The organism is Gordonia sp. KTR9 (assembly GCF_000143885.2).
Classification (GTDB): Bacteria; Actinomycetota; Actinomycetes; order Mycobacteriales; family Mycobacteriaceae; genus Gordonia.
In genome coordinates this window covers 228,682-286,352 of the sequence record NC_018581.1, presented here as the reverse complement: position 1 = coordinate 286,352, position 57,671 = coordinate 228,682, and the positions used below count along the sequence as shown (strand labels likewise).

At 68.0% G+C, this 57,671-nt stretch carries 35 protein-coding genes and 1 pseudogene (1 of these 36 running past the window's edge); 22 read left to right on the top strand and 14 right to left on the bottom strand.

All coding sequences use genetic code 11. The features are described from left to right. The 4 genes from KTR9_RS02015 to KTR9_RS01995 form a co-directional block, all read left to right on the top strand. Positions 1-54 carry the final stretch of a decaprenylphospho-beta-D-erythro-pentofuranosid-2-ulose 2-reductase gene (locus KTR9_RS02015; protein WP_014924993.1) on the top strand. The gene continues 708 nt to the left of window position 1, outside the view, so the window shows 54 of its 762 coding nt (coding positions 709-762); its start codon lies beyond the left edge, outside the window; the stop codon is at positions 52-54. 31 nt (positions 55-85) lie between these two features. Beyond that, positions 86-2,215: an arabinofuranosyltransferase gene (locus KTR9_RS02005; RefSeq protein ID WP_443134913.1), complete on the top strand. Its 2,130-nt coding sequence runs from the start codon at positions 86-88 to the stop codon at positions 2,213-2,215. Positions 2,216-2,220: 5 nt separating this feature from the next. Next, a complete protein-coding gene (locus KTR9_RS02000) occupies positions 2,221-3,012 on the top strand; it encodes an MBL fold metallo-hydrolase (protein WP_014924991.1) in 792 nt (263 codons plus the stop codon). A gap of 74 nt (positions 3,013-3,086) precedes the next feature. Further along, positions 3,087-3,542 (top strand): TIGR03618 family F420-dependent PPOX class oxidoreductase, encoded by a 456-nt coding sequence (locus tag KTR9_RS01995; RefSeq protein WP_044507507.1) that lies wholly within the window; start codon positions 3,087-3,089, stop codon positions 3,540-3,542. Positions 3,543-3,585: 43 nt separating this feature from the next. On the opposite strand, the gene KTR9_RS01990 is transcribed toward KTR9_RS01995, so the two are convergent. Beyond that, complete coding sequence (locus KTR9_RS01990; protein WP_014924989.1) at positions 3,586-4,266, bottom strand: nitroreductase; 681 nt, start codon at positions 4,264-4,266, stop codon at positions 3,586-3,588. A 295-nt stretch (positions 4,267-4,561) separates the two neighbouring features. On the opposite strand from KTR9_RS01990, the gene KTR9_RS01985 reads away from it, so the two are divergent. Beyond that, entirely contained in the window at positions 4,562-7,144 is a 2,583-nt protein-coding gene (locus tag KTR9_RS01985; RefSeq protein ID WP_049942556.1) for an alpha/beta fold hydrolase, read from the top strand. A 295-nt stretch (positions 7,145-7,439) separates the two neighbouring features. Here KTR9_RS01985 and KTR9_RS01980 read toward each other — a convergent pair whose 3' ends face one another. The 3 genes from KTR9_RS01980 to aroQ all read right to left on the bottom strand — a co-directional run bounded on the left by KTR9_RS01980 (position 7,440) and on the right by aroQ (position 9,034). After that, on the bottom strand, positions 7,440-7,757 hold the full coding sequence (locus KTR9_RS01980; protein WP_014924987.1) for an ArsR/SmtB family transcription factor: 318 nt from the start codon (positions 7,755-7,757) through the stop codon (positions 7,440-7,442). Continuing rightward, positions 7,750-8,232: an SRPBCC domain-containing protein gene (locus KTR9_RS01975; protein ID WP_014924986.1), complete on the bottom strand. Its 483-nt coding sequence runs from the start codon at positions 8,230-8,232 to the stop codon at positions 7,750-7,752. The genes KTR9_RS01980 and KTR9_RS01975 overlap by 8 nt, the downstream gene beginning before the upstream one ends. Positions 8,233-8,575: 343 nt before the next feature. Further along, positions 8,576-9,034 carry a type II 3-dehydroquinate dehydratase gene (gene aroQ / locus KTR9_RS01970; protein ID WP_014924985.1) on the bottom strand — a complete coding sequence of 153 codons (459 nt, stop codon included), beginning with the start codon at positions 9,032-9,034 and terminating at the stop codon, positions 8,576-8,578. 122 nt (positions 9,035-9,156) lie between these two features. Here aroQ and KTR9_RS01965 point away from each other — a divergent pair, with 122 nt between their 5' ends. Next, positions 9,157-12,585, top strand: coding sequence for an arabinosyltransferase domain-containing protein (locus KTR9_RS01965; RefSeq protein ID WP_014924984.1), 3,429 nt, complete (start codon positions 9,157-9,159; stop codon positions 12,583-12,585). Between the two features lie 63 nt (positions 12,586-12,648). On the opposite strand, the pseudogene KTR9_RS01960 reads toward KTR9_RS01965, so the two are convergent. Beyond that, positions 12,649-14,462, bottom strand: a pseudogene (locus KTR9_RS01960) (DUF222 domain-containing protein). Between the two features lie 351 nt (positions 14,463-14,813). On the opposite strand from KTR9_RS01960, the gene KTR9_RS01955 reads away from it, so the two are divergent. The 6 genes from KTR9_RS01955 (at position 14,814) to KTR9_RS01930 (ending at position 30,634) form a co-directional block, all read left to right on the top strand. Beyond that, entirely contained in the window at positions 14,814-18,179 is a 3,366-nt protein-coding gene (locus tag KTR9_RS01955) for an arabinosyltransferase domain-containing protein (RefSeq protein WP_193363216.1), read from the top strand. Then, positions 18,172-21,489 (top strand): arabinosyltransferase domain-containing protein, encoded by a 3,318-nt coding sequence (locus tag KTR9_RS01950; RefSeq protein WP_014924982.1) that lies wholly within the window; start codon positions 18,172-18,174, stop codon positions 21,487-21,489. The genes KTR9_RS01955 and KTR9_RS01950 overlap by 8 nt, the downstream gene beginning before the upstream one ends. Positions 21,490-21,653: 164 nt before the next feature. Beyond that, entirely contained in the window at positions 21,654-22,193 is a 540-nt protein-coding gene (locus KTR9_RS01945; protein ID WP_010844834.1) for a Dps family protein, read from the top strand. A gap of 325 nt (positions 22,194-22,518) precedes the next feature. Beyond that, complete coding sequence (locus tag KTR9_RS01940) at positions 22,519-23,727, top strand: DICT sensory domain-containing protein (protein ID WP_014924981.1); 1,209 nt, start codon at positions 22,519-22,521, stop codon at positions 23,725-23,727. A gap of 93 nt (positions 23,728-23,820) precedes the next feature. After that, the gene (locus KTR9_RS01935) at positions 23,821-27,192 is read left to right on the top strand and encodes an arabinosyltransferase domain-containing protein (protein WP_014924980.1); all 3,372 of its coding nucleotides are present in this window, start codon (positions 23,821-23,823) and stop codon (positions 27,190-27,192) included. Beyond that, entirely contained in the window at positions 27,185-30,634 is a 3,450-nt protein-coding gene (locus KTR9_RS01930; protein WP_014924979.1) for an arabinosyltransferase domain-containing protein, read from the top strand. Before KTR9_RS01935 ends, KTR9_RS01930 begins: the two co-directional genes overlap by 8 nt. A 46-nt stretch (positions 30,635-30,680) precedes the next feature. On the opposite strand, the gene KTR9_RS01925 is transcribed toward KTR9_RS01930, so the two are convergent. Together KTR9_RS01925 and KTR9_RS26450 are read right to left on the bottom strand one after the other, a co-directional pair. After that, entirely contained in the window at positions 30,681-31,424 is a 744-nt protein-coding gene (locus KTR9_RS01925; RefSeq protein ID WP_014924978.1) for an SDR family NAD(P)-dependent oxidoreductase, read from the bottom strand. 51 nt (positions 31,425-31,475) lie between these two features. Further along, complete coding sequence (locus tag KTR9_RS26450; protein ID WP_014924977.1) at positions 31,476-32,369, bottom strand: helix-turn-helix domain-containing protein; 894 nt, start codon at positions 32,367-32,369, stop codon at positions 31,476-31,478. A gap of 222 nt (positions 32,370-32,591) precedes the next feature. On the opposite strand from KTR9_RS26450, the gene KTR9_RS01915 reads away from it, so the two are divergent. From KTR9_RS01915 to KTR9_RS01875, 10 genes are all read left to right on the top strand, one after another. Continuing rightward, positions 32,592-34,154: a flavin-containing monooxygenase gene (locus KTR9_RS01915; RefSeq protein WP_014924976.1), complete on the top strand. Its 1,563-nt coding sequence runs from the start codon at positions 32,592-32,594 to the stop codon at positions 34,152-34,154. Beyond that, positions 34,151-34,294, top strand: a complete 144-nt coding sequence (locus KTR9_RS27590; protein WP_158409741.1) for a hypothetical protein — start codon at positions 34,151-34,153, stop codon at positions 34,292-34,294. Before KTR9_RS01915 ends, KTR9_RS27590 begins: the two co-directional genes overlap by 4 nt. A gap of 50 nt (positions 34,295-34,344) precedes the next feature. Next, a complete protein-coding gene (locus KTR9_RS01910; RefSeq protein ID WP_014924975.1) occupies positions 34,345-36,156 on the top strand; it encodes a flavin-containing monooxygenase in 1,812 nt (603 codons plus the stop codon). 5 nt (positions 36,157-36,161) lie between these two features. Next, complete coding sequence (locus tag KTR9_RS01905) at positions 36,162-37,145, top strand: cyclase family protein (RefSeq protein WP_014924974.1); 984 nt, start codon at positions 36,162-36,164, stop codon at positions 37,143-37,145. Continuing rightward, a complete protein-coding gene (locus tag KTR9_RS01900; RefSeq protein WP_014924973.1) occupies positions 37,142-37,885 on the top strand; it encodes an SDR family NAD(P)-dependent oxidoreductase in 744 nt (247 codons plus the stop codon). The genes KTR9_RS01905 and KTR9_RS01900 overlap by 4 nt, the downstream gene beginning before the upstream one ends. A 44-nt stretch (positions 37,886-37,929) precedes the next feature. Further along, the gene (locus KTR9_RS01895) at positions 37,930-38,784 is read left to right on the top strand and encodes an alpha/beta hydrolase fold domain-containing protein (RefSeq protein ID WP_014924972.1); all 855 of its coding nucleotides are present in this window, start codon (positions 37,930-37,932) and stop codon (positions 38,782-38,784) included. After that, on the top strand, positions 38,781-39,890 hold the full coding sequence (locus KTR9_RS01890; protein ID WP_014924971.1) for a zinc-binding dehydrogenase: 1,110 nt from the start codon (positions 38,781-38,783) through the stop codon (positions 39,888-39,890). The genes KTR9_RS01895 and KTR9_RS01890 overlap by 4 nt, the downstream gene beginning before the upstream one ends. A 51-nt stretch (positions 39,891-39,941) precedes the next feature. Further along, a complete protein-coding gene (locus tag KTR9_RS01885; protein ID WP_014924970.1) occupies positions 39,942-41,228 on the top strand; it encodes an MFS transporter in 1,287 nt (428 codons plus the stop codon). Positions 41,229-41,331: 103 nt separating this feature from the next. Then, positions 41,332-42,159 carry a mycofactocin-coupled SDR family oxidoreductase gene (locus KTR9_RS01880; protein WP_014924969.1) on the top strand — a complete coding sequence of 276 codons (828 nt, stop codon included), beginning with the start codon at positions 41,332-41,334 and terminating at the stop codon, positions 42,157-42,159. Between the two features lie 85 nt (positions 42,160-42,244). Continuing rightward, positions 42,245-43,750 (top strand): class I adenylate-forming enzyme family protein, encoded by a 1,506-nt coding sequence (locus KTR9_RS01875; RefSeq protein ID WP_014924968.1) that lies wholly within the window; start codon positions 42,245-42,247, stop codon positions 43,748-43,750. Positions 43,751-43,766: 16 nt separating this feature from the next. Here KTR9_RS01875 and KTR9_RS01870 read toward each other — a convergent pair whose 3' ends face one another. From KTR9_RS01870 to KTR9_RS01840, 7 genes are all read right to left on the bottom strand, one after another. Further along, positions 43,767-45,317, bottom strand: a complete 1,551-nt coding sequence (locus KTR9_RS01870; RefSeq protein WP_010844859.1) for an acyl-CoA carboxylase subunit beta — start codon at positions 45,315-45,317, stop codon at positions 43,767-43,769. 11 nt (positions 45,318-45,328) lie between these two features. Then, on the bottom strand, positions 45,329-50,659 hold the full coding sequence (gene pks13 / locus KTR9_RS01865; protein ID WP_014924967.1) for a polyketide synthase Pks13: 5,331 nt from the start codon (positions 50,657-50,659) through the stop codon (positions 45,329-45,331). Between the two features lie 116 nt (positions 50,660-50,775). Beyond that, on the bottom strand, positions 50,776-52,677 hold the full coding sequence (gene fadD32 / locus KTR9_RS01860) for a long-chain-fatty-acid--AMP ligase FadD32 (protein WP_010844857.1): 1,902 nt from the start codon (positions 52,675-52,677) through the stop codon (positions 50,776-50,778). Positions 52,678-52,934: 257 nt separating this feature from the next. Further along, entirely contained in the window at positions 52,935-53,945 is a 1,011-nt protein-coding gene (locus KTR9_RS01855) for an LLM class F420-dependent oxidoreductase (protein ID WP_014924966.1), read from the bottom strand. Positions 53,946-54,180: 235 nt separating this feature from the next. Next, entirely contained in the window at positions 54,181-55,194 is a 1,014-nt protein-coding gene (locus KTR9_RS01850) for a cutinase family protein (RefSeq protein WP_010844855.1), read from the bottom strand. A gap of 1 nt (position 55,195) precedes the next feature. Next, positions 55,196-55,732: a DUF732 domain-containing protein gene (locus KTR9_RS01845; protein ID WP_014924965.1), complete on the bottom strand. Its 537-nt coding sequence runs from the start codon at positions 55,730-55,732 to the stop codon at positions 55,196-55,198. Positions 55,733-56,031: 299 nt separating this feature from the next. Next, complete coding sequence (locus tag KTR9_RS01840; RefSeq protein ID WP_014924964.1) at positions 56,032-57,537, bottom strand: alpha/beta hydrolase-fold protein; 1,506 nt, start codon at positions 57,535-57,537, stop codon at positions 56,032-56,034. Positions 57,538-57,671 lie beyond the last annotated feature (134 nt).

The following is a 57,671-nucleotide window of genomic DNA, read 5'->3' as shown; positions in this document are numbered from 1 at the left end:
ATGATGGTGCTCCGCCACATCCCGCGGCCGATCTTCCGCAAGCTGCCGATCTGATCGCTGAATCGCCGAGTCTGAGTGGGACGTGATGAACCGACCTGACCCTTCGAGACGTCCCTCCGCAAGCTCCGGGACTCCTCAGGGAGCGGAAGGGGGCACGTCCACCGCACCTCAGGGAGCAGGAGGAGAGTCGCCCACCGCACCTCAGGGAGCGGAAGGGGGCACGTCCACCGCAACTCAGGGAGCGGAAGGAGGCACGCCCACCGCGCCCAAGGGAACAGGGGGAGGCGCGTCCGACTACGGGCGGGCAGCACTGTCCCTGGTGATCGCCGTGGTGGTCGGCGGCGCGGTGTCGATGGCGGGGCTGGCGGCCATCGGAACCGTCGAGTGGCCGGCGTTCAACTCGTCGAACGTCACCCGGTCGCTGACGACGGCCGGACAGGTGCTGGCCATCGCCATCCTGGTCGTGGCCGCGCTCCTCTACCGGTACGGCAAGGGGCGCCTGCTGGTGCCGGTGCTGTCCGCGGCCGCGATGTCGGGGTTCGTCACCGTGACCATCGGGATGCCGCTGGGCGCAACACGTCTCTACCTCTTCGGGTTGTCGGTCGATCAGGAGTTCCGCACCGAGTATCTGACGCGGATGACGTCGAGCCCCCACCTGGCGGACATGACCTATACCGAGCTGCCGCCGTATTACCCGGCCGGTTGGTTCTGGTGGGGTGGACGCTTCGCCAACCTGCTCGGTCAGCCCGGTTGGGAGGCCTACAAGACGTGGGCGATCGTGTCGATGGCGGTCGCGGCGGCCGTCGGCGTCATCCTGTTCATCCGGATGTTCGGCGCGGATCGCGGTGTCGCCCTCGGACTCGCGGTCACGACCGTCACACTGCTGTACGCCTCGCCGGAGCCCTACGCGGCGATCCTGGTGCTGATCGGCGTGCCGATGCTGATCACACTGACCTACGCCCTGCGCGGACGAACCCGAGCCGCCGACGGCCCGGTGGGCCCGCTCTTCGGCACGACGAGTTGGCCCGCGGTGGCAGCGTCCGGGGTGTTCCTGGGGATCTCGGCCGCGACCTACACCCTCTACACCGGACTGTTCGCCCTGACCGCCGTCCTCCTGGCCGGCTACTTCGCCGTGCAGGGATGGCTGGGCGCGTCGAACAAGGCCACGTCGTCGGCAGCCATCCGGAGCCGACGGCGTGGCGTCGTGGTCGCGGTGACCGGGCGCCTCGTCGCCGTCGCGGTCATCTCCGGCCTTATCGCCCTGCTGGTCTGGGCGCCCTACCTGTGGGCACGTCTGACCAACACCCCGGCCAGCGGCGGGACCGCTGAACACTATCTGCCCGAACGCGGTTCGGTGTTGCCGCTGCCGATGTTCGGCCTGAACCTCGTCGGCGCCATCACGATGATCGGTCTCCTGTGGATCCTGCTGCGCTTCCGCACCCGCACCGTCGCCCTGGCGATGGGCGTCACCGTGCTGACGGTCTACGTGTTCTGCCTGCTGTCGATGCTGATGACCGCGTTGGGAACCACCCTGCTCTCGTTCCGTCTCGAACCCATCCTGGTGGCCACGTTGAGCGCGGCCGGCGTCTTCGGCGTCGTCGATCTCGCGCACTGGGCGGTGCGCCGATTCGGCGACGTTCGCGTGGTCGTGGGTGCGCTCGCCGTCCTCTCGGCCATCGCGATGGCACAGAGCATCCCGGGCCATCTGGCCACCGAGATCACCACCGCCTACACCGACACCGACGGGTACGGCGAACGCGCGGATGCTCGCCCGGCGGGAGCCGAATCGTACTTCGCGGAGCTGGACAAGCTGATCGGTGAGCAGACCGGCAGGCCGCGCACCGACAACGTGGTCCTCACCGCCGACTTCGGCTTCTTGTCGATCTACCCCTACTGGGGTTTCCAGGGACTCACCTCGCACTACGCGAACCCACTGGCCGAATTCGACAAACGCGCAACCGCCATCGCGCGGTGGGCGGAGAGCGAGAACGCCGACCAACTCGTCGATGCTCTCGACCGCTCGCCGTGGACCCCGCCGAATGTCTTCCTGTTCCGGTACAGCGCAGACGGTTACACGCTCCGCCTCGCCGAGGACGTCTATCCCAACGACCCGAACGTGAAGCGCTACACGGTCACCTTCGATCCGGCGGTCTTCGACGACCCGCGCTTCGAGGTCACCGAGCGCGGCCCGTTCGTCCTCGTCGTCCGGAAGTGACCGCGATGCGACCACCGTTCCGCACCTCGCGTCCGATGACGATCACCCAGGTCGACGGCGACTCGTCGACAACGCATTTCGTCTCCACCGATGTCGTGAACTGGATCCTCCTGGAAGAGGACGGCGAACTGACGCTCATCGACGGTGGCTACCCGGGCCAGGCCGGTCAGGTCGTCGAATCGATCGAACGGATCGGCCGCAAGCCCGAGGATGTGCGCGGTGCGTTGCTCACCCACGCCCACGTCGACCACCTCGGTGGCCTCGTGAAGCTGCAGGCGCGGTACGGGTTCGACGTCTACATGGACCCCGTCGAGGTGGATCACGCACTGCGCCATCACCTCCAGCAGGCCAATGCACTCGATCTCGCCCCGCAGGTCGCGAATCCGCGACTGTGGGCGTGGCTCGCCAAGACCACACCTCTCGGTGTCCTCAGTCGTGCGGGCCTCGCGCAGGCGTCGGGGTTCCCCGTCGGCGGCGCCACCGATGAGCTGCGACCGCTCGAGCTCCCGGGTGCGCCGGTCCCCGTCGCGAGTCCCGGTCACACCGACGGACACAGCGCCTACCTCGTCGCCGACGGCCGTGCCCTGGTGTCCGGTGATGCGCTGGTGAGCGGGCACGAGATCTCGTCGATCACCGGTCCGCAGTGCATCCCGTCGCTCTTCCAGCACGACGAACCGACCGCGCGACGCAGCGTCGAGCGATTCACCGAGCTCGACGCCGACATCCTGCTGCCCGGCCACGGCCCGATCCATCGCGGCGGAGTCGCCGCGGCCGCGCGTGAGGCACTGTCGCGCTGATTCCGACAGCGCCGAGATGAGCCGTCGTGGAGCTCACGGGTATGGACTCCGGCTCGCACGGCGTTGCGATCCGCATGAACTCTCCCCGAGATGACCTCGACCCCGATCTCCTGCGCATCGTCGCCGACCATCAGGAGTCCATCCTCATCACGCTCCGGCGCGACGGCCGACCGCAGTCATCCAACGTCATTCATCTGTGGGAACCGGAGACGGCATCGGCCTTGATCTCGGTCACCGCGCCCCGGGCCAAATCGCGCAACGTCGAACGCGATCCCCGGGTCAGCCTCCACGTCCTCGGCGACGGATTCTTCTCGGCATACGCCGTGGCCGAGGGGACGGGCACGCTGAGCCCGGTCGCGGCGGCACCGGACGATCCGACCGTCGACCTCTTGGTCGACTGGTACCGGGCGTTTCGGAATGAGGACCACCCGGACTGGGACGACTATCGGGCCGCGATGGTGCGCGAACAGAGGCGGCTCCTGCGAGTGCGGGTCGAGCGGGTCTACGGAATGACCCGGTTGCCGCGCTGAGTACTGCGGCCGGCCGACGGGCCGACTCGAGGGACCGGAAAGGTCACTGCCCGAACCCCACGAAGGTGGCGGCCTCCTCGACCGACTTCCGCTCGGAGATCACCGAGTTCGCCGGGAAGGTGTCATCCGGCCAGCCCAGCGCGATGCTCTTCATGATCACCTGATCGTCCGGGATCCCGGCATGTTCCCGGACCACCGGCGACTGCATGATGCCCTGACTGTTTATCACCGCGCCCAGACCGCGGGACCAGGCGGCGTTGACCAGGGCGGTCGAGACCGCACCGCAGTCGAACGGCGTGTCGTCGCTGCCGTCCAGGATGCGGTCGTAGGTCACGATCACGCAGACCGGGGCATCGAACTGACGGAATCCCCGCAGCACCCAGTCCTGCCGCATCTCCGTGTCCTCGCGGGCGATGCCCATCGCGCCGAACAGCTGCTTGGCAACCTGGACCTGGCGGTCACGATGTGTCCCCGTGAACTTCTCCGCGCCGGTCCGGAACTCTCGTGAGTGAGGCACGCCGGCGAGATTGCGTTCGGTGTTTCCCGCACGGATGCGATCCAGGGGTTCCCCGGTGATCACGTGGAAGTTCCAGGGCTGTGTGTTCATCGACGACGGTGCCCGCATCGCGAGCGTGAGGATCTCCTCGATCAGCTCTCGGGGGACGGGATCGGGAGTGAATCCGCGGATGCTGCGACGCCCCATAACTACTTCGTCATACTGCATCGTCGATCTCTCCTTGCGCGCATCCGACAACCCGATCGCCGTCGTACGGGTCCGTCCTGCAGACCCTCCGGCGATCAGTGAACACGTTACATCCGAGCTTTCCGATCACCTGCGACCGCGCTCGGGCGGCTCCGAGCGCGCACCGCAGCGTCGCGAAGGGTAGCTTTACCTGGCAAGCTGACGGGGCCGGAGGAGGGGCCGAGTCCCGCGCGGCGTGGCACCGTTGCCCGGGCTCGAATTCCCGTGGCCCGTCCATGACCGTCGACGTCTCCCGCCTCCGCGGAAGTTTGAGGACATGAACAGCCAAGACGCTCTCGCAGCCCGTGAGACCCCCACCGATGGAGCGGGTGTGTCCGACCTTCCCGGTGTCGACGCAACGCAGACCGCCGCAGCACGCTGGCGAGCCGTCGCCGCGGTGCGGGGCGATGCGATCGCCATTCAGACCCCGGAGAGGTCCATCACCTTCGCGGACGCGGCGACCCGCGTCGACGAGCTCGCCCGCCGGATCGTGGCCACCACCGATCCCGACCGACCCGTCGCGGTGGAGATCGAATCCGACATCGAGTCGGTCATCGCGATGCTCGCCGTCCTGTCGTCGGGGCGCCCCCTCGTGCTGCTCGACCCGTTCCTGCCGGCGGACCGGCTCGACGTCGTGCTGGAACGTTCCGGGGCGCAGCTCCTGAACGCCGCCGATGCCGGCGACCCTGGTCCGCAGGACACCGTCGTTGCACCCCGCCCGGACGATCCGGCGGTCCTGTTGTTCACCTCAGGATCGACCGGGACCCCCAAAGGGGTTGTGCTCTCCCAGAAGATGCCGGTCAACCATGCCCGCGACGGTCGTCGCTTCCTCGGCATGCGACCCGAGGACCGTGCTGTCGTCCTGCTGCCCCTGAGTTTCGGCGGCGGCCTGGATGCGCTCGCGATGAGCCTGCTCAACGGTTCGACGATGCTGCTCTGGGATGTTCGCCGCCGTACCACGACCGGCCTGCGGGACTGGCTCGTCGCAGAGCAGGCGACCACCGCGCACTGCACCCCGTCGTTGCTGCGCTCGTGGCTGGGCGAGTTGTCGGCCGCCGACGCCGTCGACTCCCTGCGTCTGCTGTCCACGTGTGGCGAGCCGGCCCACCGTGCCGATGTACAGCAGGCCCGCGACACGATCCTCGCGACCGGGGTGTTCTGTTGCTGGGCAGGCGCATCCGAGGTCGGCAACTTGGCCTTCAACCTGTTCCCGCCCACCCGCGAGGTCGAGCCGGGAGCCATCCCGGTGGGTGTTCCGGCCTCGGACAAGCACATCCGCATCGTCGACGCGGACGACAATGACCTGCCCGTCGGCACCACCGGTGAGGTCATCGTCGAGTCCGCCCACATCTCGTCCGGCTACCACCGGAATCCCGAGATGACGGCAGCGCGTTTCAGCGGGCTTCCCGACGGCCGAACACGCTACCGCACCGGGGATCTGGGACGACTCGACGAGTCCGGTGAGCTCGCGCTCCTCGGGCGCAGTGACGACGCGATCAAGATCCGCGGCTACCTCGTCGAACCGCTCGAGGTCGAAGCCGCACTCCGCGCCCTGGCGTGGACCACCGACGCGGTCGTCACCGCCAACCGGGACGAGGCGCGACTCACCGCCCACGTCGCGGTGGACCCGGAAAAATGGTCACCGTCGCCGGCCGAGATCCGACAGGAACTCGGGAAGACGTTGACCCCGTGGATGATCCCGCGTGACATCGTCGTCCTCACCGAACTCCCGCGCAACGAACGCGGCAAGGTGGATCGGGCGGCACTGCCACCTCCGCCCGCCCGTCCCGGCCACGAGCCGCCCCGCGGCATGACCGAGATGGCGCTACACCGCTTCTGGTGTCAGATCCTCGGTCTCGAATCCATCGGCCGGAACGAGGATTTCGTCGAACTCGGTGGCGACTCGCTGGCCGCGGCGAAGATGCTGGCCGAGGTGCAGCATCACCTCCAACTGGACGTGAACACCGCGATGCTCGCCGAGGCGCCGACGATCGCGCAGTTCGCCCAGCGCATCGAGTCCGCCGCGAGAGAAAGGTCGGCGAACGCGTCGGGTGCCACCCTCATCCCGTTGCGCAAGGGCACCGGCCGACCGATCTTCCTGGTTGCCGGAGCCGGCAGCCTCGCGACGAGCCTCACCCCGGTCGTCCGCGCGCTGCAGACCGACCGGCCGGTCTACGCCATCCAGTCGCGTGGCGTCGAAAAGCGTGGCCGCGCCGACCATTCCGTTCGCGCCGCGGCACGCCGGGCGATCGCCGACATCCGATCGGTACAACCGCACGGGCCGTACCAGGTCGGCGGATACTCGCTGGGCGGTTTCGTCGCGATGGAGGTCGCGGCACGGTTGACCGACGCGGGCGAGAGATGCGATCCCGTCGTCGTCCTGGACTCGCTGTTCGACCCGGCACTGGCCCGCCGGGTCCGTGGCGAGAAGATCGGAATCCTCGATCGCCTGCGGGCCCGGCGTGGTGACACCCAGGACACAGCTCTGCCCGACCGCACCGGGGACGATCCCGCTCCCGCGAGAGAACCACTCCCCCAGCGGGTGGTGAAGGAGGTCGTCCTGGCGGTCCTGGTCCGCACCGCGGGGATGGTGCAGCTTCCGACGCCCGTGCAATGGGTCGTGTTCTTCCGGTTGGGCACCAGGATGATCCGCCGCTACCGGCCCCGGGATTACGACGGCCCCGTCGGCGTGATCCGCGCCCGCACCAATCCCGACGACCCGGACCTGTGGCAGCGGATGTCGTCGGGGGAGGTGACCTTCCACGACGTCACGGGCGACCACATCTCGATGATCCGCGCGCCACACGCCGCCGATACCGCGCGGGCGATCGACGACGTGCTCAACTCCTCCGCTCCCTAATCCGAAAGAGCCGGAGACCCCCCGCCTGCTCCCTAATCCGAAAGAACCGCATAACCCCTGGTCCCTGAGGTGCGAGGAGCGATAGCCGCCGGGCCGAGCAAGCGACGAAGGAGCGCGTCGAGGTCGACGAGCCTCGAAGGGCCTGGTGAGGCACGTTGCGATGCCCTTCGTGGCTCGCTTCGCTCGTACCTCAGGAAGCAGAGAATTCGGACGCTCACCAAGGTTCTTCCGTAGTCCACGTCGGCCGCCAGGCCTCAGATACTGAGGCGCGCTCTGCACACCTCAGGCGACTGACTCAATCCTGTTCGGCGCGGAGTTTGATGTAGGCGAGTCGGCGATCCCAGCCACGGCCGATCGTGTCGAGCCGATGCGCCACCCGGGACAGCTGCGCCCCCACGGCCTCGTAGCGGATCTCGCGGCCGACGCGTGACGACGTCACCAGCCCCGCCTCGGTGAGGACGCGAAGGTGTTTCGCGATCGCCTGCCTGCTGATCGGCAGCTCGGCCGCGAGACGAGAGGCGGACGCGGGTTCCGAACCCAGCCTGGTGAGGATCTGCCACCGGCTCTCGTCCGAGAGCGCGGCGAAGACCTCCACCGGGACGACGTCAGGCATGCACGCCGCCGAGATGCGTTCGGGCCAGCTCGAGTTCGATGGTCCAACCCTCGTTGTTGCCGTCGAATCGAGCGCGTCGCTCGGCATCGGTTCCCGGCAGCGACGCGAAGCCGGACTCCACGACCTTGAGGAGAACACCGGAATCCGATGGCGTGATCCAGAACTCGACGAGCGTCGAATCCGATTGCGGATCACCGGCGTCGGCCAGCCAGCGGAATGCCGCGTACCGCGGCTCGTCGAGTTCGACGGTGCGGAACGTGAAGGCGCCGTGGACCGGGTCGTGGATGGTCGACAGGTCGCCGTCGCGTTCGATCCGGTGATCGGTGATCGCCTTGTCGTTGATGAACCACCCCGGCTCGCTGACCAGAGACCAGACCCGCTCGGCGGGTGCGTCGATCGCGATCTCGCGCTCGATTCGGTCGAATTCGCCTGCCGCCGAACCGGTCACGTCGTGTGTATCCGTGTTCTCACTCATCAGTGCTCCCTCGATGCGGATTTGTTTAGTGCAACCCTATGGTTGCACTAAAGCCGTCACGGCGCAATGGTTCGGAGCTGACATGGCGACACACCCACCACAGATGGACACATCCACCCGTCATCCGGGTGAGGGCCTGTCCATCGATGGTGGGCGTGTGACGCGTGACCCGTAACGGCCGGCCCCCGCTAGCCCGCGATCAATTCGCGCACAGTCGACGGAAAACAACGCACAGTCGACGAAGAACGACGCCCGGTCAACGAGAAACGGCGCACAGTCGACGAGAAACGGCGCACGGTCGATGGAAAGAGGCGCCCAGTCGACGGGGCGCCGGGGTCAGTGGTCAGTCCACGAGCTCGGCAAGCCGGCGAATCGCGAACTCGTAGCCGCGGATGCCGTAACCGACGATCACCCCGGCCGCGATCGGCGACACATAGGAGTGATGCCGGAACGCTTCACGTCGGTGCACATTGCTGATGTGCACCTCCAGCACGGGGACATCGGGAATGACGAGTGCGTCGGCGAGCGCCACCGAGGTGTGTGTCCAGCCGCCGGGGTTGACGACGATGCCGCTGATCTTGCCGACCGATTCGTGGATCCAGTCGAGCATCTGGCCCTCGTGGTTGGTCTGCGCGGCGCGCACCCCGAAGCCGAGCTCGGCGGCGGTGCGCTCGGCCAGATCGACCACGTCGGCGAGGGTGTCCGAGCCGTAGACGGCGGGCTCCCGGGTGCCGAGGGTGTTCAGATTGGGACCGTTGAGCAGCAGGATCGGCAAACGGTCTGGCTTCTCGGCGTCGGACATGGCGTTCACCTTACTGGCCCTGACCTGCCGGTCGGCGCCCCCCGGCGAGCCGGTGAAGACGCGGTCGCGCCCGCACCGCCACCGGCCGGGGCGAGACGGCCCAAGGTCTACCATCTCTCTTTGTGCCAGCGCAGACCGTTCGACGAGCGAGGATCGTCGCCATCGTCACCGGACTGCTCGGGTTCTTGCTCGCGCTCGCGACACCGCTCATGCCGGTGTCGCAGCGAACGGCCGAGATCGACTGGCCCCAGAACGGGCAGATCGGTTCGGTCGCCGCCCCGCTGATCGGCTACACGCCCGTCGACCTCGACGTGTCGATCCCCTGCAGCGCGGTCGACGACCTGCCGCCCGGCGGCTCGGTGCTGCTCTCCACCACGCCCAAGCAGGCATCCAAGTCCGGTGAGCGCGGCCTGTTCATCCGCAAGACCGGCGCCCCTGACGCTCCCGCGGACCGGCAAGGCGTCGAGGTGGTGGTCCGCAACGTCTCGCTGGTGTCGGCGACGCTGCAGGACATGCGCGAGCAGGGTTGCCGCGAGATCGTCGTGCACGCCGACTCCGATGCGGTCACCGCCGAATTCGTCGGCATGACCAGCGGCACCCAGAACGAGGACGGCGAGGACGAACCGCTCGCGGGCACGACGGAGGACAAAGAAGCCTTCAAGTACTGGCCCGACCAGCGCCCCCAGGTGACCGGCCTCTTCACCGACCTGTCCGGACCCGCCGCCGACATCGCAGGGCTCGACGCCCACGTCACGATCGACTCTCGCTACAACACCGCTCCGACCATCTCGAAGTGGCTGGTCGTCATCGTCGGAGTGGCCTCGACGCTGCTCTCGCTTGCGGCACTGGCAGCGCTCGACTCCACCGACGGCCGCCGCCATCGCAGGATCTTCCCGGCCCGGTGGTGGCGGCTGAACGCGCGCGACTACGTGGTCATCGGCGCACTGATCGTGTGGCACATGATCGGGCCCAACACCTCCGACGACGGCTACTTACTGACCATGTCGAGGGTGGCGCAGGACAGCGACTACACCGCCAACTACTTCCGGTGGTACGGCGCGCCCGAGGCACCCTTCGGCTGGTACTACCAGGTCTTCGGTCTGCTCAGCCACGTCTCGGTCGCCAGTCCGTGGATGCGGCTGCCTGCGCTCCTGTGCGGAATCCTGGTGTGGCTCATCGTCAGTCACGAAGTGCTTCCACGCCTCGGCCGCGCTGCGCTGACCCGGCCGATGGTCGCCTGGACGGCGGCCTTCGCCTTCCTCGCGTGCTGGTTCCCCTTCAACAACGGACTTCGTCCCGAACCGATCATCTGCCTCGGCGCGCTGCTGACCTGGTGCTCGGTCGAACGTGCCATCGCCACCGGTCGCATGCTGCCGGCCGCCGTCGCCTGTCTCATCGGCGCGTTCAGCCTCGCCGCCGGGCCGACCGGCCTGCTCGCCGTGGCTGCGCTGATCGCCGGCGCCCGCCCGATGATCATGGCGCTGATCAAGCGCGCCCGCGTCGTCGCCGAGCTGTCGTCCGCCGAGTCGAACTCCGCCGCATCGCCATCCGAGGAGACGGCCGCCGGCGCCCGCGACGGCCGGCGCTCGCTCCGCTGGTCGTTCGTCGCGCTGATCGCGCCGATCCTGGCCGCCGGCACCTTCGTCGTCTTCGTCGTGTTCTCCAACCTGACCCTGCGGTCGTTCGCCGAGGCGTCGAGCATGAAGTCGGCGCTGGGGCCGTCGATGAGCTGGTACAACGAGATCGGCCGCTACTCGGCGCTGTTCGCCTTCTCCGCCGACGGTTCGATCGCGAGGCGTTTCGCGGTGCTGGCGATGATCCTGGGCCTGGTCGTCTCGGCCGCGGTGCTGATCCGCAAGAACCGTATTCCCGGCACCGCCATCGGCCCGACGCGCCGCATCGTCGCGATCACGTTCGCGTCGCTGGTCTTCCTCATGTTCACGCCCACCAAGTGGACCCATCATTTCGGTGTCTTCGCCGGTATCGCCGCCGCACTCGCCGCGATCGCGGCGATCGCCGCCAGTCAGCAGTCGATGCACTCGCGACGCAACCGCACCCTGTTCTGCGCACTCGTCCTCTTCATCGGCGGACTCGCGTTCACCGCCCCGAACTCCTATTACTACTACTCGGCATGGGGCATGCCGTGGGGCGTCGAACAGGTCACGATCGGCGGCGTCATGCTCGGCAGCGTGCTGCTCTACGCCGCGCTCGCGCTGCTGCTCGTCGCCCTGTGGTTCCACTTCCGTGAGCCGTTCACCGGGACCGATCCACACGTCGAGGAGTCCACTGCCGACGACACCTCGCACCAGCGCTGGTATCGGCGGCTGGGTGCCTCGATGGCGGCCGCTCCGCTGGCCTACCTCGCGTTGGCGGTCGTCGTCTTCCAGATCGTCACCGCGATCTTCGCCGGCATCCATCAGAGCTCGTCGTACTCGGTGCCCCGCTCCAACTTCGCCGCGGTCGCGGGCAACCCCTGCGGCATGGCCGACAAGGTCTGGGTGGAATCCGATCCCAACCGCGACATGCTGCGCCCGGTCGATCCCACCCTGCCGAATCCGCTCGGCGGACCGCCACCGGCACCCGGCACCTCACCGACCACGTCGGGGTTCTTCCCCAACGGCGTGCCGACGGCGCTGGAGTCGACGGCCAGCGAGGGTTCGCTCGGCGTGCTGTCGGGAGACGTCTGGCAGTCCCCCGACATCGTAAACTCCAATCCCGGCGGCACCGGCGGCGGCGAGATCGCCGAACCCGGGATCAACGGCAGCACCGCGGCGCTCCCCTTCTTCCTCGACCCGGCCGAGACCCCGGTCATGGGTAGCTACTCCAAACTCGACCAGGTCCCGGCCCGCCTCACCTCCGGCTGGTACGCACTGCCGCCGGACTGGCGGGACCGCCCGCTGCTCACGATGTCCGTGGCAGGCGAGTACGACAACCCGAACGTGATGCTCGAGTACACCGCCGAGCCCATCGGCCCCGACACCCGCGACGCCGACCTCGAGGCCGCCGGCGACACCGAGCTCATCGATCCCGGCCCGCGCCCGTCGTGGCGCAACCTCCGGTACAACACCGACGAGCTCCCGTCGGACACCACCGCGGTGCGGATCGTCGCGACCGACGACAACCTCGCCGAAGACCGGTTCATCGTGCTGACCCCGCCGCGGATCCCGCAGATGGACACCCTGCAGGACGTCGTCGGCGACACCGACCCGGTCCACATCGACTGGACGTCGGGTCTGGCGTTCCCGTGCCAGCGTCCGTTCACCCACGACGTCGGCGTCGCGGAGATCCCGAAGTGGCGCATCAAGCCCGGATCCGACCTGGCAGCCGCGGTGTCCGCGTGGCAGAACAGCTTCGGCGGTGGCCCGCTCGGATGGATCGAGGTCTCGCAGCAGGCGACGGCGCTGCCCACCTATCTGATGGCCGACATCGGACGGGACTGGGGCGCCCTCGAACGCTACGAGCCCTACGGCGACGTCGACACGCTCGCCGAGATCGAGACGGGAACGGCCACCCGCAGCGGACTGTGGAGTCCCGCGCCGCTCCGGCACTGACGATTCGACGGCGCTGACGACCGGTCGCCGTAGTGGTGGTCGGCCAGGCGAGCTGCGCTGGCGTCACCGATGGTCAGCGAGTATGCGTGTGAGGGCTGCTTCGACTGGGGTCAGGGGTTGGGTGGCGTGGTGCTCCGGCGGTGCCGGTGGGTGGACGAGTTGTCGGTAGGCGAGTTCGAGGCGTCGGCCGCGGTCGCCGTGGCCGATGGCGTCGGGGCGCGACTGGTCGCCGGGCCCCCTGCTCCCTGAGGAGCGCCCGGAGCTTGCGGAGGGCGCGGGAGCCCTGCTCCCTGAGGAGCGCCCGGAGCTTGCGGAGGGCGCGGGAGCCCTGCTCCCTGAGGAGCGCCCGGAGCTTGCGGAGGGCGCGTCACGAAGGGTCCGGCGACCGAGCCTGCGAAATCCTCGCGTTGGTGGTCCGTGGATCTCGTCGCGCACGGTGTTCAGATGTGTCGCGAACCGCCGGGGTATGTCGGGTCGGCGGTTGAGGCGGTCGGGGTTGGGTGGGGCGCCGGGTTCGGCGTTCAATCGCCAGACGCAGCGGCCTTCGTCGGGTCCGGACCGTGCGATCCGGGTGGTGTACTGGCCGGGCTGGTCACCGACCATGCGGTTGTGCCGCGGGCAGGCGGGGGCGAGGTCGTCGATGTCGGTGAGACCACCCTGGGCCCAGTCCTTGTGGGCGTGATGGAGTTCCACCTGCGTGGCGGGTTGATCGCACCCGGGAGCCGAGCACACCTCACCATCGGGGCGGGCGAAGGAGACGAGGCGCTGTTCGCGGGTGGCCAGACGTTTACCGCGTCCGAAATGCAGCGGCACAGTGGTGGAGTTCTTGAAGATCGCCAGCCAGGGCTGCATATCCGCGGCGAGCGCGATGACGTCCCGGATGGGCAGCAGGGTTCCGGTGGCAGTGGTCGCGAGTCCGGCTTCGCGGATCAGGTCGCCGAGGTCGGCTTTGATGATCAGCTGCACGGGCAGGCCACGGTGTGTCGTGCCGAGTGCGCCGTCGGCGAAACCGGCGGCCAGTGCGGCGTCGAGGGCGTCGTGGTTTGTCTGGGCGACGGTGCGGTGGTCGCGGTCGGCTGCGATGGCCAGGGCGTCGGGGTCGGCGGTGGCGGCCGGTCCGCTCGGTGAGGCGGGGTCGTCTGGGTTGTTGAGTCCGGGCTTGCCCCAGACTGCGAACATCATCGTCAGACGTGCGACGAGTTCGGGGGTCAGGGTGCCCGACACCTTGGCGGTGCCATCGGCGCGTTGCCGACTGATCCACAGGTTGCGGCGTCGCTTCTGGTCGGTGTCGTCGGCCAGAGTGCCGTCGGGGTCGAGGTGCGCGAGCAACCGCGCACCGAGCTGTGAGATGTCGGCAGGCGTGTGATCGATCGCGATCTCGGCCATCTGACGTTCAGCAGCGACCTTCACATCGTGGTCGACAGCGTTCGGGATGTGGTCGAGGACGTCGAGGGCGGCCTGGATGTGTGCGGTTCCGACAGTCCCTGCGGCGAAAGCTTCTGCCAGCGTCGGATGCTCAGGTTCCAGCTGGTCGCCGTTGAGGCACGTGAGGGTGGCGGTGGCATTGAGGTGCTTGCGCCGTCGCACCGGGTTGGTGATGCGGAGGCGGTGTTCATGAACTGGGTGAGTGTGCGGTACCCGGTCTTGCGTGGCAGGTCGCGAGCCTCGGCTTCGGCGACTTGCCGGTCGCCGGCGTAGGTGGCTCGCGCGATGGCCCGCTCGGTGGCAGAGGCGACGTCGATCAGTTCCTCGTCGGTACATGGGGCCAGGTCGACGGTCTGCAGTTCGTCGAGAATCGCGCGCAGCTCGGCCATCAGCTCGACGGCACGCGGTTGCGGCGCCACCGAATTGTCGTCGACATGTGTCGTGTCGGCCATGACGGTCACCCCCGAGAACCGTAGTTGCGAATGTACGTTCGACTGTACACGAAAGACGGGCAGTCGGCAGCTCGAAATATGCTGTCCAACAACTCTTTCCTCCCTTGAGCGACCACTCTCGATTGTCGGTGGTTGCTGGTACCCTCCGCCTGCGGCCAAGGATCTGAGCGGTCATGCGGTGCGGGACCCTTCGTGGCTCGTCGCTATCGCTCCTCGCACCTCAGGGAGCGGGAGCACCGCCTGCGCTCCTCAGCTCAGGGAGCAGTGGTACCGACGGTCACGCACCTTGTCGAGCAGGGCTGCGGGGTGGGCCCTAGGTGGCCCGGGGCACGTCGCTTACGATGAGGCACCGTGCCTGTGCCAGCCCCGACCTCGCCAGAGGATCCCGCAGAAACGTCGTCGTCGGGGCCATCGACCAGGATCTCCGCGGGCACCGCCCGGTGGATCGCGACAGTGGCCGGGATCGCGGGCATCGTGTTGTGCGCCCTCACCCCACTACTGCCGGTCAAGGCCGTCGACGCCGGTTTCGCATGGCCGGTCGGACAGGACCTGGGCGCCGAGAGTTCGTCGGTGATGGCGCCACTCATCGCGCAGACCCCGCAGACCCTCGACGCGCGCATCCCGTGCGCGACGCTGGCGTCCGCAGACGACGGCGTGGTCCTCGCGACGATGCCGACCAACGCGCCGAAGTCGAAGTCGTCGTCGTTGTGGGTCACCGCCACCGACGCCGCGATCACCGTGACCTTCCGGAACAGCCTCGCCGCGACCGCCGCACGCGCCGACCTGGACCGATGCCGGGAATTGCGCATCTTCTCCGCACCCACCGGTCCGGGCGCCCAGTTCGTCGGGCTCGGCGAGTCGACGACACTGCCGCCCGACCGCCGTCCGCAGGTCGACGGCATCTTCAGCAACCTGAGCCCCGAGCAGGCACGCGCCGCCGCTGCCGACGGCCTGCGCGTGCAGGTGGACATCGACAACCGATACGAGTCGTCCCCGTCGATCCTCAAGATCGTGGTGACGGTGCTCGCCGTGCTGTCGGTTGTCGTCGCCGTCGTCGCACTGGGACTGCTCGACCGCATCGGCGGGTACCACCGGCGGATCGGCGCACGGACCCGGTCCTGGTGGCATTCGCTGAAACCCCGGGCCACCGACCTGATCGTGACCGCGATCCTGCTGGTCTGGAGCGTCCTCGGGGCAGGCTCGCCCGACGACGGTTACATCCTCAACATGGGCCGGACCGCCGACGGCTTCGGCTACCTCGCCAACTACTACCGCTTCTACGGCATCCCCGAGGCGCCCTTCGACTGGTACTACAGCTTCCTCGCGGTGTGGTCGTCGGTCTCGCCATCGGTGCTGTGGATGCACATCCCGCAACTCGTCGCCGGGCTCGTGTCGTGGTTCGTCCTCAGCCGCGTGCTCCTGCCGCGCCTGGGTCCGGCGGTACGGCGGAGTTCATGGGCGATCTGGGCGGCCGCCATGACGTTCACCGCGTTCTGGTTGCCGTTCTGCAGCGGGTTGCGCAGTGAGGGGATCATCGTCCTGGGTTCGCTGCTCACCTGGTGGGCCGCCGAACACGCCATCGCGACCCGACGACTCCTTCCGGCGGCACTCGCCGCGCTCGTCGCGGGTTTCACCCTCGCTCTGGCCCCGCACGGCGTCGTCGGTGTGGCCATCCTGCTGGTGGCGGCCCGCTCGCTGCTGCACATCCTCATCGATCGGCGAAAGCAACTCGACGGCTCGGTCTGGACGACGACGCTGACCCTAGTCGCGCCGATCGCGGCGGCCGGGATGCTCGTCCTGATCGTGGTGTTCCGGGATCAGACCCTGGCGACCGTCCTCGAGGCGATCAAGTTGCGCTACTCGGTCGGGCCGGTCATCTCCTGGCACCAGGAGTTCCTGAGGTACTACTTCATCTCCGTCGTGACCGACGACGGCGCGCTCACCCGTCGGGTGCCGCTGCTGCTCCTGCTCGCCGGCCTGTTCGTGACGGTCGCGGTCATGCTGCGCCGCACGAGAATTCGCGGAGTCGATCCGGGACCGGCATGGCGCCTCATCGGTGCCGTCGGCGTCACCCTGCTGCTGTTCGCGTTCACGCCCACCAAATGGACCATCCAGTTCGGCGTGCTCGCCGGGCTGGCGTCGGCGGTCGCGGCGGTGGCCACCGTGGCCGTGGCCCAGTCGGCAGCGCGGTCCGCACGGAACCTGACTGTGTTCGTCTCCGGGTTGCTGTTCGCGATGGCGGCGGCGATGGCGGGTTACAACTCGTGGCCGTTCCTCTACGAATACGGCATCTCCTGGTTCGACCGGGCGCCGGTCATCGCCGGTTTCCAGGCGTCGACCCTGTTCCTGATCCTCGCCGTGATCGCGGCCGGGGTCGCGGTGTGGCAGCACCTGCGGTTGGACTACGTCACCAATCGCGGTCTCGCCCACGCCGACACCGGCCCCGGCGAGACCCGGGCGGATCGTCGGCGACTCTTCCTCGCCTCCTCACCACTGGCGGTGATCGCCGGCCTGCTCGTGATCGTCGAGTTGCTGCTGTTCGCCAAGGCCGCGGTGACCCGGTATCCGGCGTCGACCGCCCTGGCCGAGAACCTGAACGCCCTGCGCGGCAACAGCTGTGGGCTCGCCGACGACGTCCTCGTCGAACTCGATCCCAACGCCGGCATGCTGACCCCGGCGGCGGGCGCGACCGCGACGCAGGCACTTCACGGCGAGAACCCGGTGGGCTTCTCGCCCAACGGGATTCCCGACGACCTCGAGCCCGAGCCGGGGAGCCAGCGCCCCGGGCAGATGAACGTGTCGGCGAGCATGGCCCGCCCGTTCGCGATCACCGGCGGCCTGGGCGCCGGGACCACCGGCGGACGCGGGCCGGAAACCGTGAACGGTTCCACCGCCAAACTGCCCTACGGGCTCGACCCCGCCACCACACCGGTCCTGGGCAGCTACGGATATCCGGGCGAAGCCCGCCTCACGACCGGCTGGTACGACCTGCCCGCCGATCGCGCGGCGTCGCCGCTGCTGGTGTTCAGCACCGCGGGCGCCGTCTCGACCGTCGACACCTTCGGCGTCCGGAACTTCGGGCAGAAGATGGTGGTGCAGTTCGGCCGCCCGGGCGCGGACGGGACCTTCGAACAGGTCGGCCCAGACATCCTGCCCATCGATCCCGGACCCGTGATCCTCAACATGCCCTGGCGCAACATGCGCGTGCCGATGTCGGCGGCCCCACCGCGAGCCACCGTGATGCGATTGTCCCTGCAGGACAACAACCTCGGCGAGAAGCAGTTCATCGGGATCACCCCGCCGCGCGCACCACGGTTGCAGACGCTGCAGGAGGTCGTCGGATCGACGGCACCCACGCTCATCGACTTCGGGGTGGCCTCGCACTTCCCGTGCCAGCGGCCGATGGGCGTCTCCCACGGCGTCGCCCAGGTGCCGCAGTGGCGCATCCTGGGCGACTATCCGCTGACCAACTCCCAGTCCAAGACCTGGCAGGCCGGCGTCGACGGCGGGCTGCTGGGCATCTCCGAGGCCACCACCTCCGCGGCAGCGGTCTCGACGTACCTGCAGGACGACTGGGTGCGCGACTGGGGCGCACTGGAGAAGCTGACACCGCTCGTGTCCGACGCATCCGACGCGCGGATCGACACGGCACAGACGACGCAATGGGGCTGGTCGCGCACCGGCTCGATCAGGGTGGAGCCCCAATCCGATGAGTGAGTCCCGTTTCTCCCGTCTGGCGACGGTCAACCCGAAGATCACGGTCAACCCGAAGATCGTCGCGACCGTCACCGGTCTGCTCGGCTTCCTCCTCGCGGTGCTCACTCCGCTGTTGCCAGTCAATCAGTCGACCGCGGAACTGAAGTGGCCGCAGGGCGGCGAGGTCTCGAACGTCGCGGCGCCGCTGGTGTCCTTCGTACCGATCGACATGGACATGTCGGTGCCGTGCTCACTTGCCACCCGGCTGCCCGAGCAGGGCGGAGTTCTGCTGTCGACGATCCCCGAGGGCGGCCAGGACGCCGGCGCCCGCGGATTGTTCGTCCGCGCGAGCGCCGATGCGCTGACGCTCACCGATCGCAACGTCGCGCTGCTGAACACCGATCGCGCCGCCGCACAGTCGAATCCGAACTGCCGCATCGTGATGCGCGCCGACGGCGAAGGCGTGAGCGGGCGATTCGAGGGACTGCCGGAACCGGCCGCGGACTCGGGCGCCTCACATGGCTTCACACTGGCCGACCACGAGATGCGTCCCCAGATCGTCGGCATCTACAGCGATCTGCCCGCCGACGCACCGCGCGACGGGTTGTCGCTGCGCGCCACCATCGACACGCGCTACGTCAGCACCCCCACCCCGCTGAAGCTCACCGCGATCGTGCTCGGCATCCTCATGACGATCGTCTCGCTGATCGCCCTCGGGGTTCTGGATCGGCGGGATGGCCGCAGCCACAAGCGTTTCCTGCCGTCGGGATGGTTCACCATCCGTCCACCCGATGTCGCGGTGTTCGCGATTCTCGCCTTCTGGTGGTTCGCGGGCGCCAACACCTCCGACGACGGTTACAACTTCATCGTCGGCCGGATCACCGGAGACGCCGGCTACGCCGACAACTACTTCCGCTACTTCGGTGTGCCGCAGGATCCGTTCGGCTGGCATTTCCAGGTGATCTCGGCCATGACGGATGTGAGTGTCGCGGCACCGTTCATGCGCCTGCCCGCGTTCCTTCTCGGTCTGCTCGGCTGGTGGTTGATCAGCCGAGAGGTGATCCCGCGTCTGGGCCGCGCGGTCCGGCACAGCACCCCCGCCGTCTGGTCGGCGGCGTTCGTCTTCCTCGCGATCTGGCTGCCGTTCAACAACGGCCTGCGGCCCGAGCCGGCCGAAGCCGTCGGCGCACTGCTCACCTGGTGCTGTGTGGAGCGCGCGATCGCGACCCGCCGACTGCTCCCCTACGCCGTGGCGGTGGTCACCGCCGCCTTCACGCTCGCCCTCGCCCCCGGCGGGCTCATGGCGGTCGCCGCGCTGCTCGCCGGAATCCGACCGATCGTCAAGACACTGGTGTCACGTCGCTCCCGCGACGGGCTGCTGCCGATGCTCGCGTCCATCCTGGCGGCCGGCACGGCCGTGCTGTTCCAGATCTTCGCCGATCAGCCGCTCGCACCGCTGATCGCGGGCAACAAGGTCGCCTCCGACGTGGGTCCGACGCTGGAGTGGTGGCAGGAACCGATCCGCTACTACTACCTGATCCTGCCGACCGCCGACGGCACGCTCGCACGACGTTTCGGCGTGCTGGCGATGATCCTGTGCCTCTTCGTCGTACTGCTCCGCCTCCTTCGGCGTGAGCATCCGAACGGTGTCGCGCGCGCGCCGATCTGGCGTCTGGTCGCGGTGACCCTCGGCACCATGTTCTTCATCGCCTTCACGCCGACCAAGTGGACCCACCACTTCGGTGTGTACGCGGGCATCGCCGCGGGTCTCGCCGCCGCAGCGGGCGCGATGATGGCGCCGGCGGTGCTGCGGTCACGACGCAATCGCAGCTTCTTCGCGGCCGCGGTGCTCGCGATCACGGGCATCTCCTTCGCCGGCACCAACGGCTGGTGGTTCGTCGGCAGTTATGGGGTCCCGTGGTGGGATCGCCCACCGACGGTGGGCGGCCTCAACATCGCCTGGTTCATCCTCCTCGCCGCGGTCGCCACCGCACTGGCGGGCCTGTGGTTCCACTTCCGCGACGACTTCGTCGACGAGACGACCCGTACGCGGGGCAGCGACAAGTGGTATTCGAAACTCAAGTTCTCACCGCTACCGGTCGTCGCCGGGCTGATGGTGCTGTTCATGGTCGCCTCCTTCGCGAAAGGCGCCTACGAGCAACGTGATTCGTGGTCGTGGATGAAGTCCAACGCTCGTGCGCTCACCGGCGACCCGTGCGGCCTGGCGAACGACGTCCTCGTGGAGGCCGACCCCACCGCCGGGCTCCTGCGGCCCGCGGCCGTGGACGGCCGTCCGGCCCCTGACATCGCTGCCGCACTGGCAGGTCCGGACGCCTCCGGCTTCACCCCCAACGGCGTACCCGACCGGTTGTCGGTCGATGCGACCGAGAGCACCGAGTCGTCGAGTACCTCCGGTTCGCAGAACAGCGCCCAAACCGGTGCGGGCTCGGACGAATCCGGCGACAGCTCGTCCGCACAGGGCGGTACCGAAGGCGGCCAGGGCGTCCGGGGCGTCAACGGGTCGACCGTGCGTCTGCCGTTCGGACTGAACCCTGCCGAGACGCCGGTACTCGGCAGCTACGGCTCGCCGTCGGGCACCGGATCGTTGACCTCGGACTGGTACCAGTTGCCCGAACGCTCCGACGACGCCCCGCTGCTGACGATGGCGGTCGCCGGCTCGGTCGAAGCGGTCGACGGGATCGGGGTGATCCACGCCGGGCAGAAGGTCACGATGCAGTTCGGCCGCGTGGAGGCCGACGGCCGGGTGAGCACCCTGGGCCGGATGTTCCCGATCGACATCGGCGAGACCCCGACGTGGCGCAACCTGCGGTTCCCGCTCGCCGACTCGCCACCCCGGGCGACCGTCGTCCGGGTCGAGGTGGCCGACACCGCGGCCGCACCGTCGGAATGGGTGGCGGTGACACCGCCGCGGGTCAGCACGCTGGCGACGCTCAACGACGTCGTGGGTCAGACCGACCCGGTCTTCATCGACTGGCTGCCCGGCATGGTCTTCCCATGTCAGCAGCCGATGAAGGTGCGCAACGGCGTCCTCGAGGTGCCTCAGTGGCGGATCATGCCCGACGCCGAGGCCACCCGGAAGAACAGCCAGACCTGGATGTCGGGAACCGCGGGCGGCCCGCTCGGGATCACCGAGGCGATGCTGCGACCGACCCTGCTACCGACGTACCTGCGCAACAACTGGGGTCGCGACTGGGGCGGTCTGCAGAAGTTCGCCGAGATCATCCCGGCGCCGGCCGCGGAACTCGACCTCGGCACCGCTCGGCGCTCCGGGCTGTACGACCCCGCGCCAATGCGTTCCAGCGGCTACTGACCGTTCGTCGAGCACCGCGTCGACCTGGGGTTTCTGCTTCCCCCAGGTCGACGCGGCAAACACGTGGACACGCTTCGTTATCTCACTGTGATGTGCCGTCTCGGTTCCGTCACTCATGGCCGTGAGCCCTCGTCACACGTCCGATCCCGGCCTAGTTTCGAGTCATGCCTTCATTCACCGCACCTGGACTCAGCAACGAAGCCGCCAACGAGGTCGTGGGCATCCTGCAGGAGCGCCTCAGCGCGCTGAACGACCTGCACCTCACCCTCAAGCACATCCACTGGAACGTGGTCGGCGCGAACTTCATCGGCGTGCACGAGATGATCGACCCGCAGGTCGAACTCGTCCGCGGATACGCCGACACCATCGCCGAGCGGATCGCCACCCTCGGCGCGTCGCCCAAGGGCACCGCCAAGGCCATCGAAGCCGACCGCTCGTGGAGCGACTACTCCATCGGCCGCGACACCGCGCAGGCCCACCTCGGCGCCCTCGACCTCGTCTATGACGGGTTCATCACCTCGCATCGCGACGGCATCGCCAAGATCGGCGACATCGACCCGATCACCGAGGACATCCTCATCGGACAGACGGCCGAGCTCGAGAAGTTCCAGTGGTTCGTCCGCGCACACCTGGAGAGCTACACCGGCGAGCTCACGCACGCCGGCGCCAGCGGCGAGAAGGAAGCGGCCGACGCCGCCCGCTGACCTCGCCCACAAGACCGAGTAGCGGGTCACCACACCCCCGGACCCGCCCCCGGAGCCGCGGTCGCGACCTCCCGCCCCGTTGGTCGCGACCGCGGTAACACCCTTTTCTGTACCGACAAGCACGAACAGGCACTGACACAGCACGAGGACTCACACCCGACTACGTTGCGCCGCTTGGAACCACGGGTACCAAGGGCCGCTTCATCATGTTCGTGGACCGACGGTTTGTTACGCTGGCCACAGGCTTTTGCCGCGAACAGGATGTGAAGCAATCCGCGTCCACCAGATCGATCGGGGCGCTTCTCGCTCTGACGGGGAGGCACGTGTGTCCGAAACGCGATCATTCACCCTGTTCGATGATCTGGAGCTCCACATGCAGTTCGCGCCGGTCTGCCGGCTGTCCGACGGCGCCCTCGCCGCCGTCGAACTGCAGCTCCGGGGTCCGGCCGGGACCCGCCTCGCCACAGCCGCCGCCCTCAAACGCGCCGCCCGCCTGGTCGAAGAACATCCCGTCCTCGACGAGCGCAAGCGCAAGATGGCCGCCTCCCAGCGCGCGCAGTCGCTGGCCAAGATCCTGCCGCTGCTGGTGTCCCTCGATCTCGACCTCATCGACAATCTCGACGACGACACCGCGCGCAGCCTCGAACGCCACGTCATGGTCATCCTGCCCGACGCCGTCGAGCGCAGTCCGCAACGCACACTAGCCCGCGTCGCCCGCGCCCGGGCGGCCGGCAAGATCATCTGCGTCGACGGTCTCGTCCGCAGCGAGCACGCGGCCACGCTGCTCTCCCTCGTCGAACCCGACATCATCGTCACCGGCGCCGAGTTGCTCACGTCGCGGACCAGCTCCGACGCCGCCCACCTCGCGCACGCGCTCGCCGCGCACACCGAACGCAGCCATGCCGTCGTCATCGCCGAGGGCGTCGACGACGAGGCCAGCCGGATCACGGCGCAGACCATGGGCGCCGTTTTCGGTATCGGCGACCTCTATCCGGCCGTGACCGATCCTGCCGTGCTCGCCAGCCGTACCGTCGTGCCGCTGCCCGAGATGCCGGTCTGGACCACGCCCGGCCCGGAGAAGTCGACTCCGTATCGCATCGCGTCGACCTCCATCTCGCCGCGCATGGGCAACAAGCGCCTGCTCATCGAGATGAGCAAGGCGCTGGAGGAACAGGCGGCCATCGGCGGTGCCGCGATCGTCCTCGGCACGTTCCAGTTCGCCGAGCACTTCACCTCGCGGACCGCGAAGCGGTGGCGGGAGATGTCGGAGAAGACCGGCCTGGCCGGGGTCTACGGTGTCGGACTTCCCGACATCCGGGACGGGAACGTGCACCGCGCGCCCCTCGACGCCGACGACGACCTCATCAACGAGTGGAACGTCGCCGTACTCGGACCGCATTTCGCCGCCCTGCTGTCGGCGCGCGACCAGCACGACGCCGGTCCCGATCTCGAGCGCACCTTCGAATTCGTGCAGACCTACGACCGCATGACCGTCACCCAGGCAGTGCACTCGATCCTCATGCGGTTCTCCTGATCCGGATCGCGCGCAGCGACTCGTAGCGTCAACGGGCACATAGCGCGCATTGTCGCTACGAGATCCGGTCAGGGGATTTGGGTTTGTCACAGCATGGCTGACTACGATGCGCCTGTGCCGAAGTCGCCTGAAGTGTCCGCTGGCAGCGCCGACACCACCGCCGAAACCGCTGCGCAGCGCACGTCCGGCGAACCCCGATCCCGCACCGTCGCCCTCGTGGCCGCGGTCGCCGGTGTCGTCGCCGTCGTCGCCGGGGTCCTGACGCCCTTCCTCCCGGTCAGCACGTCCACGGCGTCGATCACGTGGCCGCAGCAGACGGGCGAGTCGGCGTCGGTCACCGCTCCGCTGGTCGCGCAGACCGCTCGCGACCTCGCGATCTCGATCCCCTGCCGCGTGCTGGCGACGACCCCCGATGACGCGTCCACCGTCGTGTTGTCGACGATGCCCGCGGCCGCGGCCGCAGCACGCGACGACGGATTGTTCGTCGTCGCCGGCGCCGACGGCGTCACCGTGTCCAACCGCAACAAGACACTTGCGTCGGCACCGCGAGACGCCCTCGCCGGCTGCGCCGAGCTCCGCATCTTCGCCGACGCCACGACGACCGGCGCGCAGTTCGTCGGCCTCCCCCCGGGGCCGGCCACCGCGGGCGGCGGCGATGTCGGCCTCGCCGGGCCGTCGGCGAACCCGCAGATCGCCGGCGTTTTCACCGACCTCACCGCCGAACAGGTCCGGTCCGCCCCGGGATTCGACGTCCGCATCGCGATCGACGACCGCTTCGACTCGTCGCCGTCGATCCTGAAGTGGGTGGTGATGGTCGTCGGCGTCGGAGCTGCGGTCGTCGCACTCGTGGCCGTGGGACGTCTCGACCGCATCCACGGTTACCACCGCCGCGTCGGTCGCCGTCTCCGGTGGCGCGCCGTGCTCCGGCCCGGGCCCACCGACATCGGTGTGACGCTGACGCTCGTGATCTGGCACTTCCTCGGCGCGGGATCACCCGATGACGGCTACATCCTCAACATGGGTCGCAACGCCGCCGACGCCGGATACCTCGCGAACTACTACCGCTTCTACGGCATTCCCGAAGCGCCGTTCGACTGGTATTACAGCTTCCTCGCCTATTGGTCGACCATCTCGACGACCGGCCTGTGGATGCGGTTGCCATCGCTGCTGGCGGGCTTGGCCGCCTGGTTCATCCTGAGCCGGGTCCTGCTGCCCCGCCTGGGTGGCGCCGTCCGCCGGTCCCAGTGGGCGATGCTCACCGGGGCCGCGGTGTTCCTCGCGTTCTGGCTGCCGATGTGTTCGGGCCTGCGCACCGAGGGCATCATCGTGCTCGGCACCCTCGCGACGTGGTGGGCGGTAGAGGTCACGGTCTCCACACGGCGGATGCTGCCGGCAGTCATCGCGGCGTTCACCGCCGCGATGACCCTCGCCCTGGCCCCGCACGGTCTCGTCGCGCTCGCACTTCTCATCGCGAGTGCCCGGCCCATGCTCCGCATCCTGGTCCGACGCCGCGCCGAAGACGGTCTCCTGCCCCTGCTGGCCCCACTACTGGCCGGGGTCGCAGTGGTCGTCATCATCGTCTTCCGGGACCAGACCCTCGCGACCGTCTTCGAAGCACTGCGGATTCGCTACTCGGTCGGTCCGACGCTGGCCTGGTACCAGGAACTGCTCCGCTACTACTTCCTCGCGGTGAACACGACCGACGGCGCACTGGCCCGGCGCGTCCCGGTCCTGCTGTTCGCCGTCTCCATGTTCGTGGTTCTGGCGATCATGCTGCGGCGCAAGCGGATCGACGGGATCGATCCGGGCGCGGTGTGGCGGGCGCTGGGTGCCTCCCTGCTCACGATCCTGTTCTTGTCGTTCACCCCGACCAAATGGACCATCCAGTTCGGCGTCCTCGCCGGACTCGGTGCGGCGCTCGCCGCTGTCGCCTGCGTGGCGATCGGTCAGGCGGCACGCCGCACGCTGCGCAACCTGTCCGTCCTGGTCGCCGGGATCTTGGTGGCCTGCGCGGCGGCCGCGGCGGGAAAGAACGCGTGGCCGTGGCCCGCCGACTTCGGGATCGCCTGGTTCGACAAGGCACCGGTCGTCGCGGGCATCCAGGTCTCGACCGTGCTGCTCGCCCTGGCGGTGCTGGCGCTGTTGTTCGCGATCTGGCAGCACCTCCGGATGGACTTCGTCGACGAGACCGGGCTCGCCCATGATCGCGGGGCGGCACCGGCCGGTTGGCGCATCGGTGTCGCATCCGCGCCGATCGCGGTGATCGCCGTCCTCATCGTCGTGAGTGAACTCGCGGTGTTCGCCAAGGCCGCGGCCACCCGCGCGGACACCTTCACCATGCTGTCCGCGAACCTGGACTCGGCACGCGGAAACACTTGTGCGATGGCTGATTCCGTCCTCGTCGAACCCGATCCGAATCAGGGCATGCTGGCACCCGCGGGCGGTGGCACGGCGTCGTCGACCCTGCAGGGGCAGTCCGAGGGCTTCCGTCCCGACGGGGTGAAGCCGGATCTGACGCCGCAGGCCGGGGCCCAGAAGCCCGGCGCGATGAACACCTCGGCGGACCTGTCGAAGACCTTCATCGTCTACGGCAGCAATCCGGGCACCACCGGCGGAGTGGGTCCTCGTGGGGTCAACGGCAGTACCGCCGCACTCCCCTTCGGCCTCGACCCGGCGACCACCCCGGTGCTGGGAAGTCACGAAACCACCAGCGGCCAGGCCACTCTGACCACCGGCTGGTACCGGTTGCCCGCGCGCGACTCCTCACCGCTGATCGTCATCACCGCTGCCGGCGCGGTCTTCACACTCGACCGGGACGGCGTCCCGAACTTCGGGCAGTCGCTGGAGGTGCAGTTCGGCAGGCAGAATGTCGCCGATGGGAGGTTCGAGGAGGTCGGTGCTCCCGCGATCCCGATCGACCCCGAGCGGACCAACCGTCCGTGGCGGAACCTGCGTATCCCGATGGACCGCGTACCCGCCGAAGCGTCCGTGATCCGGATCATCGCCCGGGACAACAACCTCGATCCAGATCAGTGGCTCGCCGTCACACCTCCTCGTGCGCCCGTCCTGCGGACCCTGCAGGACGTCGTCGGCTCCACCGATCCCGTGCTCATCGACTTCGCCGCCGGCGCGGTGTTCCCGTGCCAGCGACCGATGACCGCCCGCCACGGCGTCTTCGACCTCCCGCAGTGGCGGATCCTGCCCGAGTCGTGGATTGCCAACTCACAGTCCAAGACCTGGATGGCCGCCGAGGACGGCGGGTTGCTCGCACCGGTCGAGGCACTGACGCGACCGGCGACCCTCGCCACCTACCTCGACAACGACTGGTATCGCGAGTGGGGCAACCTGCAGCGCCTGACTCCGCTGGCACCGCAGGCACGACCCGCGGACGTGCAGACGGGAACGGCGACCACGTGGGGATGGTCCCGACCGGGGCCGATCAGGGTGGTGCCCGAAGATGACTGACCGCAGCGACCCGCACGCCGGCCCGGCGAACCCCGACACCGGAGAAGAACGAGCAGACGTGGCGACCACCGAGACTTCCTCCGCCGAGAATCCCTCCGCGACCGCATCCTCCGGGGATGACCACCGGAACGGCTTCGCGGAACGCCACGCCGGCACCGCGCGTGTCGTCGCGATGGCCGCGGGAGTCGTCGGCATCCTCCTCGCGCTGCTCAGTCCGTTCCTTCCGGTCGACTACACCAAGGCCGAACTGACCTGGCCGCAGCAGGGTTCGGTGGGCAACGTGGCGGCCCCGAACGTGTCCTTCGTCCCGGTCTCCATGGACGTCGCGGTACCGTGCGCACTCGGCGCATCGTTGCCCGCGTCAGGTGGTGTGTTGCTGTCGACGGTGCCCGAAGGCGGCGCCGAGGCGGGCAAGGTCGGCCTCTTCGTCCGGGCCACCGCCGACTCGCTCCAGGTGGTGCAGCGAAATGTCGTTCTGCTCAACACCTCTCGGGCAGCCGCGCAGAGCACACCCGACTGTCGCATCGTCGTCGCAGCCGACACGAACGGTACCCGGGGTTCGATCGAAGGACTGCCGGATGCTGCGTCGGAGACGGGTGCGGTCCGCTCCTTCGACCTGCGGGATCCCAACGCCCGCCCGCAGATCATCGGCGTGTACTCGGGCCTGCCGGCCGATGTCAGCACCGAGGGCCTGTCGTTCCGGTCCACCATCGACACCCGATTCGTCTCCACGCCCACGACGCTGAAGTTCTGGCTGCTGGTGATCGGGATCGCGTCGACGATCCTCTCCCTCGCCGCACTGGCCGTCCTCGACGCCCGGGATGCGCGCGGACATCACAAGCTCTTCCCGGCAGGCTGGTGGCGGGTGCGCCCGGTCGACGGTGTCGTCGCCCTCGTACTGCTGATCTGGTTGTTCGTCGGCGGCAACACGGCTGACGACGGTTACCAGGTGACCGTCGGCCGGATCGCGAGCGAGGCCGGTTATCTCGACAACTACTATCGCTACTTCGGTGTCCCGCAGGACCCGTTCGGCTGGCATTACCACTACCTGTCGGCGTGGATGGAGGTCAGCACCGCGACACCGTGGCTGCGCCTGCTGCCGTTCCTGTTCGCGATGGCGTCGTGGTGGCTGATCAGCCGCGCCGCGATTCCCCGTCTCGGACGTGCGGTCCGTGAGTCGACCCCGGCGATCTGGGCTGCGGCACTGGTCTTCCTGGCGGTCTGGATGCCGTACAACAACGGTCTGCGCGTGGAGCCGCTGATCGCGCTGGGCACTCTCTTCACCTGGGTGTGCGTCGAGCGCGCGATCGCGACCGGACGCTTCTTCCCGCTGACGATCGGGATCATCGCGGCGGCCTTCACCCTCACCATCCATCCGACCGGCGTGATCGCATCGGTGGCGCTCATCGCCGGGATCCGGCCGTTGCTCAAGCGTTTCTCACTGCGCCGCAAGCGGGATGGATTCTGGCCGCTGGCCGTGCCGATCCTCGCCGCCGGTCTCGCGGTGATGTTCGAGATCTTCGCCGACCAGCCGCTCGCGCCGATCCTGGAGGCGGTCTCGGTCAACGGGCAGGTCGGCCCCACCAACAAGTGGTGGGAGGAGCCGATGCGCTACTACATGCTGATGAACCCCACCGCCGACGGCGGCATCGCCCGTCGCTTCGGGATTCTGATCGTGTTCACCAGCTTCATCCTGGTCGTGGTGATGCTGCTCAACCGGCGCCGGCTGCCCGGAATCGCAACCGCTCCCACGTGGCGTCTGGTCGCCATGGTCGCCGGTTCTGCGGTCCTGATGGCGTTCCTGCCGACGAAATGGACCCACCAGCTGGGCGTCTATGCCGCGATCGGTGGCGCGCTCGCCGCGGTAGCGACCGCGTGCGCGGATCGCACCATCATGCGCCGTCGGCGCAATCGCACACTGTTCGCCGCGGCCTGCGCGTATGTCCTCGCGCTCGCGTTCGCCGGACGCAACCAGTGGTGGTACGTCGGCAGCTACGGAATTCCTTGGCGCGACGCGGTTCCCGATGTCCGTGGGATCCCGCTGTGGACCGGCATCCTGGCGGTCGCGGTGGCCCTCACCGTCCTCGGCCTGTGGCAGCACTTCCGCGACGACTACGTCGACGAGGTGGCCAGGGCCGGACGGCCGCGGTCGGTGTTCACGCGGTTGCGCAGCCCGTCGATCATCGTGGTGTCGACCATCATGCTGTTGTTCACGCTCGTCTCGTTCGCCAAGGCGGACTGGACGCAACGCAATTCGTGGTCGTGGCTGAGCTCCAATGTCAGTGCTCTGCAGGGACGACCCTGCGCTCTGGCCGACGCCGTGCTGGTCGAGGACGATCCGAACGCCGGCCTGCTGGCGCCCGCCCGGGTCGCCGGGCAGAACAATCCCTCCCCGGGCGCGGCTCTCGCCGGCACCGGGATGGAGGGTTTCGACCCCGACGGGGTGGCGTCGGACCTGTCCGAGGAGACCGAGGAGGAAGCCGAGGGTTCCTCCTCGGGGACCTCGACCGCCGAGGTCGATCGCACGCAGACCGATCCGACCGACGACGGCAGCAGCGCCGAGGCCGAGACGACGACCGGTTCCAGCGACACCAGCGGCGGGCGGACCGCGCAGGCAGGGGTCAACGGGTCGACGGTGAAGTTGCCGTTCGGTCTGTCGCCGAGTGAGACACCGGTCCTCGGTACGTACAACTCCCCCAATGGCACCGGACGACTCACGTCCGACTGGTATCAGCTGCCGCAGAACAGGTCCGACGAGCGCCCGCTCGTCACCATGTCGGTGGCCGGGCAGGTCGAGTACATCGACGATCTCGCGGTCACCCGGCCCGGACAGCGCGTGCGGTTGCAGTTCGGGCGGGTGGCGCCCGACGGCACGGTGGCGCCCGCCGGACAGATGGTGCCACTCGACATCGGTGGTGCACCCGAATGGCGCAACCTGCGCTTCCCGATGGACCAGGCACCCCGCGGAGCGACCGTGGTCCGTGTCCTCGCCGAGGACACCTCGACCCTGCGCGACCAGTGGCTGGCCGTCACACCCCCGCGCGTGTCGTCGATGGTGACGCTCGATTCGCTGGTGGGCAGCGAGGATCCGGTGCTCATCGACTGGGAGACCGCGCTGGCGTTTCCGTGCCAACGGCCCGCCCAGGTCAAGTACGGGGTCCTGGAGACACCGCAGTGGCGTATCTCGCCGGACCGGGAAGGCGAACGGGTCAACTCGCAGCGTTGGATGGCCGGCGACTCCGGCGGTCCGCTGGGCATCGTCGAGAACGAACTGCGCCCCCGCGTCTACCCGTCGTACCTGCGCAACGACTGGGCGAAGGACTGGGGCATGCTCCAGAGCCTGACCCCGATCCTCCCGCAGACCGACGCCGAGCTCACCATCACCACCGACACCCACAACGGGCTCTGGACACCGGGACCCATGCGGGCGGTGAAGAACTAGTCAGACGAGTGCATCTGGTGGCATCGACGTGCCTGCCGCGCCCACATCACACTGCTTGCAGCGGGTGTTTCACACTGGCCCCGCCGTCGACGACGAGGACCTGGCCGGTGATGTAACTCGCGGCTGGGGACGCCAAGAACGCGGCGACGGAACCGATCTCGCTCGGGTCGCCACGCCGGCCCATCGGAATCCGGTCGACGAGCCCCTCGTCGTCAGTACGGGCCGCGGTGGCGATCGAGCCCGGAGCGATGGCGTTGACCGTGATCCCGCGGGCAGCGTTCTCGAGGGCCAGGGTCTTCACGAGGGCGATGAGACCGGCCTTCGCCGCGCCGTAGGCGCCGTGGTGCGGAGCGGCGGACAACCCACTGACCGAGGCGATGGCGACGATCGACCCGCCCGAAGGCAGGATGCCCAGGACTTCCTGTGCCACAACCCATTGCTGGCGCAGGTTGAGTTGCATGGACCTGTCCCAGTCGTCATCGGTGAACTCGTCCACCAGCGCCCAGGTCGACCCACCCACCACGTTCACGACGATGTCGATCCGCCCGTGGTGAGCGACGACCTCGCGCAGGGCGACTCGGACGGACTCCCGGTCGGTCACGTCGACAGTGGCGGCCGAGGCCTCACATCCGACGTGGTGCAGCGCCTGCGCCGATGCCTCGGCGGCCGCGAGATCGCGATCGAGGCATACGACGTGGTTCCCATCACGAGCGAGCTGTTCGGCGCACGCCCGTCCGATGTCGGGGCCGCATCCGAGCACGACCGCCACTCTGTTCTCGCCGTCGACCATCGGACGACACCTCCATAGCTGATTGGTTGCTCCCCGAGTGGGGAGTCAGGTTCACGTACGAACGCGGGGCGGAGACACGGTGATCCCGCTGATGCGTGACATCCGGTCGCGCAGGTCGTTGCCGACGTCGAGCACATCGTGCCCGGTGAGTGCCCCGGGGAAATTGACCACGCACAGGGCGACGTCCACTCGTTCCTGACGATTCATGAGCGGGATGCCGACCCACTCGATCTCACGGGCGTCGGGGTAGTCGAAATCCGTGATGAGATACTGCGTTTCACGTAGCTGTTGCACGAAGTCGCTGACCACGGACTCGTCGTCCCGCGTCGACCCAGGAGCGGTCGGACCCAGCATCAGCCGCTCCGCCCGCGCTTTGGCGTCGGTCCGTGCCGCCGCCGCGACACCCTGCGATCGCAGGAAGTCCAGCGCGCTCATCACCGCATCCACCTCTCGAGGTGACGGATCGGATGTGCTGTGCGAGAACCAGTCCTGGATCTCACCCATTCGACGCCCGGGCAGGAACAGCACTCCCAGCGGTGGTGCGAACGGCTGGGTCCGCGCACCGATCCGGAACAGTGTGGTCACACGCGAGGGGTCGCCCGACGCCGCGATGGGGACGATCCAGCCACCGAGCTCGGCGGTGAGTACACAGTGTGCGTCGTAGTGGCGCGCGATCTCGGCCATCTCGGATCTCAGGACGTCGACCAGCTCTCCTCGATGCCCGAGAGCAGCCTGCCCCACACCGGTGAGCACCGGCCCCAGATGCAGCAGCTTCTCACTGTCGCGCAGGAGATATCCCGCTTCCACAAGCGTTTCCACCAGGGGATGGAGCGTCGATTTGCTGATGTCGAGTTCTCGCGCGAGCTCCGACAGCGAGTAGCTCCGTTCGGACCTCCTGGCGAGAAAGTTCAGCACGTCGACGACCCGGCGCGTCGGATTGGACATTCCCGAGGACCTCCTGATCCCTTGACACTCAACCTGTATCGACAACGTACCGGTCGATCAGGGCGACCGGCTCCGCAGTGCGCGAGGTGATGTGAACCAAACGTCGACGGGGGTTGACCTGTGACACACATCATGGCAGCATTCGAACTATAAGACAAGCCGTTCGACTATACGAACACTTCCGCGCCGGCGGCTCACTCAATCGATTCAGCAGGAGGACCTGTGCGCTTTCGACCTCGACCATCACCGCAACCCACCATCGCGATCGTCGGTGGTGGATTCGGCGGCATCGGCGCACTGGCGAAGCTGAAGGAGGCCGGCTTCACGCGGGTGACCCTGTTGGAGCAGGCACCCGGCCCCGGTGGAACCTGGTGGCACAACCGGTATCCCGGGGCCGAGGTCGATACGCCCTCGGTGTTGTACTCGTACTCGTGGATGCCGTGGAAGTGGTCGCGGACCCACGTGCGTCAGGCCGAATTGCAGGAGTACCTCGAGGCCGTGCTGAGCAAGTACGACCTGCGCGGTCACATCCGATTCGGGGTGAAGGTGGAGCGGGTCGTCTGGAACGAGGCGCGCCAGGAGTACACCATCTGGTCCGACGGGAAGCCGATCACGACTGCTCAACACGTCATCAGCGCGGTCGGGTTGCTCGGTGATCCCAAATTCCCCGATTGGGAGGGGCTGGCGGACTTCCGCGGCCCGGTGTTCCATTCGGCGCAGTGGGACAACTCGATCGATCTGACCGGTCGCACGGTCGGCGTCGTGGGTTCCGGCTCCACGGCCGCCCAGCTGGTCCCGGCACTCTCCGACATCGCCGGCGACGTCGTCGTCTTCCAGCGCGAGCCGGGGTGGGTGGTCCCCAAGAACTCCCGCGAGTACACCGCCGCCGAACGGAAAGCGCTCGAATCCCGCTTCGCACAACGTTTTCTACGCACCAAGTTCCTGCTGCTGCGCGAACGTGACCAGGTCGGTGGAGCGCTCTGGCGAGAGGGCACCGCGGTCAACACGGCAGCGCGGGCGGGCGCACTCGCCCACATCCACCGCGTACTCGACGGCCGGCCCGACCTGATCGAGGCGGTGACACCCACGCACCCGTTCGCCGGCAAGCGGCCGGTCATCTCCGACGACTTCTATCCCGCGCTGCGCAAGGCCAACGTCAGCCTGATCCCCCGCGGAGTCAAAGGGGTCGACGCCGATGGGGTCATCGACGCGAACGGCGAGCATCACGCCCTTGACGCACTCGTCCTCGCCACCGGCTTCAAGGCCGACTTCCTGACGACCTACGACGTGGTCACCCAGGGCGGTAAGACGTTGCACGCCAGATGGAACGGCGACGAAACCGCGTTCCTCGGAGTGATGGCCGCCGAGGTCCCCAACTTCTTCATCCTCTACGGGCCGAACACCAACGGCGGCACGATCGTGTCGAACCTCGAGCTCCAGATCGACTACACGGTTGCCGCCATCGCCTCCGCCGCGCGTCGTCGGGCATCGACTGTCGAGATCCGGCCCTGGGCACTCGCCCTGTACGACCGGCTTCTGCAGCGGAGACTGCGAGGCACCACGTTCGAGTTCGAGAACAACTACTACCGCAGCGCGTCCGGGCGCATCAGCACGCAGTGGCCGGAAGGCGTGATCAGCTACGCGATTCTGACCAAGCTCCTGCGCTGGCCGCTGTGGCGCTACGGCTTTCATCTCAGTTCATCCACGAACGGCACCGTCGCAGCTCATTCCGGCTCCGATTTCGACCACACACCCGGCCGCGAACGCGAGGAGACACACTCATGAGAACAACGATCGTCCTGGTCGCCGCAGCAGTGCTGGCGCGACCCGTCAGCCAGGCGACCTATGACGCCGTCCGAGCCGTCCGGGCGACGCTCACGCTGCACCGAATGGACCTCAAAGCCAACCCCACCTCCGGCCTCTGACCATGTCCGCCACTCAATCCACCACCCCACCCGAGAAGTGAGTCACTCCCATGACCATTGAACAGACCATCGACCAGTCGACAACGGCGACCCTCGCGGACACCGACGCGGCGCGCGATGCCGGCGCCGTGTTCGCTGAATGGCTGGCGACCTTCACCACCGCTGTCGTCGGCCGCGACACCGCTACGCTGCGAACGATTCTCACCCCGCATGTGTGGTGGCGGGACATGGTCGCCCTCGACTGGCAGCTGTCCAGTCACAACGGACCGTCCGACGTGTCCGCGTTCGTCGAGTCGAGTCCGGAGGTCATCACCTCGGTGCAGCCGGACGACGGGATCGCCCCGGCGCTCACCACGCCGGCACCGGGGTCGACGTGGATCGAGGGTTTCTTCGGTTTTACGACGAACACGGTGAGGGGTCGTGGTCACGCACGCCTCGTCGAGCAGCCCGACGGCCGGTGGCGGGCCTGGACCGTCCTCACCGAGGGCGCCGAGTTGCTCGATCGACCTCTCGCCGTGCGCCATCGGCGACCACGGCCCAGCGGCCACGCGACCGAGACCCCCTGGCATCACAGCCGGGCACAGTCGACCGCACACGACCGTGAGGATCCCGAGGTCCTCGTCATCGGCGGTGCGCAGAACGGGCTCGGGCTCGCGTCCACACTGAGCCTGATGGGTGTCGACACCCTGGTCGTCGAGAAGACGCCTCGGGTCGGTGATGTCTGGCGTGATCGATATGAGTCTCTGGTACTCCATGCTCCGGTGTACAGCGATCACCTGCCGCACTTTCCCTTCCCGGACAGCTGGCCGGTGTACACACCGGCGCGAAAGTTCGCCAACTGGCTGGAGAACTACGCGGAGTCGCTGGAGCTGAACGTCTGGACCGGCACCGAGGTCCTCTCCGCCGACTTCGACGCGGCCGCCCAGAGCTGGACCGTGGTGACGCGATCCGACGCGGGTGAACGCACGCTGCGGCCGAAGCACCTGGTGGTCGCCACCGGAACCTCGTCCGTGCCATGGGTTCCCGAGGTGCCCGGCCGCGAGGAGTTCAAGGGCACGGTCATCCACTCCAGCGAGCACAGGACGGGCCAGGGCTGGGAGGGGCGCAACGTCGTGGTGATCGGCGCGGGCACGAGTGCGCACGACGTCATCGAGGACTTCCACTACGGCGGGGCCCACGTGACGATGGTGCAGCGAGGGCCGACCTACGTGCTGAGCCGGGACTACGGGAACAAGATCCTGTTCGAGTCGGCCTACAGCGAGGATTCGCCTCCGCTGGACTATGCGGATCTGCAATCGGATTCGATTCCGTGGCCGCTCCTGCTCGAGATGGCGGTGGCCCAGACCGAGGCGATCGCCGAAGGGGACCGTGAGTTGCTCGACGGGCTCGAGGCCGCCGGTTTCGCGGTGTGCATGGGTGATCCGCGTATGGGCGAGCGCGCCGGCCTGATGTCCTTCGGGTGTCGCCCCGGCGGACCGGGCGGTTACTACGTCAACGTCGGCGCGTCCGAGCTGATCATCGAAGGCAAGGTCGCCGTCCGCTCCGGGGTCGGCCTCGACCACTTCACCGCCGAAGAGGTGGTGCTGACCGACGGGACACGACTCGCAGCCGACCTCGTGGTACTCGCCACCGGCTTCCTCGACATGCGGGAGAGCTCGCGGAAGTACCTGGGCAACGAGGTCGTGGACAGTACCGACGCGTTCTACGGCATCGACTCCACACGCAACGAGCGCGGGCTCATCTTCCAGCCGTCCGGGTATCCGCACCTCTGGTACGCGGGCGGCGGGGTCATCGAGGTCCGCCGCTACGGTCGATTCCTCGCCCTCCAGATCGCGGCACACCTCAACGGATTGGTCGGGTGACGGACATGTCGATGGACGAATTCCACGAGATGGCCGCCCAGGTACGCAATTGGGGGGTCTGGGGCTCCGACGACGAGATCGGCACGCTCAACTACATCACTCCCGATGTCGTCCGCGAGAGTGCGAACCTCGTCCGGAAGGGAGCCGTGTTCCAGCTGGGCATGGACTTCGCGCCGACGGGCCCCCAGGGTGACAACCTGTTCCGCCGCAACCCCTTACACGTGATGACCATCACCGGCGGTGATCGTCACGCGATGGCCGAGACCTTCCCGTCGTGGGAGACCAACGGTCTGGCACAGGAATTCAGCGCTTTCATGTCGTCGGACATCCTGCGGTTCACCGACGACATGATCATCATGCACACCCAGTCCGCGACCCAGTGGGACGCGCTCTCCCACGCGTACTACGACGACCAGCTCTACAACGGTTTCTCGGCGGACACGGTCACCAGCGTCGGGGCGTACCGCTGCGGCATCGACAAGGTGGCCGCGCGAGGGGTCACCTCACGGGGCGTACTCCTCGACATCGTCCGGCTCCGCGGGGAGGACACGTTCCTCCCGCACGGGACACCGATCACCGCAGACGAACTCAGCCGGGCCGCGGAGGCGCAGGGTGTCGAGGTCAGAGAAGGCGATGTCGTGCTCATCCACACCGGGTGGGTCTCGAAGTTCGTGGGTACCGGCGACCGGTCCCCCTGCGCGGGACTCGACTGGCGCACCGCGTCATGGTTCCGGGAACGTCACGTCGCCGCGGTTGCCGCCGACAACAGTGCCATCGAGGACGCCGCGTCCGGGATTCCCGGCAACATGCTCCCGATGCACCTTCTCTGTCTGCGGGAGATGGGCTTGTCTTTCGGTGAGTTCTGGGACCTCACGGCGCTCGCCGCCGATTGTGCCGCCGATGGGCGCTACGAGTTCCAGGTCGTCGCACCGCCTCTGAAGATCTCCGGCGGCGTCGGTTCGCCGATCAATCCGGTCGCCATCAAATGAGCGGCGCGAAAGGGAAGTCCGCGATCGTCACCGGTGCCGGATCCGGGATCGGCCTCGCGGTCAGCCGACTGCTCGCCGAGCAAGGGTGGCGGGTGGCGCTGGTCGACGTCAACGAGATCCCACCGGAGTCCATGCCCCCGTCCCGCGAGGGAGGCGAGCACCTGTCGATCCGGGCGAACGTGGCGGATGAATCCGACGTCGACGAGGCGGTCACACGGGCCGTCGACGAGTTCGGCGGCCTCGACGCGCTGATCAACAGCGCCGCGGTCACTTCCGCGGACGATGTCGGCATTCTGGATTCATCGGTAAAGACGTTCGACCGGGTGATCGCGGTGAACCTCCGCGGCACGTTCCTGATGTGCCGCCGGGCGATGCCGAGCCTCGTCGACACCGCCGGCGCGGTCGTCAACGTCTCGTCGGCCGCAGCGGTGATGGGTCTGTCGAGTACGGCCTACCCGGCCAGCAAGGGAGGGGTGAACGCACTCACCCGCGCCATCGCCCACCAAGTTGCCGAATCCGGTGTCCGGTGCACCTCGGTGATGCCCGGGATGGTCGACACCCCCATGCTCGCGGTCGCCGCGGGCAAGGAGGGCTCCTCGGTACGAACGACTCCCGGAGTCTTCGACAGACGCGCCCACCCCGATGAGATCGCCCACCTCATCGCATTCCTGGTATCCGACAACGCGCGGTTCATCACCGGCGGCGCCATCGCCGCCGACGGCGGACTCACCAAGTACTGACCGACACACGATCCCTCGGACAGGCGCCGAGGAAAGGCCGAAACATGACATCCCCCGCAGGAACTGCCCTCGACCGCCGCCGTGGCGAGATCGAGGCGGCAATGGGTTCCCAGCCGCCCCACCCCGATGCGACGGTGACCTCGGTGGCCGAACCCGGTTTCGCCGGCCTCCGGATCGATCCCGCGCAGTTCGCCGACGGCCCGACCCTCATCCACCTGCACGGCGGAGGCTTCCGGCTGGGGTCCGCGGCCGCGTGGGCTCCGTTCCTCAGTCATGTTGCGGTACAGACCCGATCGCGTGTGCTCGCGGTCGACTACCCCCTCGCCCCGGAGCATCCGTACCCGGCGGCCGCCCAGGCTTGTCATGCCGCCGCGGAATGGGTCGCGGCGACCTCGGGGAGCTTCGTGCTGTCCGGCGATTCCGCGGGTGCGGGGCTCGCCGCGGCGACAGCGCTGTCGCTGCGTGCCGGGGTCCGGCCCCTGCACCGAGCGACGATGCTCCTGTCACCCTGGGTCGACCTACGAGTGGTCAACGACAGCTTCACCGAATGCGGGCCCACCGACTCCCTGTTCTCCGCTCGGGACGCACGGGAGGCCGCCGCCGGTTACAGCGCCGGGCACGATGTCGCGAATCCGTCGCTGTCGCCGGCGCTGGGCGACTGGACGGGGCAACCACCGGTTCTCGTCGAGACGAGCAGCACCGAGGTACTCCGGGACGACGCACGGCATCTCGCGGCTCGACTACTGGCATCGGGCGTCACCGTCTGGTTCCGAGAGGTTCTCGACCAACCGCACGATTGGCACATCACCGGGCCACAGTCGCCGGCCGTGCGTTCGTCGTTGGATCTGATGCGCGACTTCGTCGGCATGACGTCGGCGCGGGATCGGGTGCAGGCATGAGGCGGGCACGATCGATCGTGTTCCGCGGCCAGCAGGCCGGACTCGACTGCGTCGAACGCGACGTTCCACCCCCCGGTTCCGCCGAGCTCGTGGTGCAGGTGACACACGCCGGGGTCTGTGGCTCCGACGGACACCATCTCACCGGCGAGGTCGCCGCGACCGGTACCGACCGCGGATACACCGCCATCAGTGCCTACCACTTCGGTCACGAGGGAATCGGGACGATCGTGGAACTCGGGAGCGGCGTGTCAGCGGACCGCGCCGGTGCACCACTGTCTGTGGGCGACAGGGTCTTCTGGTCACCCCCGACCCCGTGCGGGGTCTGCGAGAGCTGCACCGCGGACTGGCCGACGGCCCTGTGCGCGAACCTCGACTGGCCCCAGGGAGTCGGCAGACCGTCGTCGGCCTCGTATCAGGACTTCGCGACGATCTCCACGCGCGCAGCGTATTTCCGCATCCCCGATTCGGCGGCGTCGGACGCGGTGATCGCGTTCGGTTGCGCGATGCCCACAGCTCTCGGCGGGCTCCGACGACTGGGCGGCGTGTCTGCCGGCGCAACCGTGGTGATCCAGGGCAACGGGCCGGTCGGTCTCGCGGCGACGATGCTCTTCGGGCTCGGCCCGGCTTCGCGGATCGTCGTGATCGGCGAGCCCGGCGAGCGGATGACCGCAGCCGAGAACCTGGGTGCGACGCATACGGTTTCGCTGCCCGACACCGACGAGACGCAACGGCTGCAGTACGTCCGCGACCTGACGGCCGGCCGCGGGGCCGATGTCGTCGTGGAAGCAGCCGGGCACGTCAGTGCATTCGACGAAGCCGTGCCGATGCTCGGCCTGCGAGGGCGCCTCCTGGTCCTGGGCCTGTTCTCCGGTGGCTCCACGGTCCCGTTCAATCCGGTGCTGGTGAACAACCGGGAGATATCGATCATCGGTTCGCTCGGCTGCCCGATCGACGATTACGGCCGGTCCGTGGAGCTGGCTGATCGTCACGGCGACGCGCTCGGCCTGCACAACCTGGTCACCCATCGGTTCCCGCTCGAACAGGTGACGGAGGCCATCACCGCGGCGACCTCCGGGGTGGCCGTCAAAGCCGTGGTGAATCCCTGACCGACCGCCACGCGCGCGAGCGCAGCGGATCATGACAAGCATCGAGAGACAATGACTCAGAGACTCACTCGCACGAGATCGACCATCGGAATCGGCCGACCGCTGAATCGCTGGTGGTACGTGGCGACCGGTGCGCTGTCACTGGTGTTCGGATCGAACACGGTGAACGCGCTGTTCAACGTGCTGGGCGAGCCGATGTCCGACGAATTCGGTTGGGAACGTGGCGTCATCGCGACCGGGTTCTCGATCGAGACCGTGATGGTCGGGATCAGCGTCGTGGTCCTGGGCGTACTCATCGACCGGTTCGGGCCGAGAATCCCCAGCATCCCGATGTCTGTCGGTTTCGGCGTCGGGCTGATGGCCATGGCTGCATTGCCCGACAACCGCGCGGTCTTCTACCTCCTCTGTGTCCTCATCGGTTCGTGCGCCGGGGCTCTCGCGCCCATCGCCCACGCGGCCGTCGTGAGCGCGTGGTTCTCCGATCGTCGTGGATTCGCCCTCGGGATCCTGATGGCGGGTCTGGGCCTGTGCGGGGTGGTGATGCCGCCGTTGGCGAGCTGGACCCTCGACCTGGTCGGTTGGCGGGGAACCTTTTTCATCATCGGCGCCGTCTGCGCGACGGTGCCCGCGGCGGTCTATCTGCTGATCACCCGGATGCCCGAGGGGGGCGAGAGTGACGTGGCTTCCGCGTCTTCCGCGCAAGACGCCGGTGAGTCGCTCCTTCGCCTCGCGAGAAAGCACCGGCAGCTGTGGTTGCTGGGCGCAGTCAGCTTCCTGATCTCGGCGGCGAGCTTCGGCCTGATGTCGCAGGTCATCCCCATGACGACCGACAAGGGCGTCGACCTCGGACTCGCGGTTCTCGCGCTCTCGACAATCAACTTCTCGTCGATCTTCGCGCGGTTGCTGTCCGGGTACCTGTTCGATCGGATCTTCGCGCCTCTCGTCGGGTCCGTGGTCTTCGTGCTGGGCGCCGTCGGTGTCACGCTGGTGATCTCGTCGACCGCCTCGGGCATGCTGCTGATCGGTGCCGTGCTGATCGGGCTGGTCCTCGGTGCCGAGACCGATCTCAACGCCTACCTGACGAGCAGGTACTTCCCCAAGCACTCGTTCGGGCGCGTGTTCGGGTTCGTCACCCTCCTCTACGCTCTGGGGTCCGCAGCCGGAGTGACACTCCTCGCCCAGATCTTCTCGCTGACCGGCTCCTACACCGCGGGAATCGTGCCGCTGGTCGGAATGGTGATCATCGCGATCGGTTGTCTGCTCGGCATGGGGTCGTACCGCTACTCGGTCGACGCGGTCCACATCGACGAGCCGGAGGGCGATCTCGTCGCGAAGTGACCGTGCCTCGTCATGACGCGACCGCATCGGCCACGACTTCATGGCGTCGGGTGGACCCATCGCCCGCCGCTCTTCGTCTGAACACCACCAAGAAGGAGGAACTGTGAGTTCATCAGCACGTCTACTCGACGGCAAGGTCGCCGTGATCACCGGTGCCGCACGTGGACAGGGGCGGAGCCATGCCCTGACGCTCGCACGGCACGGTGCTTCGATCCTGGCCCTCGATGTCTGCCGCCGGGTGAGCTCTGCCTCGTACGAGCCTGCTACCTCGGCAGACCTCGAACAGACCGCCCACCTGGTCCAGGAGCTCGGCGGCCGCATCATCACCGGAGAGGTCGACGTCCGTGACCAGCAGGCGCTCGCCGATGTCGTCCGTTCCGGTGCCCAGACGCTGGGCGGCCTCGACATCGCGATCGCCAATGCCGGAGTGAATGTATGGACGAGTCTGCTCGACGCGGACGAAGACGACCCCTGGGACGACACGATCGGCACCAATCTGACCGGCGCGTACAACACCCTCCGGGCGGTCGCACCGATCATGGTCGACGGCGGAAGGGGCGGTTCGATCATTCTCACCAGCTCGGCGGGCGGCCTGAAGGCGATCCCCGGCATGATCGCCTATGCCGCTTCCAAATTCGGGGTCACCGGCCTCATGCGCGCCGCTGCGCTCGAGCTCGGGCAGTACAACATCCGGGTCAACACCGTGCACCCGTGGGCCGTCGACACCCCGATGGGCGGGATGCCCGCCTACGGCGAGAAACTGCTCGCCGACAATCCGTCGTACGCCGACAGCTTCAAACAGATCTTGCACGATCCCGAAGTCGCCTCGGCGCAGGACATCTCCGACGCGGTCCTCTTCCTCGCCTCGCCGATGTCGCGGACGATCACCGGCGTCGCGCTGCCTGTCGATCAAGGCAACACCATCGTGTGACGGGCACCCCGGTGCACGTCCAGAATCATTCTGCTGCAGCGGCTTGCGTCGACACCGCAGACGACCCTTCGAAAGGACCCGAACAATGACCACCTCGCAGCAGGGCAGGCACGAGGGCGATCAGGCGGAGGGCACTAGTATTTCGTCGGCCCTGTCCGCCGGCGCTCGACGACGCCCGCACCGCGTGGCGATCGAGACGGAGGGAGTCGAGTGGACCTACCGCGATCTCGACACCGCGGTCGACAACGCCGCAATCAGCCTGCATCGAGCGGGGATCGAGGCCGGTGACCGGGTCGGGATCGTTCTCGACAGCACACCCGCCTATGTCATCCACCAGATCGCCCTCGCCCGGCTCGGTGCCGCCTTCGTCGCGCCGAATCCCAGCTGGACCCCACACGAGGTCCGGACGGCGCTCCGGACGGCCGGTGCGACCGCGGCGATCGTCGACGACGCTCATCGCGACCACCCCGGGAACGAGATCACGCTGCTGCCGGTCGACGACACCATTGTTCCGGGAGCAACACCCGGCGACGAAGCCGGACCGCCGAAGGTCGTCGTGAATTCTTCCGGGGAACTGTTCATCCCGTTCTCGTCTGGGACCACCGGCTTTCCCAAAGGAGTTGTCCACACCGTCGGCAGCGTGAGTGGAGCAGTCGAGCAGCTCGTGCAGCACACCGGACTCGGGCCCGACGATCGCATGCAGATCTCGATCCCGCTGTGCCACATCTTCGGCACGACGATGATGTTCGCCGCCCTCTCGGTCGGTGCGCGAGTGACGCTGTTCAGACGCTTCGACTTCGACGAATGCATCGCCCAGTTGCGAACGGGTGCGGTCACCGTCTGGCCGCTCGCCGGAACGGTCGCCCATCGGCTCGCCCGACAGCCCGATCTCGGACCCGACCAGTTCCCTGCGCTCAGGTTCTTCATGTGGGGCGGCAGCCCGGTACCCGCGGATCTGGCCGCGACGATCACCTCGAAGACGGGGGTCGGTTTCCTGTGCTCGTACGGTATGACCGAGGCGATGATGGTCGCCTTCAACCCGGTCGACGACCCGGGACAATGGCGGTTGGACTCGCCGGGCTTCCCGACTGCCGGGACCGAGGTCCGTCTCGGCGAGGACGGTGAGCTGGAGGTCCGGGGACCCAGTGTCGCCGTTGCCTATACACACCTCGACGCCGGGAGCGACTCACCGTTCACCGACGACGGGTGGTTCCGGACCGGTGACGTCGCCCGCATCGACCAGACGAACAGGATCTGGATCGTCGACCGCAAGAAGGACATGATCAAGGTGTCCGGATTCCAGGTGGCCCCTGCGGAAGTCGAATCCGAGCTCCTGCGACATCCGGAGATCACCGACGCCGCGGTGGTCGCCGAGCCCGACGATCGCACGGGACAGAGAATCGTCGCGTACGTGGTCGCCGCGGGAGCCCTCGACACCGATCGGCTGCGACAGTCGATGTCGACCCGCCTGGCCACCTACAAGATGCCGTCCGAGGTACGGACGATCACCGCGATCCCGCGACACAGCTCCGGGAAACTCCAGCGCGGCCGGCTGCGCGACGCGGGCGTTCGCTCCGCCACCAGCCGGTAGCGCCTCGTGGTGCGCGCTAGATCGGCATCAGGAAGTGCTTGCGCGGGGTCTTGAGGACCTCTTTGTCGCGCAACTGCGCCAACGCCTTCCGGAGCTGCAGACGGGTCTCGGCGGGTTCGATGACCGCGTCGACGTAGCCGCGCTCGGCGGCGAGATACGGGGTGGCCATCATCGTGTTGTAGAAATCGATGAACTCACGACGGATCTTGTCCGCCTCGGCGGCCGACAGCCCCTCGGTCTGGCGTCGGGTCAGCACGGCAGCAGCCGATTCAGCGCCCATGACCGCGATCTTCGCCGTGGGCCAGGCGAAATTGACGTCGGCACCGAGGTGCTTGCTGCCCATCACCGCGTAGGCGCCGCCGTAGGCCTTGCGCAGCACCACCGTCACCTTGGGCACGTCGGCCTCGACGTAGGCGTACAGGAATCGCCCCGAGCGCCGGATCGTGCCCTTCTGTTCCTCTGCGAGACCCGGCAGGATGCCCGGCGTGTCCACCAGGAAGACGAGCGGGATGCTGAAGGCGTTGCAGATGCGGACGAAGCGGGTCGCCTTCTCCGACGAGTCGGTGTCGAGTACACCCGACATCACGCTCGGCTGATTGGCGACCACACCCACCGACCGGCCGTCCACGCGGGCGTACCCGGTGATGATGTTGGGCGCGAACAGCTCTCCGACCTCGTGGAAAGCGCCGTCGTCGAACAGCTTGATGATGATGTCGTGCATGTCGTACCCGGCGTTGTCGTTGTCGGGCATGAAGTCGTTGAGCGACAGGTCGGACTCGGTGATCTCCGGTTCGAGACCCGGGTTGATCACCGGCGGCCGCTCGTAGGCACTCGACGGCATGTACTGCAGGTACTCACGGACCCAGTCGAACGCGGCCTTCTCGTCGGTGGCGACGTGATGGATGTTGCCCCACCGCGCCTGATTGTGTGCGCTGCCGAGGTCTTCGGCCGAGATCTCCTCGCCGTTCACCTGTTTCAGCACATCGGGGCCGGTGACGAACATGTACGACTTGTCCTCCACGGCCACCAGGATGTCGGTGTTCGCCGGGGTGTACACCGCGCCGCCGGCGCACTTGCCGAGGATCACCGACACCTGCGGCGCGAGACCCGACAGCAGGTCGTTGCGACGACCCATCTCGGCGTACCACGCGAGCGAGGTGACCGCGTCCTGGATGCGCGCACCGGCGGAGTCGTTGATACCCACCATCGGACAACCGATCTTGCCGGCCCATTCCATCAGCGAGGCGACCTTGCGGCCGAACATCTCGCCGACGGTCCCGCCGAAGACCGACTGGTCGTGGGAGAACGCCGCGACCGGACGACCGTGCACCAGTCCGTGTCCGGTGACCACGCCGTCGCCGTAACCGCTCTCGGCCGCACCCGGCATCTTGGCCAGCGCGCCGATCTCGACGAAGGTCCCCGGATCGAAGAGCATGCTCAGACGCTCACGCGGAGAACAGATCCCCTTCGCGGCGCGTTTCGCGAGCGCCTTCTCCCCTCCCGGTTCGCGGGCGGCCTCCAGTTTCTGACGGAGGTCGGCGAGCTTGCCTGCGGTGGTGTCAGTCACGGTCCTTCTTCCTACTTACCCAGCCGGGCGACCCGATCGGCGAGATCCGCACCGATCTTGCCGATGTACGGCTCGTCGACGATCGACAGGTGGTCACCGCCGACGTGGATGATCTCCAGGTCGTCGACCACCTCGCCCCAGCGTCCGTCCTCGTCGATCTCGGCCCACTGCGGCTCGAGTTCGATTGCGCCTGCGTGCATCTTGTCGGCCCGGTACAGGACGACCTTGCCGTCATAGGGTTGCGGCGCGATGCTGCTCAGCACGCGGTTCTCGATGAACGAGGTCCGCTGGTGCTCGATGATGCCGCCGGGGATCTTGGTGCCCGACATCGACATCATCTCCATGATGATCGCGAACTGGCCCTCGTCGTCGGCCTCGACGAGTCGATCCATCGGGATCGGCACCTCCGGGTCGAGATCGTAGTTGCGGATCGCGAAATCCTTCCAGCGCTCGAGTCGGGCCCGCTTGCTGTCGGGGGTCTCGGTCATGTCCGCGCGCGGACGCACCACGTCGATGAGCCCGACGAAGGCGACCTCTTCTCCGGCCTCGCGCAGCAGTTGCGCGACGCCGTAGGCCAGTGCTCCGCCGAAGGACCAGCCGACCAGCACGTACGGGCCATGGGGCTGCAGTTCGCGGAGCCGCGGAAGGTACTCGCGCACACGCTCTTCGATCGTCCCTTCGATCCCGCGGTCGAAGCCGATGACGGGCCGGTCCTCGGGAAGACGCTTGAGGAGGGCCTCGTATGCCGACGTGTTGCCGCCCGCGGGATGGAACAGCAGGATCGGTGTCGGGTCGCCCGCAGACGGGTCGTAGACCTTCTTGCCGTCCGGGACCAGGCGCAGATACCGCAGGAAACCATCGGTCGACGCACCGGCGTCGAGGTGGTCGCGAACGTAGTTCGCCATCTCCTCGATCGTCTCCGAGTCGAGGATGTCCTCGACGTCGATGTCCCCGCCGGTGCGCTCGTTGAGCCGGTCGGTGAGCTGCTGTGCGACGTCCTCCGACAGGACCGGCAGCTTGTTGAAGATGCCACCGGCCGAGGCCTTGGTCACGACCGCGTAGGTGCCGAACGTCAGGCGTTCGGCCGCATCGCGTGGTGGCACATCCGAACCCGCGGCCTCGGCGACCGCGCGCTGCGAGGTGATGTCGGTGGCCGGTGCGGGCGAGTCTGCCTGTACCGGCCGGCTCGGCACCTCGGGCGCCGGCGAGTTCGCCACCGCCTCCTCGACGTCGGCGACGTCTTCGGCGACATGCCGCTTCGGCTCCGGCGACTCCTCGGTCGGTTCCACGGACTCGGCCGCGATGGCGGGAGCCGGTGCGTCCGCACCCCTGGCGTTCTGCTCGTCGATGTAGGCGTTGAGCGCGGCAGTGTCGAGTTCGCCTCCGCCGGCGGCGTTCTGGGCGAGATCGTCGAGCTGGTCGCGATGCTCGACCGCGAACTCGACGAACTTCTGCACGTCGGCCAGATTGGCCTGCCGCATCGCCTGCAGCTGCAGCTGGGGGATGTCGAACTCGTACTCCACCCGGTTCTTGATGCGGACCGCCATCAGCGAATCCAGACCGAGCTCGATCAGCGGGATCTCGCGCGGCAGGTCCTCGGGGTCGTATCCCATGGACTCACCGACGATGACCGCCAGCCGATCTCCGACCGACTCACCCGATTCGGGACTCCACCGGTTGCCGATGTCGTCGACGACCTCGTCCTCGACGATCACGGTGTCATCGGCGAACACCTCGGCGCCCGACGGCTTCTCCGCCGCGGGTGTCTGGGTGACCGCACCCGCCGCGTCGTCGAGATCACCCGTGACCGCGGCCTCGAACAGCAACTGGAAGTTTTTGTCCGCCTTCGCATGCACACTCACCGCAGCACCACCGGGGTGCGGACTGAGCGTCGTCGTCAGGGTTCCCGAGGTGGGGATGTCGCCATGGGCGACCGACGCCCCGACGCCGGCATTCGTCAGCACCTGCGCCGCCGCGGCCCGCACCAGTTCGCGAGGATCGGTCACGGCCGAGGCATTGACCTCCCAGGCATGCCGGCCGTCGGGCAGCGCGACGTGCGAACCGGGGACGGTCCCCGCCGATCCGCCCGAGCTGATGCTGGCGGTGAGCCAGAAGTCCTTGCGTTCGAAGCGGGTTCGCGGGATGGCCGCGAAGCCGCCGCCGCCGAACAGAGATGCGACGTCCACCCGGTGCCCGTGCACGTACAGCTTCATCAGGGCGTTGACGAGACCGTAGCTCTCGTCCTCCTTGCGGCGCAGCGTCTCGATGAGCTCCGCATCGTGCAGACCAGCCGAGAACGTCACGGCCGCAACGGAGATCAGGACGGCCGGATTGGGCGAGAGTTCGAGGAAGGTGCGGTGGCCGTTCTCCACCGACTTCGAGATCGCCTGGCTGAACCACACACTGTGGCGAAGCCCCTTGGTGAAGTAGTCGATGGTGTGCACCGGCTCGTGGCCGGCGCGGTAGAACGCCTCACGGTCGACCGAGCTGTAGAAGCCGATGGTCGGACGCAGCGGTTCGATCCCGGTCAGCTCGTAGGCGAGTTCGCCCAGCAGCGGGTCCGTCTGCGAGGTGTGGCTGGCGCCCTTGGTCGCGAGCTTGCGACCGAGTTTGCCCTCTTTCTCGGCACGTTCGACGATGGCATCGACCTGCGGCTCCGGTCCGCCGATGACCGTGTGGGTCGGCGCGGCGTAGACGCAGATCTCCAGGTCCGGAAAATCGACGAGGACGTCGTTGATGTCGTCGGCGCTGTACTCCACGAGTGCCATCCGGCGGATGTCGTCGCCCTCCAGCATCGCCTCGCCCTCACCCATCAGCCGCGAACGCTGGCAGATGACGCGCGTCGCATCCTCCAGGGACAGACCGCCGCTGATGTAGGCGGCCGAGGCCTCACCCATCGAATGAGGCACGAGCACACCGGGTTCCGCACCGTGGTGGCGGAGCGTGTCGGCGAGCGCGACCTGGATCGTGTAGATGCCGACCTGGCTCTGCTCGGTTCCGTAGGTCTGTTCGTCGTCGACGAACATCTCGGCGATCGAGTATCCGAGTTCGTTCTGCACCAGCTCGTCGACACGGTCGACGTACTTCGCGAAGATCGGGTTCTCGGTGTAGAGCTGCTTGGCCATCTTGCGGTGCTGCGACCCGAAGCCCGACAGCAACCACACGGCGGACGCCGCATCGGGCGAATCCGACGAGTAGACGAGCGGATTGCTCTTGCCCTCGGCCACCGCCCGGACACCGGTGATCGCGTCGTCCAGGGTCCGGGCCATCACGACCGCACGCGACCGCCCGTGATTGCGGTGCGCCAGTGCCCGGCCGATGTCGGCCAGCGGGGTCGCCCGCCCCTCGTCGGAGTCGAGCCACTCGAGCAGATCCGCTGCGGTCTTGCGGCGGCGAGACGGCAGGAAGCCCGAGATGACCAGCGGCACAACCGAACCCTCGACCGCACAGGGGGCGAAGCCGGCGGCTGGGTCCGGCGCGGTCTCCACCACGGCGGTTTCCACGTTCTTCGCCTGCGCCGCGAGCACGGCCCGCTCGGCCTCGGTGAGGTACACGTCCTCGTCATCGATTTCGACAGGCTCAACCGGCTGGGAAGGTTCGTCGGCCAGCGACGCCGACGCCGGGAGTTCGGCCGCGGCGGCATCTCCTGCCGCCGACGACTCCGGTGCGAGATCCCCGGGCAGCACCTCGCGCACCACGACGTGCGCATTGGTGCCACCAAAGCCGAAGCCGGAGACACCGGCGATCGCGTGGCCCGAATACCGCGGCCAGGCGGTGGCCTCCGGGATCACCTTCAGCCCGTTGGTGTCGAACTGGATGTAGGGGTTGGGGCCGTTGTAGTTCAGCGAGGCCGGGATCGTGCCGTGCTGCATCGACAGCACGACCTTCGCCAGCGCGCCGGCACCGGCCGCGGACTCCATGTGTCCGTAGTTGGTCTTGACCGAACCCAGCAGCATCGGTGCGTCGGCGGAGCGGCCACGACCGACGACACGTCCCAGCGCGTCGGCCTCGATCGGGTCGCCGAGGATGGTGCCGGTACCGTGCGCCTCCACATAGTCGACGGTGCGCGGGTCGACGGCGGCGTCGGTGTACGCGTCGCGGAGCACGTCGACCTGGGCCTCCGGATTGGGGGCGGGCAGACCGTTGGACCGACCGTCGGAGTTGATCGCCGAACCGGCGATCACCGCGAGGACCTGGTCGCCGTCGCGCCTGGCGTCCGACATCCGTTTGAGGACGAACAACCCGCCGCCCTCGGCGCGGATCATGCCGTCGGCGTCGGCGGAGAAGGCCTTGATGTGCCCGTCCTTGGCCTGCGCGCCGATCCGGTCGAAGCCGAGGGTCGCAGCAGGCGTGATGAGCATGTTGACGCCGCCGGCCAGAGCGAGGTCGGACTCGCCGGTGCGCAGGCTGCGCACCGCCTGGTGGACGGCCACCAGCGACGACGAGCACGCGGTGTCCATCGCGATCGACGGGCCGCGGAAGTCGTAGAAGTAGGACACCCGGTTCGCCACGATGGCGGTCGAGGTGCCGGTCAACGCGTAGGCGGCCGTGTCCTCGGCGCCCTCGCTCAGCCCGAGGGTCGCCAGCAGCTGGTAGTCGTTGGTGGAGGTGCCGATGAACACGCCGACGGGCGCGCCCTTGAGGTCGCTCGGCGGGATGTGCGCGTGCTCCAGCGCCTCCCAGGTCAGCTCGAGCGCGAGTCGCTGCTGCGGGTCGACCATCTCGACCTCACGCGGGCTCATCTGGAAGAAGTCGGCGTCGAACGAACGGACATCGTCGAGATAGCCGCCGCGGGTGTTCGCCGACTCCAGGACCTCGAGCAGACGTGGATCCGACTTGAACTCCGTCCACCGGTCCTCGGGCAGATCCGAGATCCCGTCGACACCGGCGATGAGCGCCTGCCACGTGGACTCCGGCGTCGTGCCGGACTTCGGGAACCGAGTCGACAGGCCGACGATCGCGATGTCGTCGTCGGCGCTCCGTTCACGCTGCCAGAAGGTGTCCGAGTCGTCGTCGAGACCCTCGTCGGGATCGCCCTCGATGATCCGCTGCGCGAGCGTCGCGATCGTCGGGTGGTTGTAGACCACCGTCGCGGTGAGGATCACCCCGGTCTTGTCCTCGACGTCGGCGGCGAGTGCCACCGCGTCACGGGACGAGAGACCGAGTTCTTCCATGGGACGGTCGACGGCGATCTGATCGACCGGGAGCCCGGTGGCCTGGGACACCCACTCGCGCAGCCAATCACGAAGCTGGTCGACAGTGAGGTCACCGGCGGTCTCACCGTCGGTGCCGGCCACGGCCGGATCGATGGTGCGGACCTCGTCGGTATTCAGTTCAGACATCGCTTCCAGACTACTGATCTCGGGGCACCTGAACTGGTGCCGGGTGCATTATGAGCCCGCAGGGTGTCCGGGCGCGGCATCTCGACGCACTCACCCCGCCCGGGTCCGCAGGATCGCTACTCGGCGTCCGGGAACGCCGTCTGCTTGTAGCCGCCACGGAGGCTGCCATCGATGTAGGCCGCACGTGTCGCACGGCGCGCGATCTTGCCCGACGACGTGCGCGGGATCGAGCCGGCCGGCACCAACAGGACGTCGCGAACCATCACGCCATGGCGCTGTGCGACCGCGGCGCGCACGGTGTCGGCGACCTCCTGCGGGTCGGCCTTGCGGCCGGGTCCGCGCTCGGCCACGATGACCAGCTGCTCGGACGCGTCGTCGGCGTCGGGCTTCAAGCCGCTGCCCGCGAACTCGAAGACCTCGCCGGGCAACTGGTTGGCCGGTACCGAGAACGCGGCGACGAAGCCGGGGCGCAGCGCGTCGCTGGCTTCCTGCGCGCTGTACTCGAGGTCCTGCGGGTAATGGTTGCGGCCGTCGACGATCACCAGGTCCTTGACACGCCCGGTGATGTACAGCTCGCCGTCGAGCCAGACCCCGAAGTCGCCGGTCCGCATCCAGATCGCGTCCGCGGGCGCACCCTCGGCGTGGCTGTTCTCCGGGAGCGGGGTGACCAGCTTGTTGTGGAAGGTCTCCTCGGTCTCCTCCGGCTTGTTCCAGTAGCCGGCGCCGATGTTGAGGCCGTGGAGCCAGATCTCCCCGACGTGACCGTCGGGCTGTTCGGTCGCGGTCTCGGAGTCGACGATGGTCGCCCACTGGCTCACCGCGACCTGTCCGCAGGAGACCTGCGCGACCGCATTGGGGGCGTCGGCGTCGACGAGGGTGAAGCTGCCGGCGTTGAGGTCGTCGCGGTCGACGTAGACGATCTTCGCCTCGTTCTCGCGCTGGGTCGCGGACACGAACAGCGTCGCCTCGGCCATGCCGTAGCACGGCTTGATCGCCGTCTTCGGCAGCCCGTACGGCGCGAACGCCTCGTTGAACTTCTTCATCGAACTGACGGTCACCGGCTCGGAACCGTTGATGAGCCCGATGACATTCGAGAGATCCAGCTCTTCGCCCTCCTTCGGCAGACCGCGCGCGGCGGCGTGTTCGAAGGCGAAGTTGGGAGCGGCGGCAAAGGTCTCGGCGCCGTCGGCGGCCGCGGCGAGCTCCTTGATCCAGCGGCCCGGACGGCGCACGAACGCCTGCGGGCTCATGATCGTGATGTAGCGGCCACCGAGGGCGGGCAGGATCACGGTGAGCAGACCCATGTCATGGAACATCGGCAGCCAGGTGACGCCGCGGGCCTTCTTGTCGATGCCGATGGTGTCGGAGATCTGCAGCACGTTCGCGGCCACGGCCTGGTAGGTGATCTCCACACCGGCGGGGACCCGCGTCGAACCCGAGGTGTACTGCAGGTAGGCCACGGTGTCCTTGTTGTGGTCCCGACCGGCGACCGGCGCGACCCAGCTGGACCCCACCGAATCCGGGACGGCGTCGACGGCGATGACGCGCGGACGCTCCTTGGCCGGCAGCGGCGCGAAGAAATCGCGCACCGCCTCGGCGGACTTCGTCGACGTCAGGATGGCCGTGGGCTTGCAGTCCTCGAGGACCGCGTGCAGCCGATCGGTGTGGCCGGGCTCGTCGGGGGAGAAGAGCGGCACGGCGACGTTGCTGGCGTAGAGCGCCGCGAAGAACCCGATCACGTACTCCAGCGACTGGGGCGCGAGGATCGCCACACGGTCGCCCGGCTTCGTGACCTGCTGCAGACGTGCTGCAACCGCACGCAACCGCTTACCGAACTGCGCCCACGTCAGGTCCTGGGGCTCGCCGTCGCGCTCGCGGCTGTAATCGATGAACCGGTAGGCCAGCGTGTCGGCCTGCTCACGGACGTTCTGCTCGACGTAGTCGACCAGCGTCGCTTCCTCGGTGAAAGAGATGTTCCCGGTCTCGTCGATGAAGTCTTCGAGTTCAGTACTCAGCATTCATTACTCCTGTGCCCCCTCGTGGACTCCCCCACGCGGGCGCAGATCTCCGGCGAGGTGTTGGCGACGCCACCACGCAGTTCTGCCGTCCACGCCCTGTGCCGACCGCGGGATACGGTAGCGCACGTCCAGTTACCCAACGAAAAACTCGCGTTCGTCATGCTCGGTTTCGCATGGGTGCGCGTCGCCCCTCGACGCACACCCCCGGGTTCACCGACCCGTCACCTCGCTGTTGACTCGCGAGACCGTCGGCCATCCTACTCCCCCTTCAATTGCGCGAGCACAGGCGCAAAAGCATCCATCTGCGTCGGGAACACCCCGACGTAGGACATGGTGGTGCGGCGTCGCACCTCCCGGATCTGGTCCGCGATCTCCTCGAAGCTGCCGATAGCGATGTACGGCGAGGTCAGCACGTCCTCGACGGTGAACTCGGTGTCGTGCGCGATGTTGGGCGGATAGCCCTGTTCCAGAGCCTTGAGCGCCATCTCGGCGGTGGCGACCCGATCGTCGGTGATGACGATTACAGCGATCGTCCAGTTCAGCTCCAGATCGTCGAACCGGTCGCCGGCGGCCTCACGGATCCGGTCGACGCGCTCGGCGGTCTTCTCGATCGTCATGTCCGACAGCTTCATCTTGCCGTCGGTGGTCGTACCCGGAGCGACGGAGATGATGTCGGCGTGCTTGGCGGCCAGGGCCAGCATCTTGGGTCCACCGCCGCCGACGGCGATCGGCGGACGCGGCCCCTGCCGCGGTCGCGGACTGCCCTCGAGGCCGTTGATCTGGTAGAACTCGCCGTCGAAGTTCACCGTCTCGCCGCGCATCAGACCGTCGAGGACCGTCAGCGCCTCGTCGAGACGCCGGATACGCACGCCGGGTGATTCGAACTCGATGCCGGCCTTGTCGAACTCCTCTTTCATCCAGCCCGCGCCGATGCCCAACTCGAGCCGCCCCTTGCTCAGGACGTCGATCGTGTTGGCCTCCTTGGCGAGCAGGGCCGGGTGGCGCCAGCCGTTGGCGAGCACCGAGGTCGCCAGGCGGATCGTGCTCGTGGCCTGCGTCAGGGCGCCCAGCGCCGCGATCGGACCGACCTGGTTGCCCAGATGGTCGGGCACCGCGAAGGTGTCGTAGCCGTACTCCTCGGCGGTCTGCGCGAGCTTGACGAACTTACGGGCACCGCCCTCGTCCTTGTTGCCCTCACCACCCGCGCCGAAGCGGAACTTCCGCAGGCCGGACGAGGCACCACCGGCATCGCTCGGGGGTTGCGTCATCGCTGTCCTCTCGTCGTGATCGCCGGCTGCGTGAGGTCGCGTGCGGCGTCCGCCGGTTCCGCGATGTTCCTCGGCCAGCCCAACACGTTAATGCAGCGTGACGGCACCGCCAAACGAATCGGTCGCCGCCGTCAGACGAGGCTACCGGCCGGTCAGTTCGACGGCCGGACCGGACTCGCCCGGCGGCACCCGGCCCGACATGTCCGATCGGCGCGGCCGGCCTCGCGTGAGGAGGTCAGTTGTGCTCGGGTGCGGGCGCGTCCTGGATGAGGCCCTTGGACCAGTCGTACATCCACTGGGTCGCGGTCTGGCCGTCGTTCTCCCAGTAGCGCGTCGTCGCATACATCGCGTGGATGGGGTTCGACGCCGCGTTCGCCAGCTTCGACACCGCGGCCAGCGGATTGACGATCGTCGGCGAGTCACAGATGAGATCGCCGGGCGCGCAGATGGATTGGACCCGGTCACGAAGGTCGCCGAATCCGCCGGTGCGCGGACCGGTCATCGAGATGCCGGGGACGAGGTTGCCCATCCCGCCGAGCGCGATCTCGGCACCCACGCCGTTCGGACTCGGCGCGATGTCGTTCTGTTCACCCGGCTGGCGACGGCCGTCGGCGATGAGTCCGACACCGAGCACCAGATCTTGTTCACCCTCGTCGAGCACACCCCGGCCGTTGCCGATGTTGCTCGCGAGATCACCCGCGATGACCGCGCCCTGGCTGAAGCCCATGATCACGTAACCCGTCAGGGGGCAGCGCTCGTTGGTGGAGATGATCTTGCCCGCCGCGCGCTTGTAACCCTGGGTGCGTGACACGTTGTAGTCGACCTGACGGTCGGCCAGATTCGTCGGATTCCGGAACTGCGCCGTGTAGGGGACGGTGTAGATCTCGCTGCGCGAGGAGTCGAAGTCGTTCGCCAGGGCTCGGGACACGCGCAGCATCAGCGAGTTCGGATTCGCCGACGGCTTGTAGGGATCGTCGTCGGCGCTGGACTCCCAAGTCCCGGGGATGACGACCGTCAGGACGTCGGGGCAGTCCGCGGGCTGGGCGTCGGGTCGTTCGCTGGAGGGCGGGGCGGTCGACGGCCCGCCGGGCCCGATCGGCGCGGGTCCGGGAGCGAGCCACACCAAGACGAGCACGACGATGAGAACGATCGCGATGACCGCGAGCGCGAGGAGCAGCAGGGCGAACTTCCCCAGCCTGCGGACCGGACCCTTCCGGGTGCGGCCCGCGGCGTTGCGACGGGCGGCCACGTCAGCAGTAGTGCTGTTCTGCTGCGCGAATGACCTTGTCGGCCTTCACGTTCGCTTCTTCTACGTTGTCCGCTCCGGGCCCCACGGACGCGGTGACGAAGGCCTTCACCATGCTCGGGTCGGTGCCCTTCTGTTTGGCGCCGCAGACATACTTCGCCATGGTCAGGGCGACCGAGTTGTCGTTGTCCCCCATGAACGTGACGTCCTGCTGCTTCAGTGCGGCGAGGTAGGCCCGGGCCTTGTCGTCGAGCGGCTGGCCGCTGGGTCCGGGGAAACTGGCCGGGACCTTCGTGCTGGGGTTCGGCGCGGTCGCCGGCAGCTCCGAGGTGCCACCGGGCGTGGAGGGAGCGGTCTCCTCGGATGTGGAACCCGGCGTACTGGTCGAGGACTCCGCCGCCGAGTAGAGCGAGGTCGTCGTGACCGGGTTGTTGGTGATCGGCGCACTGGCCGTCGAGTCGTCGGCGCAGGCCGACACGGACCCGAGCGCGAGAGCGAGGCCCGTCACGGCCAGCACCAGCCGCACACACTTCGTTGTCATCGCCACTTCCTGCCGAACCTTTCGGGTCTTGATTGCGCACCGCCGGGCAGTACTGTCCGGCGACACCTCACGCGTCCGGCCTGAGGCCGATCGCGACACAGGGGGCACCCTGCATCGCACACCACGTCAGGCTACCGCCCGTACGAGGGCCTTCCGTCCGCCGCACTCGCACCACCTGCACAAACGGTCCGATTCCTCAGCGAAGTTTCAGGCCGTACACACGTGGGGTCGAGGTTGGGGCACCGACGGGTACCCCCGTCGGCACGCTCCGTGGATCCCGGTTCCCTCCGCCGGCCTCCTCACTTCAGGACCTTGGTGCCGTCCTTCGCGGTCCAGGTGATCCGGCCGTGCTCGAAGTAGCTCACGCGGCCCTTGCCGTCGCGGGTGGGGAGTTCGTCGGTCGTCGGCTTGCCGAGGCGTCCGGCCGGACCGCCCGCGGCGACGTAGGCGCCGCCGATCGCACCGGTGACGATCTTGGGTCCCTTCGGCCCGGTGAACATGCGTCCCCCGGCGAAGTCCTGGGCCTTGCCACCGGCCACCGGGTACGACGGGGTGAGGCAGCCACCGAGGTCCGCCTTCCTGGCGTCCCAGACCTTGCGGAAGGCACCGTCGACCCGGCACGCGACCTGATCTCGCGAGAGTCCGAGTGCGGCGGCGGCCTGCGGCCAGGCCTGGATCATCTCGAACTCCCAGTACGGCCAGGTATGGGTGCCCGACGGCCGGTAGTTCGCCTGACCGGGAATTCCCTTGCGGTTCAGCTGGATCGCGAACTGCTGTGAGGTGACGCGGCTCAGCATCTCGAGTCCGACACCGGAGTAGTTGGTCGCGAGCATCGGGATGTCCGACGGCTTGTCGTGGGGACCCACCATGCCGTTGCCCGACGAGACATAGAGACTCGTCCCCTGCAGCTTGTCGACCAGCAGGTACGGATCGTGTTCCTTCCAGGCCGGATCCGAGGGCGGCCCGAACATCTTCATCGAGTCGTAGCCGCCGCCGTCGCGCACCGCGAACTGGATCGCCTGCGGCATGCCGAACGAACTCAGCTGCAGGATTCCCGAGAACGACGCCGCGAACTTGTAGAAGCCGGGATTGCGTGCGGCCAGCATCATCGCCGCGGAGCCGCCCATCGACAGCCCCTCGATGCCGCGGACGTCGGTGGAGCGCCAGTCGTTCTCCAGGATGGGCGGCAGTTCCCGCATGAGGAACGTCTCCCACTTGTAGTTCTTGCCGCGGTCGGGTTCCTTCCAGTCGGTGTAGAAACTCGACTCGCCACCGATGGGCAGGATGACGTTGACGTTCTTGTCCTTGTAGAAGTCGACGATCTTGGTGTTGATGATCCAGCCGCTCTGATCGTCCTGCGCGCGCAGTCCGTCGAGCATCGTCAGCTGCGGGAACTTCTCCTTCGGCTTCGCGTGCCAGTCGCGTGCCAGCAGGATCTGCACCTGGATGTTCGTGTTCATCGCCGGGGAGTAGACCCACAGGGCCACACGCCGGTCGGTGTACCAGTAGGTGTTGGTCACCTTCGCCGGCTGGGCGGCCGGCACCGAGGCCGGTGCGGGCGACGGCGCGCTCGGTGAGGCGGGTGGCGCGGGCGCGGCCGGCGGTGCTGCGGGGGCCGGCGGGGCCGGCGCGGGTTCGGCACCGGCGAGACCGTTTCCGACCACGAGCACGGCCACCGTCACCAGCGCGACCACGGCGGCCTTCACCGGACGAAGGGTCGACCGACGACGGGCCGCGCGCGCGTCGGCCTGCCCCGCCTCGGCCGGTCGCGCGTCGACCTTGTCTGTACCACTGTTTCGCCGCATCACTCTCCAGAACTCCTTCGCCCCTGTGCGCCGGCAGCGTCGCAACTGATTCCCCTCAGTCACACGCGCCTCTCCAGAATCAAACGCCTCAGGAGTTTCTTACACGTCCGAACGCACCCCTGTCCGCACGCCAC

Bases quoted from the DNA above. Each gene is read 5' to 3' on its own strand.
- KTR9_RS01945 (WP_010844834.1), top strand. From the start codon at position 21,654: ATGCCTTCATTCACCGCACCTGGACTCAGCAACGAAGCCGCCAACGAG.
- KTR9_RS01980 (WP_014924987.1), bottom strand. From the start codon at position 7,757: ATGCCTGACGTCGTCCCGGTGGAGGTCTTCGCCGCGCTCTCGGACGAG.
- KTR9_RS01975 (WP_014924986.1), bottom strand. From the start codon at position 8,232: ATGAGTGAGAACACGGATACACACGACGTGACCGGTTCGGCGGCAGGC.
- KTR9_RS01855 (WP_014924966.1), bottom strand. From the start codon at position 53,945: ATGACGCAACCCCCGAGCGATGCCGGTGGTGCCTCGTCCGGCCTGCGG.
- KTR9_RS01930 (WP_014924979.1), top strand. From the start codon at position 27,185: ATGACTGACCGCAGCGACCCGCACGCCGGCCCGGCGAACCCCGACACC.
- KTR9_RS01950 (WP_014924982.1), top strand. From the start codon at position 18,172: ATGAGTGAGTCCCGTTTCTCCCGTCTGGCGACGGTCAACCCGAAGATC.
- KTR9_RS01895 (WP_014924972.1), top strand. From the start codon at position 37,930: ATGACATCCCCCGCAGGAACTGCCCTCGACCGCCGCCGTGGCGAGATC.
- KTR9_RS01890 (WP_014924971.1), top strand. From the start codon at position 38,781: ATGAGGCGGGCACGATCGATCGTGTTCCGCGGCCAGCAGGCCGGACTC.
- KTR9_RS02005 (WP_443134913.1), top strand. From the start codon at position 86: ATGAACCGACCTGACCCTTCGAGACGTCCCTCCGCAAGCTCCGGGACT.
- KTR9_RS01900 (WP_014924973.1), top strand. From the start codon at position 37,142: ATGAGCGGCGCGAAAGGGAAGTCCGCGATCGTCACCGGTGCCGGATCC.
- aroQ (WP_014924985.1), bottom strand. From the start codon at position 9,034: ATGTCCGACGCCGAGAAGCCAGACCGTTTGCCGATCCTGCTGCTCAAC.
- pks13 (WP_014924967.1), bottom strand. From the start codon at position 50,659: ATGTCTGAACTGAATACCGACGAGGTCCGCACCATCGATCCGGCCGTG.
- KTR9_RS01935 (WP_014924980.1), top strand. From the start codon at position 23,821: ATGGCTGACTACGATGCGCCTGTGCCGAAGTCGCCTGAAGTGTCCGCT.
- KTR9_RS27590 (WP_158409741.1), top strand. From the start codon at position 34,151: ATGAGAACAACGATCGTCCTGGTCGCCGCAGCAGTGCTGGCGCGACCC.
- KTR9_RS02000 (WP_014924991.1), top strand. From the start codon at position 2,221: ATGCGACCACCGTTCCGCACCTCGCGTCCGATGACGATCACCCAGGTC.
- KTR9_RS01910 (WP_014924975.1), top strand. From the start codon at position 34,345: ATGACCATTGAACAGACCATCGACCAGTCGACAACGGCGACCCTCGCG.
- KTR9_RS01985 (WP_049942556.1), top strand. From the start codon at position 4,562: ATGAACAGCCAAGACGCTCTCGCAGCCCGTGAGACCCCCACCGATGGA.
- KTR9_RS01905 (WP_014924974.1), top strand. From the start codon at position 36,162: ATGTCGATGGACGAATTCCACGAGATGGCCGCCCAGGTACGCAATTGG.
- KTR9_RS01990 (WP_014924989.1), bottom strand. From the start codon at position 4,266: ATGCAGTATGACGAAGTAGTTATGGGGCGTCGCAGCATCCGCGGATTC.
- KTR9_RS01840 (WP_014924964.1), bottom strand. From the start codon at position 57,537: ATGCGGCGAAACAGTGGTACAGACAAGGTCGACGCGCGACCGGCCGAG.
- KTR9_RS01875 (WP_014924968.1), top strand. From the start codon at position 42,245: ATGACCACCTCGCAGCAGGGCAGGCACGAGGGCGATCAGGCGGAGGGC.
- KTR9_RS01995 (WP_044507507.1), top strand. From the start codon at position 3,087: ATGAACTCTCCCCGAGATGACCTCGACCCCGATCTCCTGCGCATCGTC.
- KTR9_RS01845 (WP_014924965.1), bottom strand. From the start codon at position 55,732: ATGACAACGAAGTGTGTGCGGCTGGTGCTGGCCGTGACGGGCCTCGCT.
- KTR9_RS01885 (WP_014924970.1), top strand. From the start codon at position 39,942: ATGACTCAGAGACTCACTCGCACGAGATCGACCATCGGAATCGGCCGA.
- fadD32 (WP_010844857.1), bottom strand. From the start codon at position 52,677: ATGCTGAGTACTGAACTCGAAGACTTCATCGACGAGACCGGGAACATC.
- KTR9_RS26450 (WP_014924977.1), bottom strand. From the start codon at position 32,369: ATGTCCAATCCGACGCGCCGGGTCGTCGACGTGCTGAACTTTCTCGCC.
- KTR9_RS01925 (WP_014924978.1), bottom strand. From the start codon at position 31,424: ATGGTCGACGGCGAGAACAGAGTGGCGGTCGTGCTCGGATGCGGCCCC.